At 46.3% G+C, this 56,900-nt stretch carries 62 protein-coding genes (2 of these 62 only partly in view); 37 read left to right on the top strand and 25 right to left on the bottom strand.

Annotated features, from left to right (window positions below; all coding sequences use genetic code 11):
• Positions 1–1,346, bottom strand: partial view of a HAMP domain-containing protein gene (locus HZB61_12390; protein ID MBI5057404.1) — the 5' portion only. The gene continues 340 nt to the left of window position 1, outside the view; the window shows 1,346 of its 1,686 coding nt (coding positions 1–1,346); it begins with the start codon at positions 1,344–1,346; its stop codon lies off the left edge, out of view.
• A 188-nt stretch (positions 1,347–1,534) separates the two neighbouring features.
• Between HZB61_12390 and lon the strand changes: the two genes are divergently transcribed.
• Complete coding sequence (gene lon, locus HZB61_12385; GenBank protein ID MBI5057403.1) at positions 1,535–3,535, top strand: endopeptidase La; 2,001 nt, start codon at positions 1,535–1,537, stop codon at positions 3,533–3,535.
• Positions 3,532–4,887: a sigma-54-dependent Fis family transcriptional regulator gene (locus tag HZB61_12380; GenBank protein ID MBI5057402.1), complete on the top strand. Its 1,356-nt coding sequence runs from the start codon at positions 3,532–3,534 to the stop codon at positions 4,885–4,887. The genes lon and HZB61_12380 overlap by 4 nt, the downstream gene beginning before the upstream one ends.
• A 4-nt stretch (positions 4,888–4,891) precedes the next feature.
• Here HZB61_12380 and HZB61_12375 read toward each other — a convergent pair whose 3' ends face one another.
• From HZB61_12375 to HZB61_12335, 9 genes are all read right to left on the bottom strand, one after another.
• On the bottom strand, positions 4,892–5,170 hold the full coding sequence (locus tag HZB61_12375) for a hypothetical protein (GenBank protein ID MBI5057401.1): 279 nt from the start codon (positions 5,168–5,170) through the stop codon (positions 4,892–4,894).
• A 138-nt stretch (positions 5,171–5,308) separates the two neighbouring features.
• Positions 5,309–5,446 carry an addiction module protein gene (locus HZB61_12370; protein ID MBI5057400.1) on the bottom strand — a complete coding sequence of 46 codons (138 nt, stop codon included), beginning with the start codon at positions 5,444–5,446 and terminating at the stop codon, positions 5,309–5,311.
• 104 nt (positions 5,447–5,550) lie between these two features.
• Positions 5,551–6,438: a hypothetical protein gene (locus HZB61_12365; GenBank protein MBI5057399.1), complete on the bottom strand. Its 888-nt coding sequence runs from the start codon at positions 6,436–6,438 to the stop codon at positions 5,551–5,553.
• 613 nt (positions 6,439–7,051) lie between these two features.
• A complete protein-coding gene (locus tag HZB61_12360; protein ID MBI5057398.1) occupies positions 7,052–7,324 on the bottom strand; it encodes an antitoxin in 273 nt (90 codons plus the stop codon).
• Complete coding sequence (locus HZB61_12355; protein ID MBI5057397.1) at positions 7,311–7,598, bottom strand: BrnT family toxin; 288 nt, start codon at positions 7,596–7,598, stop codon at positions 7,311–7,313. Before HZB61_12355 ends, HZB61_12360 begins: the two co-directional genes overlap by 14 nt.
• Before the next feature lie 147 nt (positions 7,599–7,745).
• The gene (locus HZB61_12350) at positions 7,746–8,207 is read right to left on the bottom strand and encodes a hypothetical protein (protein ID MBI5057396.1); all 462 of its coding nucleotides are present in this window, start codon (positions 8,205–8,207) and stop codon (positions 7,746–7,748) included.
• A gap of 42 nt (positions 8,208–8,249) precedes the next feature.
• Entirely contained in the window at positions 8,250–8,636 is a 387-nt protein-coding gene (locus HZB61_12345) for a response regulator (protein MBI5057395.1), read from the bottom strand.
• Between the two features lie 111 nt (positions 8,637–8,747).
• Entirely contained in the window at positions 8,748–10,457 is a 1,710-nt protein-coding gene (locus tag HZB61_12340; protein ID MBI5057394.1) for a HAMP domain-containing protein, read from the bottom strand.
• 253 nt (positions 10,458–10,710) lie between these two features.
• Complete coding sequence (locus HZB61_12335) at positions 10,711–11,586, bottom strand: universal stress protein (protein ID MBI5057393.1); 876 nt, start codon at positions 11,584–11,586, stop codon at positions 10,711–10,713.
• Between the two features lie 131 nt (positions 11,587–11,717).
• Between HZB61_12335 and HZB61_12330 the strand changes: the two genes are divergently transcribed.
• The 7 genes from HZB61_12330 to HZB61_12300 all read left to right on the top strand — a co-directional run bounded on the left by HZB61_12330 (position 11,718) and on the right by HZB61_12300 (position 17,378).
• Positions 11,718–11,897 (top strand): hypothetical protein, encoded by a 180-nt coding sequence (locus HZB61_12330; GenBank protein ID MBI5057392.1) that lies wholly within the window; start codon positions 11,718–11,720, stop codon positions 11,895–11,897.
• Positions 11,898–12,302 (top strand): hypothetical protein, encoded by a 405-nt coding sequence (locus HZB61_12325; GenBank protein ID MBI5057391.1) that lies wholly within the window; start codon positions 11,898–11,900, stop codon positions 12,300–12,302.
• Between the two features lie 160 nt (positions 12,303–12,462).
• Complete coding sequence (locus HZB61_12320; GenBank protein ID MBI5057390.1) at positions 12,463–14,337, top strand: NAD(P)-binding protein; 1,875 nt, start codon at positions 12,463–12,465, stop codon at positions 14,335–14,337.
• Positions 14,338–14,354: 17 nt separating this feature from the next.
• Complete coding sequence (locus tag HZB61_12315; protein ID MBI5057389.1) at positions 14,355–14,759, top strand: hypothetical protein; 405 nt, start codon at positions 14,355–14,357, stop codon at positions 14,757–14,759.
• Between the two features lie 51 nt (positions 14,760–14,810).
• Positions 14,811–15,731: a fused MFS/spermidine synthase gene (locus HZB61_12310; protein MBI5057388.1), complete on the top strand. Its 921-nt coding sequence runs from the start codon at positions 14,811–14,813 to the stop codon at positions 15,729–15,731.
• A 13-nt stretch (positions 15,732–15,744) separates the two neighbouring features.
• Positions 15,745–16,356, top strand: coding sequence for a fused MFS/spermidine synthase (locus tag HZB61_12305; protein MBI5057387.1), 612 nt, complete (start codon positions 15,745–15,747; stop codon positions 16,354–16,356).
• Complete coding sequence (locus HZB61_12300) at positions 16,356–17,378, top strand: cation transporter (protein MBI5057386.1); 1,023 nt, start codon at positions 16,356–16,358, stop codon at positions 17,376–17,378. The genes HZB61_12305 and HZB61_12300 overlap by 1 nt, the downstream gene beginning before the upstream one ends.
• Before the next feature lie 158 nt (positions 17,379–17,536).
• Here HZB61_12300 and HZB61_12295 read toward each other — a convergent pair whose 3' ends face one another.
• The 3 genes from HZB61_12295 to HZB61_12285 all read right to left on the bottom strand — a co-directional run bounded on the left by HZB61_12295 (position 17,537) and on the right by HZB61_12285 (position 19,702).
• The gene (locus tag HZB61_12295) at positions 17,537–17,941 is read right to left on the bottom strand and encodes a hypothetical protein (GenBank protein ID MBI5057385.1); all 405 of its coding nucleotides are present in this window, start codon (positions 17,939–17,941) and stop codon (positions 17,537–17,539) included.
• Between the two features lie 349 nt (positions 17,942–18,290).
• Positions 18,291–18,713, bottom strand: a complete 423-nt coding sequence (locus tag HZB61_12290; GenBank protein MBI5057384.1) for a pyridoxamine 5'-phosphate oxidase family protein — start codon at positions 18,711–18,713, stop codon at positions 18,291–18,293.
• 89 nt (positions 18,714–18,802) lie between these two features.
• Positions 18,803–19,702 carry a helix-turn-helix transcriptional regulator gene (locus HZB61_12285; GenBank protein ID MBI5057383.1) on the bottom strand — a complete coding sequence of 300 codons (900 nt, stop codon included), beginning with the start codon at positions 19,700–19,702 and terminating at the stop codon, positions 18,803–18,805.
• A 433-nt stretch (positions 19,703–20,135) separates the two neighbouring features.
• On the opposite strand from HZB61_12285, the gene HZB61_12280 reads away from it, so the two are divergent.
• The 4 genes from HZB61_12280 to HZB61_12265 all read left to right on the top strand — a co-directional run bounded on the left by HZB61_12280 (position 20,136) and on the right by HZB61_12265 (position 22,926).
• Positions 20,136–20,882 carry a GntR family transcriptional regulator gene (locus HZB61_12280; GenBank protein MBI5057382.1) on the top strand — a complete coding sequence of 249 codons (747 nt, stop codon included), beginning with the start codon at positions 20,136–20,138 and terminating at the stop codon, positions 20,880–20,882.
• Positions 20,883–20,990: 108 nt separating this feature from the next.
• A complete protein-coding gene (locus HZB61_12275) occupies positions 20,991–21,161 on the top strand; it encodes a hypothetical protein (GenBank protein ID MBI5057381.1) in 171 nt (56 codons plus the stop codon).
• A 30-nt stretch (positions 21,162–21,191) separates the two neighbouring features.
• Entirely contained in the window at positions 21,192–22,388 is a 1,197-nt protein-coding gene (locus HZB61_12270; GenBank protein ID MBI5057380.1) for a sulfite exporter TauE/SafE family protein, read from the top strand.
• A gap of 79 nt (positions 22,389–22,467) precedes the next feature.
• Positions 22,468–22,926, top strand: a complete 459-nt coding sequence (locus HZB61_12265) for a universal stress protein (protein MBI5057379.1) — start codon at positions 22,468–22,470, stop codon at positions 22,924–22,926.
• Between the two features lie 88 nt (positions 22,927–23,014).
• Here the strand turns inward: HZB61_12265 and HZB61_12260 are convergent, their stop codons facing one another.
• The 4 genes from HZB61_12260 to HZB61_12245 form a co-directional block, all read right to left on the bottom strand.
• Entirely contained in the window at positions 23,015–23,725 is a 711-nt protein-coding gene (locus HZB61_12260; GenBank protein ID MBI5057378.1) for a hypothetical protein, read from the bottom strand.
• 1 nt (position 23,726) lies between these two features.
• Positions 23,727–25,010 carry a sulfite exporter TauE/SafE family protein gene (locus HZB61_12255; protein ID MBI5057377.1) on the bottom strand — a complete coding sequence of 428 codons (1,284 nt, stop codon included), beginning with the start codon at positions 25,008–25,010 and terminating at the stop codon, positions 23,727–23,729.
• Between the two features lie 96 nt (positions 25,011–25,106).
• A complete protein-coding gene (locus tag HZB61_12250) occupies positions 25,107–25,586 on the bottom strand; it encodes a universal stress protein (protein MBI5057376.1) in 480 nt (159 codons plus the stop codon).
• Positions 25,587–25,613: 27 nt separating this feature from the next.
• On the bottom strand, positions 25,614–25,787 hold the full coding sequence (locus tag HZB61_12245; GenBank protein ID MBI5057375.1) for a hypothetical protein: 174 nt from the start codon (positions 25,785–25,787) through the stop codon (positions 25,614–25,616).
• 448 nt (positions 25,788–26,235) lie between these two features.
• Here HZB61_12245 and HZB61_12240 point away from each other — a divergent pair, with 448 nt between their 5' ends.
• Together HZB61_12240 and HZB61_12235 are read left to right on the top strand one after the other, a co-directional pair.
• Complete coding sequence (locus tag HZB61_12240) at positions 26,236–27,930, top strand: carbon starvation protein A (protein ID MBI5057374.1); 1,695 nt, start codon at positions 26,236–26,238, stop codon at positions 27,928–27,930.
• Positions 27,931–28,143: 213 nt separating this feature from the next.
• A complete protein-coding gene (locus HZB61_12235; protein MBI5057373.1) occupies positions 28,144–29,394 on the top strand; it encodes a methyl-accepting chemotaxis protein in 1,251 nt (416 codons plus the stop codon).
• Between the two features lie 33 nt (positions 29,395–29,427).
• On the opposite strand, the gene HZB61_12230 is transcribed toward HZB61_12235, so the two are convergent.
• Complete coding sequence (locus HZB61_12230; protein MBI5057372.1) at positions 29,428–31,800, bottom strand: PAS domain S-box protein; 2,373 nt, start codon at positions 31,798–31,800, stop codon at positions 29,428–29,430.
• Between the two features lie 170 nt (positions 31,801–31,970).
• Between HZB61_12230 and HZB61_12225 the strand changes: the two genes are divergently transcribed.
• Positions 31,971–33,095, top strand: coding sequence for a trypsin-like peptidase domain-containing protein (locus HZB61_12225; protein ID MBI5057371.1), 1,125 nt, complete (start codon positions 31,971–31,973; stop codon positions 33,093–33,095).
• Positions 33,096–33,106: 11 nt separating this feature from the next.
• On the opposite strand, the gene HZB61_12220 is transcribed toward HZB61_12225, so the two are convergent.
• Both HZB61_12220 and HZB61_12215 read right to left on the bottom strand, forming a co-directional pair.
• On the bottom strand, positions 33,107–34,747 hold the full coding sequence (locus HZB61_12220) for an MCP four helix bundle domain-containing protein (GenBank protein MBI5057370.1): 1,641 nt from the start codon (positions 34,745–34,747) through the stop codon (positions 33,107–33,109).
• A gap of 67 nt (positions 34,748–34,814) precedes the next feature.
• Positions 34,815–35,276: a cache domain-containing protein gene (locus HZB61_12215; GenBank protein ID MBI5057369.1), complete on the bottom strand. Its 462-nt coding sequence runs from the start codon at positions 35,274–35,276 to the stop codon at positions 34,815–34,817.
• Between the two features lie 514 nt (positions 35,277–35,790).
• Here HZB61_12215 and HZB61_12210 point away from each other — a divergent pair.
• A complete protein-coding gene (locus HZB61_12210) occupies positions 35,791–36,144 on the top strand; it encodes a hypothetical protein (protein ID MBI5057368.1) in 354 nt (117 codons plus the stop codon).
• A 79-nt stretch (positions 36,145–36,223) separates the two neighbouring features.
• On the opposite strand, the gene HZB61_12205 is transcribed toward HZB61_12210, so the two are convergent.
• On the bottom strand, positions 36,224–37,837 hold the full coding sequence (locus HZB61_12205) for an MBL fold metallo-hydrolase (protein ID MBI5057367.1): 1,614 nt from the start codon (positions 37,835–37,837) through the stop codon (positions 36,224–36,226).
• 94 nt (positions 37,838–37,931) lie between these two features.
• Between HZB61_12205 and HZB61_12200 the strand changes: the two genes are divergently transcribed.
• From HZB61_12200 to HZB61_12165, 8 genes are all read left to right on the top strand, one after another.
• Positions 37,932–38,720, top strand: coding sequence for an SCO family protein (locus HZB61_12200; protein MBI5057366.1), 789 nt, complete (start codon positions 37,932–37,934; stop codon positions 38,718–38,720).
• Positions 38,717–40,327: a cytochrome c oxidase subunit I gene (gene ctaD / locus HZB61_12195; protein MBI5057365.1), complete on the top strand. Its 1,611-nt coding sequence runs from the start codon at positions 38,717–38,719 to the stop codon at positions 40,325–40,327. The genes HZB61_12200 and ctaD overlap by 4 nt, the downstream gene beginning before the upstream one ends.
• Positions 40,324–40,938 carry a cytochrome c oxidase subunit 3 gene (locus HZB61_12190; protein ID MBI5057364.1) on the top strand — a complete coding sequence of 205 codons (615 nt, stop codon included), beginning with the start codon at positions 40,324–40,326 and terminating at the stop codon, positions 40,936–40,938. Before ctaD ends, HZB61_12190 begins: the two co-directional genes overlap by 4 nt.
• 81 nt (positions 40,939–41,019) lie before the next feature.
• Positions 41,020–41,307 (top strand): cytochrome C oxidase subunit IV family protein, encoded by a 288-nt coding sequence (locus tag HZB61_12185; GenBank protein ID MBI5057363.1) that lies wholly within the window; start codon positions 41,020–41,022, stop codon positions 41,305–41,307.
• A 3-nt stretch (positions 41,308–41,310) separates the two neighbouring features.
• Complete coding sequence (coxB, locus tag HZB61_12180) at positions 41,311–42,225, top strand: cytochrome c oxidase subunit II (GenBank protein MBI5057362.1); 915 nt, start codon at positions 41,311–41,313, stop codon at positions 42,223–42,225.
• 105 nt (positions 42,226–42,330) lie between these two features.
• A complete protein-coding gene (locus HZB61_12175) occupies positions 42,331–43,194 on the top strand; it encodes a protoheme IX farnesyltransferase (protein MBI5057361.1) in 864 nt (287 codons plus the stop codon).
• Positions 43,195–43,322: 128 nt separating this feature from the next.
• On the top strand, positions 43,323–43,541 hold the full coding sequence (locus HZB61_12170; GenBank protein ID MBI5057360.1) for a hypothetical protein: 219 nt from the start codon (positions 43,323–43,325) through the stop codon (positions 43,539–43,541).
• A gap of 162 nt (positions 43,542–43,703) precedes the next feature.
• Positions 43,704–44,195 carry a DUF2569 domain-containing protein gene (locus tag HZB61_12165; protein MBI5057359.1) on the top strand — a complete coding sequence of 164 codons (492 nt, stop codon included), beginning with the start codon at positions 43,704–43,706 and terminating at the stop codon, positions 44,193–44,195.
• Positions 44,196–44,215: 20 nt separating this feature from the next.
• Here HZB61_12165 and HZB61_12160 read toward each other — a convergent pair whose 3' ends face one another.
• Together HZB61_12160 and HZB61_12155 are read right to left on the bottom strand one after the other, a co-directional pair.
• Positions 44,216–44,887 carry an SDR family oxidoreductase gene (locus tag HZB61_12160; protein MBI5057358.1) on the bottom strand — a complete coding sequence of 224 codons (672 nt, stop codon included), beginning with the start codon at positions 44,885–44,887 and terminating at the stop codon, positions 44,216–44,218.
• Positions 44,888–44,938: 51 nt separating this feature from the next.
• The gene (locus HZB61_12155; protein ID MBI5057357.1) at positions 44,939–45,643 is read right to left on the bottom strand and encodes an ABC transporter permease; all 705 of its coding nucleotides are present in this window, start codon (positions 45,641–45,643) and stop codon (positions 44,939–44,941) included.
• A gap of 230 nt (positions 45,644–45,873) precedes the next feature.
• Here HZB61_12155 and HZB61_12150 point away from each other — a divergent pair, with 230 nt between their 5' ends.
• Positions 45,874–46,110 carry a hypothetical protein gene (locus tag HZB61_12150; GenBank protein ID MBI5057356.1) on the top strand — a complete coding sequence of 79 codons (237 nt, stop codon included), beginning with the start codon at positions 45,874–45,876 and terminating at the stop codon, positions 46,108–46,110.
• Positions 46,111–46,112: 2 nt separating this feature from the next.
• Entirely contained in the window at positions 46,113–46,598 is a 486-nt protein-coding gene (locus HZB61_12145; GenBank protein MBI5057355.1) for a hypothetical protein, read from the top strand.
• A 14-nt stretch (positions 46,599–46,612) separates the two neighbouring features.
• Here HZB61_12145 and HZB61_12140 read toward each other — a convergent pair whose 3' ends face one another.
• Together HZB61_12140 and HZB61_12135 are read right to left on the bottom strand one after the other, a co-directional pair.
• Entirely contained in the window at positions 46,613–47,686 is a 1,074-nt protein-coding gene (locus HZB61_12140) for a PilZ domain-containing protein (protein ID MBI5057354.1), read from the bottom strand.
• Between the two features lie 63 nt (positions 47,687–47,749).
• A complete protein-coding gene (locus tag HZB61_12135; protein MBI5057353.1) occupies positions 47,750–48,733 on the bottom strand; it encodes an ATP-binding cassette domain-containing protein in 984 nt (327 codons plus the stop codon).
• Positions 48,734–48,879: 146 nt separating this feature from the next.
• On the opposite strand from HZB61_12135, the gene HZB61_12130 reads away from it, so the two are divergent.
• The 10 genes from HZB61_12130 to HZB61_12085 form a co-directional block, all read left to right on the top strand.
• A complete protein-coding gene (locus tag HZB61_12130; protein ID MBI5057352.1) occupies positions 48,880–49,782 on the top strand; it encodes a branched-chain amino acid ABC transporter permease in 903 nt (300 codons plus the stop codon).
• Entirely contained in the window at positions 49,779–50,840 is a 1,062-nt protein-coding gene (locus tag HZB61_12125; GenBank protein MBI5057351.1) for a branched-chain amino acid ABC transporter permease, read from the top strand. The genes HZB61_12130 and HZB61_12125 overlap by 4 nt, the downstream gene beginning before the upstream one ends.
• A gap of 38 nt (positions 50,841–50,878) precedes the next feature.
• Positions 50,879–51,652: an ABC transporter ATP-binding protein gene (locus tag HZB61_12120; protein ID MBI5057350.1), complete on the top strand. Its 774-nt coding sequence runs from the start codon at positions 50,879–50,881 to the stop codon at positions 51,650–51,652.
• 30 nt (positions 51,653–51,682) lie between these two features.
• Positions 51,683–52,498, top strand: a complete 816-nt coding sequence (gene kdsB, locus HZB61_12115; GenBank protein ID MBI5057349.1) for a 3-deoxy-manno-octulosonate cytidylyltransferase — start codon at positions 51,683–51,685, stop codon at positions 52,496–52,498.
• Entirely contained in the window at positions 52,477–54,153 is a 1,677-nt protein-coding gene (locus HZB61_12110; protein ID MBI5057348.1) for a CTP synthase, read from the top strand. Before kdsB ends, HZB61_12110 begins: the two co-directional genes overlap by 22 nt.
• Positions 54,146–55,420, top strand: coding sequence for a phosphopyruvate hydratase (gene eno, locus HZB61_12105; protein ID MBI5057347.1), 1,275 nt, complete (start codon positions 54,146–54,148; stop codon positions 55,418–55,420). The genes HZB61_12110 and eno overlap by 8 nt, the downstream gene beginning before the upstream one ends.
• Positions 55,421–55,535: 115 nt before the next feature.
• The gene (locus HZB61_12100) at positions 55,536–55,856 is read left to right on the top strand and encodes a septum formation initiator family protein (protein MBI5057346.1); all 321 of its coding nucleotides are present in this window, start codon (positions 55,536–55,538) and stop codon (positions 55,854–55,856) included.
• 8 nt (positions 55,857–55,864) lie between these two features.
• Positions 55,865–56,233: a 6-carboxytetrahydropterin synthase QueD gene (gene queD, locus HZB61_12095; GenBank protein MBI5057345.1), complete on the top strand. Its 369-nt coding sequence runs from the start codon at positions 55,865–55,867 to the stop codon at positions 56,231–56,233.
• Positions 56,234–56,283: 50 nt separating this feature from the next.
• A complete protein-coding gene (locus HZB61_12090; protein ID MBI5057344.1) occupies positions 56,284–56,697 on the top strand; it encodes a hypothetical protein in 414 nt (137 codons plus the stop codon).
• A gap of 31 nt (positions 56,698–56,728) precedes the next feature.
• Positions 56,729–56,900: the 5' portion of an ATPase gene (locus HZB61_12085; protein ID MBI5057343.1), read on the top strand. Its footprint extends 335 nt past the window's final position; the window shows 172 of its 507 coding nt (coding positions 1–172); its start codon is at positions 56,729–56,731; its stop codon lies off the right edge, out of view.

The raw sequence follows: 56,900 nt of genomic DNA, 5'->3' as shown, positions 1-56,900 counted from the left end.
AGCACGGGTATCTCATCCCGGCCTGAATTCAGCGTGAATTTCACATTCTCATGCCTGACAGAGTTTCCAAGTTGTTTGTATGCGGCGGTGATAAGATTGTTCAATTCCACTTCCCGCATCTGCGGCTCTCTTCCCCTTGCGAATTCAAGGAGGTCGCCGACAATTTTTTTGACCCTCATGGTCTGGCTGAAGATATCGTTCAGCCCGGTTTTAATATACGGCGGACATTCATCACCTGATTTTTTGATCAGCCGCTGCGCGGTAGTGTAAATATTGTTGAGCGGATTGTTGAGCTCGTGCGCCACTCCTGATGCAAGCGTCCCGATGGACGCGAGTTTCTTGGTCTCAATGAGCTGGGCCTGTTTTTCCTGCAAAAGCTCCATGCTTTTCTCAAGTGATTCCTGCGTCAGTTGCAGATGGTCCAGCATTGAGTTAAATGAATTGGCGAGCAGATATGTCTCGTCATGCTCCCTGATGGGGGCCCTCAAGGATATATCTCCATCTGAGATCTTTCTTGTTATCTGTGCGAGCCTTTTGATCGGCGCGACTATGAGGTTGGCGGTCTTATACACGAATAACGGCCCCAGCGTGCAGAGCAGCACGAGGGCCAGGAGCAGGTTGCGCTGGGTCTTGTTGATAAAGGAATTGATCTTCTGCCTCTCGCCGTTTGCGATCCTGTTTGTTATTTCTTCAAGCTTGCCCCCGATGACCTGCAGGTCGTTAACCATTGAATCGCTCTTCTGGTAGATGGAAAAAAGATTTTCAATGGAGTCTGTATACTGGCTGCATTCAATGCAAAAAGGCGTAATGTTCTTTAACTGCGAAAGGGCGCTTTCCAATCTGCTGAATGAGTTTTTATCTCGGAAGAGCATGTAGTTTTTTTCAAGACGCCGCAGGTTAAGAATAAAGTCCGTGGAAAGCTCCCTTGTATGACTCCTCGCGGCCACATAGTTTTCCAGTCTTCTGCCTTCCTCCCTTACCTTTTCAATGACATCCGTTTCCTGCTCGTAATTTCTCAACAAGGCGTATATAAGGCTTGAGTAGGTCTGAATGGAATTGCGTAGCAGCAGGAAATCGTCCTTGCCGATCTCCACAACTATCTCCGAAGATATGCTGTTGACGGAATTGCTGAAGACGTTTAAAGCGTCCTGGCAATACTTATAATACTGTTCGTCCTTGTGAAGGAGAAAATTCTTTTCATTTCTCCTTACCTCAAGCAACTGTTCTTTTAAATTGTCCGCTATCTGGACAAAGCCCTGCCTCTTTTTGACGTTATTCAAATATTCGTAACTCAGCAATCCGCCGAGAATTACAATAAGCGAAGGGATGGCAATGCCTATGATCATCTTATGCCAGATCTTCAGGTTCATCTGTTTTTAAGGATACAATATTTGCGGGTTTTGATAAAGTGAATGGATCAATGCTGTCATTGCCCGGCTTGCCCGGATAATCTATCAGGGGCGGTCCGCGAATCGTCCCTACATTTAAATTGCATAATAGGACATGTTTTAGTTATCATTTTTCAGGGACAAAAATGAGCATATTTAAAAAATCAGACGAGAAACTCCAGGCCGAGGCCGTAGACGAATTGCGGCGGAAAATCAATTCCGTCAAACTGCCTGCTCACGCCCTGAACGTAGCGAACGGCGAATTAGAGATGCTGTCCAAGATCAGCCCCTCCGTAGCGGAATACACAATAGGGCTTAACTATCTCGATTATCTCATCGGCCTGCCCTGGAACAAAAAGACCGAAGACAACCTCGACCTTCAAAGGGCTGAGAGGGTGTTGAACGAAAGGCATTACGGGCTGGGCGAGATCAAGCAGAGGATATTAGAGCATCTCGCAGTGAAGATACTCGTGATGAATAACAAGCCGAGGATACTGGTGGTGGATGATGAAGCTATCGTGATACGCAACCTCGAACACATGTTCAAAAAGGAAGGCTACACGGTGGTCACTGCCAACAGCGGGCAGGAGGCCTGCAATAAACTGGATGCCTCCGATTTTGACGTGGTCATGACCGATCTCAAGATGGAGCACATCACCGGCCTTGACGTCCTCGAAAAGGCAAAGGGAAAATATCCCGACACGCAGGTCATCATGATAACCGGATACGCCACTGTTGACACCGCGGTTGATTCAATAAAGAAAGGCGCGTTCCATTATATCGCAAAACCGTTCAAGCTTGAGGACGTGCGCGCCACAGTGAAGAAGGCGCTTGAGAAGAAATTTTCAACCCGCTCCACAAAAGGCTCTGTCCTCTGTTTCGCGGGCCCTCCGGGCACAGGGAAGACCTCGCTCGGCAGGGCCATTGCCGACGCGCTCGGCAGGAAGTTCGTGAGGATATCATTGGGCGGCATCAAGGACGAGGCAGAGATAAGGGGGCACAGAAGGACCTACGCGGGCGCGATGCCCGGGCGCATTATTGATGAGATCAACAGGGCTGAATCTTTAAATCCCGTGCTCATGCTTGATGAACTGGACAAGATCGGGCAGGATTTCAAAGGAGACCCCGCATCCGCTTTACTTGAGGCCCTGGACCCGGAGCAGAACCATAACTTCATCGACCATTACCTCGATGTCCCTTTTGACCTCTCAAGCGTTATGTTCATCGTCACCGCCAATGTCGCGGACAACATTCAACCCGCCCTGAGGGACCGGATGGAGATCATCGAATTCTCCGGCTACACAGAGGATGAAAAAACACAGATCGCTTTACAATACCTGGTGCACAAGCAGACACACGAAAAGGGTCTGTCGGATTGCCCGCCGGAATTTACTCCTGAGGCGGTAACAAAGATCATCCAGGAATATACCCGTGAGGCAGGCATAAGAAACCTTGAAAGGCAGATCGCCACTATCTGCCGGAAGATCGCGACAGAATATGTCCACAACAAGGAAGCCGGGGGAAGCTTAAAAGTAACACCAGAGACCGTGGAGAAATATCTCGGCACGAGGAAATATTATTTTGAGGTCACTGATGAGGAAAACCGTATCGGCGTCACAACCGGACTTGTATGGACTGAGACCGGAGGCGCAATCATTTTTGTCGAGGCCGCGAAGATGAAGGGGAAGGGCGAGCTTATACTGACCGGCTCTCTTGGGAACGTCATGCGTGAATCCGCGCAGGCTGCCTTGAGCTACATCAGAAGCAACGCCGCATTTTTTAATATTGATGAAAATTTTTTTGAGGCCCAAGACGTACATGTGCATGTCCCCGCTGGCGCGATCCCGAAAGACGGGCCGTCAGCAGGGGCCACTATCGCGATGTCGCTGATATCCCTTTTGACCGGAAGGGCCGCAAGAAGGGACATTGCCGTTTCGGGCGAGCTGACATTGAGCGGAAGGGTACTGCCCGTCGGCGGGGTCAAGGAGAAACTGCTTGCAGCGCGCCGCGCAGGCGTGAAGATAGTGGTATTGCCTTCAAGAAACAGAGTGGACATTGAGAACCTCCCTCAGGATGCAAAAAAGGGACTCGATATACAGTTTGCGGAAAAGATCGGGGACATCGTGGACCTGGTGCTGGTGAAATGAACAACGGAAAACTGCTGATCGTGGATGACGAGAAGATCGCACTGAGGAGCCTGGAGAATGCGATGAAGAAAGAGGGCTATGAGGTTGCCGCGACTATCAGCGGGGTGAACGCACTTAAGCTTTTGGAATCCCAGGAATTCGATGTCGTGCTTACGGACCTGCGCATGGACAAGGTCGACGGCCTTCAGGTCCTTGCAAAGAGCAGGGAGCTGTACCCTGACTCCGAAGTCATAATGATCACCGCGTACGCGTCCCTTCCGTCCGCCATTGACACGATGAAGAAGGGCGCATTTTATTATCTTGAAAAACCGTTCAAGCTTGATGAGGTCAGGAAGGTCGTGAGGGAGGCGGTTGAAAAGGTAATGCTGAAAAAGGAGAACGCGCAATTGAGGGAGCAGATCGAGAGTTTCAAGGGCAGGGTCAAGATCATAAGCCAGGACATAAAGATGCAAAAGCTCCTTGAGACTGCCAAGCAGATAGCGCCTACTGACTGCAATGTGATCGTCAGCGGAGAGAGCGGGACAGGGAAGGAATTGTTCGCCCGTTATATCCACGCCCACAGCAAGAGGGGCAATGAACCTTTCTTTGCAATCAACTGCGGGGCCTTTGCAGAGGGGCTTTTGCCCAGCGAGCTCTTCGGGTATGAAAAAGGCGCTTTTACCGGGGCGGCAAATATGAAAAAGGGCTTGATGGAGATGGCAGACCGGGGCACGCTTTTCCTCGATGAGATAACGGAGATGGAGCCCGCGATGCAGGTAAAGCTCCTTCGGGTCATTCAGGAAAAAGAGGTTCTGCGCTTAGGCGCGACTGAGCCGGTAAAGGTTGACGTGAGATTTATCGCGGCGACAAACCGCGACATCAAGGATTCCATAAAGGATGGAAGATTCAGGGAGGACCTGTTCTTCAGGCTGAACGTTGTCTCATTTCATATCCCCCCGCTTTCCGCGAGGCGCGACGACATTCCGCTTCTGAGCTATTACTTCCTGAAAAAATATTCCACCCTGATGAAAAAGGACGTGACCGAGGTGACCCCTGATGTGTTGGGCATTCTTATGAACTATGATTTTCCCGGGAACGTGAGAGAGCTTGAAAATATAATTGAAAGAGGCGTGGCCCTTGCTCACGGGAATACGGTTGAGGTTACCCACCTTCCCGAAGACCTCAGGGAGCTGAGCATCAAGACGTTCAGGAAGAAGGAAGGCAAGATCCCGTCCCTTGAAGACCAGGAGATGTCGTATATCCAATGGGTGCTGAAAGAGGTCGGCGGCAACAGGACCATTGCCGCGCAGACTCTCGGCATAGACCGCGTATCGCTGTGGAGGAAGTTAAAGAAGTACGGGCTGGAGGATTAGCCGGTCACTTTGCAAGTTCATTCCAGCACTCGGAGCTTTCAATATACACGTTTAATATATTCATCAATTGCAGTTGCGGCGCTGTGCCGTCATTTTTTACGGTATCAAGTAATTTCTTTGGAAGCTCCACCATGCACATCTTGTCCTTTTTAAATAACTGGAACCTGTAGGTAAAGGTGTCAAACATAAAAAACACCCTTGCTATCACAATAGTGTTATCGATCTGCTCGATCTTTTCCTTTACGACCTCATATGCCGGTACCTTATCTTCTGTAAGCTGCATCGTATAACGCCTCCTTTCATCTATCAGAGCTAAGACAATCTTATCAGATTTTGTTTTGGGGGGCTACCGAAAAATTGTTTATTAAAGAAGGGGAATCATGCGGCGCGAGAGAGAACCGTTTAAGAAGCGGACTTTCATTCATTTGGAGCGATACGTCTCCATTACCTCTTCATAAGGGACTGTTTCCAATTTACCCGCCTTGAAAGCCTGCCAGCGTTTTCGTGCCTCATCCGCCCAGATGCGGTCAATCTCCGGATCGGGCTTGTCAAGCTGCATTAAAATAGAATCTACCAACTCTTTGCTGCACGGTTGCACTTCTGCACTATGGAACTATTCCTACCATTGAGATCAGGAGGCATTAGAAGTGTTAGGTCATAATGTCATCTTTTCTTATGGACTTTATCAAGCGACAATCGCTTATAAGCTAATCTATGCCCGCTATTCTTATATATTCCTTCATTAACAAAGACAGGGAAATCTGTTCCTTTTTGTCTAACAAGATATAAGTTATTTTGAAGCCTTATGTTGTTTTCTATATAAAACCTTGCAAATTTCTTTACTACATTAGTGCTTATAGCTAATCTTTTTATATCGTCCAATGAATCAAATTTCAGTTTTACTTTTCCCGAATCGCGTCTTATATGTGCAATTGCATTACGACAGTCATCATATAAATAATTTCCAAGACTTTTTCCATTAAGCGGTAAATGGTTAATTTCAGCTTTTGATACTAAGAGCCTATTATAATTTTTCTTCTTCCGAATAACGCTATTAATCCATCCGATGGGTTCGTTACCGCCAGTTTCTAATATTTGCCAGTAAAACAAAAATGATAGATATACATTGTTTGAACTTAGTGCTTCTCTAAAAAGGATAAGGGCAGTTTTTTGTTCTTCTGTTTCAATTTCTGGAATGATGCATATATCGTATCCTCTTGAAACAATATGATACGGAATTTCCGGAAAACTAAAGAATCCGCTTTTTGCTTTTCTAAGTTGAAAGTTATCCGGTACGCTTATACCACCAGGAGGCCGTAATTTTATTCTTGAGTCGTTTTGCCAACTTAATGCTGTTAAAAATTCCGATGCTGCATTAAACGCCAGGTTCTTAGAGTTATCATCATTTTGTATTATTGTGAATAAAGCATCACACCACTTCCTCATATTTCTCTGAATCAGCTTAAAACGAACTCCTTTATATTCAAAATAATAAGTATTCCTACAAAGGCGAGCGCTATTATCAAAGCCAATGGTCGTTAATATTTTCATTTCATCTAATTTTACGCACAGCTAACAACCATTATATGACCATCTAATAATAGTTCCTCTTGAATCAACAGTGAAAGACTTGCTGCATACATTTTGTATAAATTGCCCCCATTTATATTGCAAAGAGTAGTTTTCCCAGGTAAGGATTCTATATCCATCGCGAGTGTCAATCACCCTGGTTGGAGCGCCCCAGCTCGAGACTAACTCTGATTCATTATGGCCATCCATGAATTCATATTTTTTTCAAGGGTCCTGCAAGACATTAATGACAGACAGATAATCAAAATCAATATAACTTTTCGCATCATCGCTCCTTATTACACCTATCAGATATCAGACAGAAGAAGGCATATTGCCTCATCTGGATAGCAAAATACTGAAAAAATATTTTTCTTTATCTTACCGACTTTTTGGTTTTGCTAAAAGCCTGTTTGTTTTACTGCAACCCATTCTCTGCAAGCGCAGTACAAAGAATTTCCCTGATGTTTTGGATTGGTGATGTTTATCATACAAAAGCGCAATTTGAGAAAGCAAGAAAAAAAATAGTTCAGAACCAATTCCATTACCACAATTTAATGCTTTTGCATTATTGTACTGTGGAACTTTGCCGTCCCTATGATTTTCTTTCGGTCAGACGTCCTGCGATAAACCTGTGAAGCACGCTTGATATCAGCGTTTGATAAGGAAGTCCTTCTTCAATTGCCTTCTTCTGAATATCAGTAAGGTCCTTCTGAGACATTCTGATATTTACTCTCTTGTCTTTGCGAAATGTCGCTTTGGCATACTCCCGATACTTCTTTATTCTCGCTTTGGCTCCCTGAACAGACTTCCACTCGCCTTTATCTACTGAATCAAGAATGGACTGCTCTTCCTTAGTCAGTTTCATTTTTGTCTCCTAAATATTTCCTTGTCATCTTCCGGCTCGGAATTATTGTTTTTAAAAATATAGTATGTTCATCTTCTACAAAAGGAACAAGATAGACATACTCATCAATACTTACAATAAATATCTTCTGATTGGGATACGTTGTTTTATTTGGATGTTCGATGATATCCAATAGCCCGTCATGCATGATCGAGAAGACAATTTCCTCGAATGATATTCCGCGCTCTTTAACAATCTCTTTGTTCTTTTCAACATTCCAATCAAAATATTTCACAAGAATATTGTATTACTTTGTGTGCCTTTTGTCCACAGGGATATGGATGATTATTTGAGGGTTGATAGCATTATAGCAAGAATTTCCCTAATGTTCTGGATAGGTGATGCCAGAGCCAATCTCTCATGCCTTCTTCTGAGTAATATTTTATTTCCCCCGTTCAAACACCGCTGCGATGACAAAGGCCTCCGCGATAGCAATAGCTGCCCAGAATATCAATTCCAATCCGATCAGCGGCAGGGGCTCGCCGAACTGGTTGAAAGGGGTGAAGAACTCCCAGAATAAAAATGAGAGAAAAAATACAAGGGCAGCCATGCGCCACGCGCGCGCTTTGGTCCCTTCCGGCCAGGAAGGCGCAAGCCATTGATAAACGAAAGCATGGCCGATGCCGAATAAAATAAGCCCCAGGATAATCGGGACCGGGGCATTCACTACCAGCGGTAAGGGTTCGAGTTTTGTCCATACGGCGATGAGCTTTGGACTCTGAACAGATGGGTCGAGAAGTATCCCGCCGCCATTCCATCCAAAACCGATCAACCGGAATGTCAGCAGCATTACAACATTCAGCGTCATTCCACCGGCCAATCCGGCGGCAATAGTTTTTGATATCGGGGTCTTTGTTGTCATGTCAATTCACCGATTATGAAGTGATTACAGCAGCCCTTCCTCCAATGATATCCCGGCCTTTTTGATGACCTGAAGAAGCTCCTCGAACTTGAACGGTTTGATAATGAAATCGAAGGCGCCTTTTTTAAAGGCGTTGGAGGAGGTCTCCTTTTTGCCGAACCCGGTTATAATGATCACCTTCACTTCAGGATTATTAGCTTTGGCGGTCTCTAATATCATGATGCCGTCAACATGGTCCATCTTCAGGTCCGTGATGACGATGTCGTACTTCTTTTTAGTCAATTCCTCAATTGCCGCAAAGCCGTCGGTAAAGGTTTCAACATGATAGCCTTCTTTTTCCAGCAGGCGTTTAAGCCTTTTGCCTACAATCGGTTCATCATCAACTATCATGAGACGGAGTTTTGTGGACATTATTTGAACTCCTTGTCACCGGGGAATAAACACGAATCTTCTCTAATGGGATTGTTAATATTTTTTCTGTTCGTGTTCATTCGTGTCAATTCGTGGCTGAAACTAAACGTATTAAACACTCCCTTCAATTAACGGCAATCTGATTATAAAGGCGGTTCCTACCCCTTCGGTGCTGTCAACTTCAATCTCGCCTTCGTGCTCCATTATAAGACTCCGGGCCACTGACAAACCAAGCCCGGTGCCTTCTCCTACCGGTTTGGTGGTAAAGAAAGGTTCAAATATGTTTTTGAGGTCTTTCTGGGATATTCCGCACCCTGTGTCGCTGATCTCAATAAAAACATTTTTTATTTCAGAGTCCGGCCTGATGCATATGGACAGGGTCCCCGAATCCTTCATCGCGTGTACGGCATTCACCATTAAATTGATAAAGACCTCTTCCAGCTTGCTGCGGTTTCCTTTTACAAATAAAATGCTGTCATGGAAATCAAGACGCAGATTTATGTTATTCACCTTTAACTGGTTGGCAATGAGATTTATTGATTCCTGCACGACGCTGACTATATTGAGGTTGCTCTTGTTGGAAGACTTTCGCGCTCCCGCGAAGTCGAGCAGGTTTTCCACGACCTGCTGGGCGCGCTCGCACTGCGTGAGTATGTCCTGGACGTATTCCGTCATTTGTTCGGGGCTGAGCTCTTTTATATCTTCCTTCATTGTCTCCGCGGTCAGGGAGATGTTGTTCAAAGGGTTGTTTAATTCATGGGCGACGCCTGAGACGAGGAAGCCCAGTGAGGCGCGTTTCTCAGCCTCCTCCTGTTTTTCGCGGAGAAGCTCCATGCTTTTTTCAAGGGACTCCTGCGTAAGCTGCAGGTGGTCGAGCATTGTATTGAAGGACATGGCGAGGGTGAAGGTCTCGTCATGTTCTTTTATCGGCGCCCTCAGGGTTATATCTCCCTCTGAGATCTTTCTTGTAATGTCGGCGAGCCTTTTGATCGGCGCTACTATATAAGTTGCGGTCTTGTAAACTATCAACGGCCCCAGGGTGCAGAGCAGTATAAGCGCCATCAGTAAAAGACGCTGAGTGTGCGTGAAAAAATCGCTCACCTTCTGTCTCTCGCGGCCGGCTATTTTGTTTGTGATCTCTTCAAGTTTAGTCCCGATTATCTGCAGGTCGTTCACCTTGGCATCGATCTCATTGTAAACCGAGAAGAGATTATGAATAGCTTCCGTGTATCGGGCGCATTCAAAACAGAAAGGGATGATGTTGTTAAATAAAGAAAGGGACATGTTCAGTTTGTCAAAGGACGCTTTATCACGGAACAGCATGTAGTTTTTTTCCCAGCGCCTCATGTCAAGGATGAAGTTTGTCGAAAGCTCTCTTGCGTGCTTGCCGCTTGCCACAAAGGTTTCCATTTTTCTGCCCTCTTCCCTTACCCGTTCAATGACATCGGTCTCCTGCTGGTAATTTCTAAGAAGGGCGTATATAAGTCCTGAGTATGCCTGCGTGGAATGGCGCAGCAGGAGGAAATCGTCTTTGCCGATCTGGTCAACGATCTCCTCGGATATGCTGTCCACCGAATTATTAAAACCGCTTATTGCGTCCTGGCAGTATTTGTAATACGCGTCGGTTTTGTGAAGGAGGAAGTTCTTCTCGTTACGCCTGACCTCAAGCGCGCGCCCTTTCAGGTCATCCGCTATTTCAACAAAGCCATGCCTGTGCTTGACGTCGTTTATGTATTCGTAGGTAAGTATGCCGCCTGCCAGGGCAATAAGGGACGGGATCGTGATGCCGATGATCATTTTATGCCAGATCTTAAAGTTCATTCATTCGCCCCGGTATATAAGGATACAATATTTTGAATTCGGATGGAAGGAGAATTGCTGAAATGGAAGTCTGCTACAGAATTTCTATAATCGACAACAAAACAGTAGTCAGTAGTTAGTAGTTGGGTTTCCCCGACTGCTGACTACTAACTACTAACTACCTTTTTTAAAGGATTCTTCCGCAGCCTTCCATTTCAGCAAACATTGGAACAGGGTTCAATATGAATATTGTGGTTTAAATCGGGATTGGAAATTACGCCTTTACGACGAGCACCGGGCAGGGGGCGTAACCGATGACCTTTTCAGTGACGCTGCCCATGAGGAGACGACGTATCCCGGTCCGTCCATGACTGCCCATGACTATGACATCGGAATGGAATTCCCGTGAGAGCTCCGTGATGACTTTGAAGCTTTCGCCTTCCCTGACAAATGCCTCTGTTGTTATTCCTTCCGCCTCCGCCTTTTCCCTGACATCACCCGCGATCTTCTTTGCCTGTCTGACAAGCTCCTCAACCGCGCCGGGCGCTTCGGCATGGAACTCGTCCGTGACGTCTACAACGGAAAGGACCTTCAGATCTCCGGCGTATGACTTTGCGAGGTCGACCGCCTTCTCCGTCGCGGCCTTATTGTATTTTGAACCATCTGTAGGCAGAAGGATATGGCCCCACCCGATAGACGCATCTCCCGGAACAACAAGCACGTCCCGCTGGGTATAGCCGATGACGCGGGCCGTGACGCTGCCGACAAGGGCCTTTTCAATGCGGCCTTTACCGTGCCTGCCCATCACTATCAGATCATAATTGCCTTCGTCCGCAATGTCCGTAACAGTGTCGAACGGGCTTCCCTCTTCAAGCCTTGTCCTTATGTAGATATCTTCCTCGGTTGCTATCTTTTGAATTTCGGAGAGGACTTTTTGCCCTTCGTCCTTGAGGGTCCTGGTGACCTTTTCCCTGGTGCTGAGGACCTCAAACTGGTCCTGGTAAATGGGGACCGAGGTGATGACGGTTATCCAGCTTTTATCATCGCGCACTATCTTGCAGGCCTGCCTGAAGGCGTTCTTGCTTGACTCTGAACCGTCAACCGCCACGAGTATTTTTCTGTACCGTCCCATCGGAATATACTTTAGCATATTTCAGTATTCATTCGGTAGCAGTTAAAGTAGCACACTGTAACTGCTACCGGCATCGTCAAACTGATAACCATGGGGCACACAGGCAATGGTAGCAGGCCATAGTTTCTGCAAAAGACATCCTGAACTCTATGGACATCAAACCGGCCTCGATCATTAAAACAGGCCAGTCCGACGGGATCATTGCCGAGGCAAAAAATTATGACCTGCTTATTGCCGGCATGAAGAGCGGAGCTTTGAAAAATAAACCCGCCAGGATAATAAACAAAATTCTCGATTCCCACGAACTAAACGCGATCGTTGTGCAGTAAATGCTTGTTGCATCCTCTTTCTCTGTGGTTACTCTTTCCCGCTGTCAACTGGACGAACAAGAGATTAAGGGTATGGTATCGCAAAATGCGATACCTTCACAAAAGCATCTCGGAGGCCATCGCCCCTATGTATTTACCGAGCAAGGAGTTGTAATGCTGGCCACTGTTCTCAATAGTGAGACAGCCATACTTGCGAACATCGCCATTATACGGGCCTTTGTTAAACTACGAGAAGTTCTTTCGACCCACAAAGAGTTGGCACACAAATTAAAAGAGCTTGAAAGCAAAATAGAAAAACATGATGAAGAAATATATACAATATTCGAGGCAATCCGACAGTTAATGTCCCTGCCGGAAAAGAAGGGTCCGAAGATAGGGTTTAAGAGGGAAGAAGGGATCGAATAGAGATGTATTGCTTTATAGAGGTGGATAAAAAACAAGAAATAAGACCTGATCCCCCAATGCGATATTGTCTTAATTTTATAAATCAATCAATTGTTGTTTCTCAGCAACTATCTTATACTTAATTCAAGAAAAGTATGAACCTAAAAAAATACTTGAGCAAATGACCACAGGAATAACTAGAAGGGATTTTCTCAATGCCGCTTTGATCGGTGCTGGTGCGGCCCTTTTGCAACTTCCTGCGCCAATCCGTTTAGTTGCGCAAACAAATTCCTGGGACGGGGATGGCGGCGTTGGTGATTATTCCGCTTCACATGGCAATACCGAAAGTGTCGTTCGTTATGCTCATGCAATGCGGGACGGCCGCTATGAAACTATCCCGGATGACGCTATTGATACAGGGGAGATATTCGATCTTGTGATAATCGGCGGTGGCATGAGCGGGCTTGGCGCAGCTTTTCATTTCAGTAAATCAAAGCGCAGGGGGCAAAAATGTCTCATTATCGAAAACCATCCTGTCTTCGGCGGTGAATCAAAGCGAAATGAGTTTATCGTTAATGGTCAAAGACTGATTGCCCCTCAGGGAGCAAATTCATTTGTCGTCCTTGATGACCCTGAATCCTCCGGCTACGATATTTATTCCGAACTGGGGATACCTCACAGGTTTGAATATCAGAAGTTAACTCCTGCAGATAAAAAGCTTTACTTTGACCGGACGAATTACGGCTTCATGCTGTGGTACGATGATTTTCCCAATAACGGTTATTTTTTTGAAGACGCTGCTGCCTCAAAATGGGCGATTGATATGTGGAGCAGGAATTTTGAAGACACTCCTTTTTCAGAAAACGTGAAGAAGGATTTTGTCACTTGGAGAAATAGCAATAAAAGAAATTATAAAGGAGCAGACTTCAACCAATGGCTTGATACCATGACGTATAAAGACTATCTGGAAAAGGTGATGGGGCTGAGTCCTGCGATCACAAGATTTATTGACCCGGTCCTTGCAAGCAGCATAGGGCTGGGTTCTGATGTTATCTCGGCTTTCGGGGCGTATCAGGTTGCAATGCCGGGCTTTCAGGGATTTCCTGCCGGGTTTACTAAAAGGGCAAGGTCTGAAAAAAGCGACTGGCATTCATTCCCAGGCGGCAATGACGGATTCGCGCGCTTCTTTACAAAAGCTCTCATTCCCGAAGCAATCTCCAAAAGCAAGTCCTTTGAAGATGTCCTGAACCAACGGATCAATTTTGAGGCATTGGATCGTCCTTCCAACAGCATCAGTATGCGGCTTGATGCATTGGCAGTGAATATTGAACATAATGCGGAACCTGATAAATCGGAATTCGTCTGGGTGACTTATGTGAAAGGCGGAAAGATATATTGTTTGAAAGCACGCAGTGTAGTGATGGCCAACGGCAGTTGGGTCACCCGCAGGATTGTGAAAAAACTTCCTGAAGAACATAACGAGGCGTACAAACAATTTCATCGCTCTCCGATGCTTGTAGTTAATGTAGCTGTCACGAACTGGAGGTTTCTGTATAAACTCGGGTTGACTTCATGCAGATGGTTCGACGGCTTTGGATTCAGTTGCAACATAAGACAGCCGATGATTGTCGGCGACTATAATCCCCCGCTTGATCCTGACAAACCGACCATCATAACTTTTTATGTGCCGTTTTATTATCCGGGATTCCCTATTCATGAGCAGGGAGTAAAAGGACGCATTGAGCTGCTTTCAACAAGCTATGCGGATTATGAAAAGAAGATAAAAGAACAGATGGCAAGGCTTTTCGGCAAGGCTGGATTCGACCCTGAAAAGGACATAGCAGGCATTGTCCTGAACCGGTGGGGTCATGCTTATGTGAATCCTCAGCCTGGATTTTACTTCGGCAGGGACGGACAGTCTGCGCCGGGCACTGTTATCAGGAGGCGTTTCGGACGCATTGCCTTCGGTCACTCGGAGCTGAACGGCCACCAGCACTGGCTCGGCGCAGTGGAAGAAGGGACCAGGGCGGCGAGGCAGGTTATGGAAATTTCATGACGGATATGGCGGCGGAAATGATGAATAGTATAAACTACAACATGGCTTCAAACAATTTCTATAGACTAATAATCGCTGTTCTCTTTCTGATAGTTTCCTTTTTGATGCCTTTTTATCACTCCCATGACCATCCTTCAGAGCATCATTTTAATGTTCGTGACCATTATGATGATCTTGAGAAATACGATATGTACAGCCATAAACATACCGGCTTTCACCTGCACCTTGAAAAGTATATTAATGGGTCAGGCGCAACAGGCAAATTTCAAAACAAACCCAAAAATACAGCGGCCCACTTCACTTCGGGTTTCGCCTTAACGCACAAAAAAGCATTTCATAATATTGCACGTTGTTTTGATGAACTTATGCCTGAAAGCAATTTCACTGCGGTCTTTTCAGGCGTGTCCCCTCCGGTCGGTTAATCCTCTTTTAATTTTGTTGAGAATAACACATTAAATCGTGGAGTCCATTATATGTTTAATAAAATTTATTTAACCGTTCTTTGCTTTCTGCTTTTCCCTTTGAGCGGATTTGCCCTTGAGCCTTCAGAGAAACTGCTGATGGAGAAGAATTCTCTCTATCAGTACATTGCTGTCACGGAAGACGCGGCCAAACATGAAAGATATCTCCGGAACAACAAAAAAGACTTGATACAGGGTGGAATATCTCTGGACGCTCCCGATAAGCTGCTTTTTGAATATACTCGAACAACTTTTGTCTCTCTCGCCTTTTTGCGTATTGACCCCGGAGATGTGCTCTTTGCCGGTCTTGGAATCGGGGCCATGCCGGGATATATGAACCGTTATTACCCTGAGGCAAACATAGACGCCGTTGAAATTGACACTGATATTGTTTCGGTCGCAAAGGAATATTTTTATTTTAAAGAGAATAAAAACCTTAAGGTCCATGCCGGGGACGCAAGGCAGTTCATCAAACGCTCCAAGAAGAAATATGACATTATCTTTCTTGACGCTTACCAAGGTGACTACATCCCTTTTCATCTCACAACAGTTGAATTCCTCCGGGAGGTGAAAAGCAGATTAAAGGACAACGGCGTTGTTGTCTCAAACATCCTATCTCCCTACAGGAATAAATTATTCGATTCCATGATTATGACGTACAAGAAGGTATTCCCTTACCTCTATATATTCAAAGGGAAGAAATCGGGCAACTTCATCTTCGTTGTCACGAAAAACTTTGACCTGAAGGACAAAGACGGAATTGAGGCAGCGGCAAAAAAGCTTCAGTCTCTCAGGCAATTCGACTTTGATCTTCCCGAAACAGCGTCAAGATTTGAATATTCGATGGCATACGAATGGTCCGGCGCAAATATTCTCACCGATGATTTTGCCCCGGTGAATCTCTACAAATACCAGGACTCAGAGGCAAAATGAGGAGGCAAGCCCGATGATATATTTTATTGTTTTTGTCTGTGGCGCAGTGGTCATGTCTTTTGAGATATTGGGCAGCAGAATACTTGCCCCTAATTTCGGCAATTCCGTTTTCGTGTGGGGAAGCCTGATAAGTGTTTTTCTGACAGGGCTGTCTGCCGGATATTATCTTGGGGGAAGGATTGCTGACATAAGACCGTCATCAAGAAAACTCGGTCTTATAATCATTGCGCCGGGTGTCCTTCTTCTGACATTTCCTTTATACAGCGGCCCGGTGTCGGACTGGATATTCATGAAGGACATGGGAGTAAGGTCAAGCCCTTTGCTTGCGTCTGCGATTCTTTTTCTGGTCCCCTCTGTCTTTCTCGGTATCGTAAGTCCCTATACGGCCAAGCTTATGATATGCAGCCTCCACACGTCGGGGAAAACAATCGGGACGCTCTATGCGCTCTCCACTTTCGGGAGCATTATCGGCACGCTTGCCACCTCGTTTTATCTTATAACCATTGCGGGAGTTAGTTCTCTCATAATGGGACAGGGTATTCTTCTTATCATATTAGCGATGCCGCTTCTTTTTATGAAATTGCGATGCGATACTGATTACACTGAATCCGGAGGAGGGAAGTAATGAATAAGAGACACGCACACAAAAATGATCACGATCAGGAACATGACCACGCACACAATTCACACGGTCATGTGCATGGCGTTGTTGACCCATCCATCTTTACTACTCAGCGGGGGATATGGGCTGTCAAATGGTCGTTCGCTGGACTCTCCGCCACCGCCCTGTTCCAGGTTATTATTGTTCTGCTCACAGGCAGTGTCGCTCTCCTCGCGGACACAATTCATAACATAGGCGATGCAGCGACAGCAATACCTCTGTGGTTTGCTTTTACGCTCGCAAGGAGAAAACCCTCAAAGCGGTTTACATACGGGTATGGACGTGTTGAAGACCTGGCCGGGGTTGCTATTGTGCTAACCATTTTATTCAGCGCAGTTGTTGCAGGGTATCAATCCATTGACCGCCTGATGCATCCTCAAAAAGTGGAATATCTGTGGGCGGTAGCTGTCGCATCGATTGTGGGCTTTTTAGGCAACGAAGCCGTCGCCCTGTTCCGCATAAGAGTTGGCAAGGAGATTGGCAGCGTTGCCCTTATTGCAGACGGGCATCACGCGCGCGTTGACGGCTTGACCAGCCTTGCGGTGCTTTTCGGAGCAGTTGGGGTCTGGCTTGGATATCCACTTGCAGACCCTGTTGTAGGTTTTTTAATCAGCGCAGTTATTCTCCGCATTGTATGGGATTCCGGGAAGGCCGTCCTCACCCGAATGCTTGATGGTATTGATCCGGAAATTATCGACGAGATCAGACATGCCGTTAACCATGCCCCAGGAGTTCAGGACGTTACTGAAGTGCGTGTGAGATGGATAGGCCACAGGCTTTACGCTGAAGTAAATATAGCGGTAACTCCATCTCTCACCGTTGAAAAGGGACATGACGTCGCTATGGAAGTGCGTCATCAGCTTTTACACCATCTGCGGTATTTATCGAATGTCACAATTCACATAGACGCGTTACATGCCTCAGGAGAACAGCATCATCTCATCACTGAACACAGCCATGATGACCTTCCTCCTCATTCACATTAAGATGGAGCTTGTATTAGTCATTCATTTATATTGAAGAGTGTTAATTTGGGATAAAGTTGTGAATATTACCGGAGGGACGGAAGGTTATAAGGTATAATACGGTCCAATCCACAACCCTTAAGTTTTTATGTGAACTTGTAAGACTATTTCGTATTGATCTATTTCAGGGCTTCGCTGTGCAGTTTCTCAACTTCTTCTATCACATGAAGCATCCTGTCCCCCAATGAATGTAAGTCATGCATGACCTTCTCATTATATCCGCCTTCTTTATGCATAGACTTCATTTCAGTGCTCGCAAGGGTCTTCAATATAACAGCCTTACCGTCTTTTACCATGGCTGTTCCGCGCTCGATCAAATCCTTGTCTATCTTTTCAGCGCCGCTCATTTGTCCGAACATCAGGAGGTTTGCGCCTTCAAGGGCCTGGCAAAGGGCGTTATCCATCAAACGCATCATCGCGTGCATCTCATGCAGGGTCTTATCTTTCTCCGTCAGTTCCGCCTGAGCATTGAAAGAAAAAATCATTACTGCTGAAAAGATTAACGCTGCTGAAAAAGTTTTCATGGTTGTTTCTCCTTTTTTGCTGAATTTGCCCTCCGGTTTTTGAGGACATGAAGTTCACCTTATGTTCTAAAGTATATAAAATAATTATCTCACATATTTCTTACGTGTCAACAGCCTTCTCCCCCAGAAAAGATACAGACTCAAGTGCGGCATGAACCAAGCTGAATGGAAATTTGTTTTTTCGGCTATTGTCATTTGTGCTGCGGATAAATGCCCTTGGAGATAACGTATATTCAACTTAACTACCGACTCATGCAGTATTGTTAAATCCTCGCACGAACATGAATGTGTTACCTGCTACGTAGGGGCGGGTTTGAAACCCGCCCCTACGTAGAGCCGGACAATCACACTATAACTCCACATACTCTTTCGGCTCAAGATTGGTATGCATTTTCCATATTGAAGCTGTACCGTTTTTTATGCGGTACACTGCGAGAGGCTCATATCCTGCCTGCTCCACAAAGGGTTTCAGAAAGTCACGGTTGCTCACGATCTCCTTTTTCAGCTCAAGGTCCTCCACGAGCTCAACGGTACCGCTGAGCCTTACCTGAATGAGGTTTTCGTCACTGCCATTATTAAAAGAAAGCTCCACGCGGGGATTGGCAGTGAGTTGTTTGTAAAGGTCTCTCATCTTTCCGGTGTGGAACAAGATACCTTTTTCATCGGCTCTGTACAGGAGCATGCCCCGGACACGAGGCCTGTCCCCGTCAAGGGTTGCGATGTGGAAAACCGGATTGGCATTCAGGAAAGCGAGTATCTCGGATTTATTCATTGCACTTCTCCTCCATATAATTATTTAGCGGCTCTGATAATTATACGGGCAATTCAAGATCTCAGGCTTTCAATATCCTGCGATATTATTTAGAAATCCTGCTTTTGTTTATTGACTGTTCTGAACTTCGAAGGTGTGATCTTGTATTTTTTGCAAAAACTTGCCGTAAGGTATGCCGGGCTGCCGAACCCGCACTCAAGGGCGATCTCTGTAATTGACCTGTCCCCCGCAATAAGGAGCTTTTTCACCCGCCGCATCCGCATCTCATTTAAACAGTCCAGCGGCGTCTTCCCTGTTTCTGCCTTGAATACGTGTGAAAAATGTGAAGGAGACATGCAGGCGATCCCGGCCATATTTCCTATAGTCATCTTCGTGTGCATATGCGCATGGATATATTCGATGACCCTGCCGATTTCGACGCGGCCTGTAATTCTGTCTTCTACTGCTTTCACATCGAAAATACCCCTGATAATCGAATGGGAGATTTCCAGTCCAAGGCCGTGCAAAACAGCGTCGCAGCCCGGAACAGAGTTATCGGCCTCTATCATGAACTTATTCAGAAGAGGGACCAGATTGGAAGTTATATTATGAAACTCCCCATCGAAACATATGTCTCTTTTCACCGGGTAGAACGAAAGCTGCCTCTCGAAGAAAGACTTCCCGATCAGAATTGCGATATAGCGGGGAGTGAAGTCTGAAGGGAGCTCCTGGTGGGCGGTCCCGGGTGACAAACAGAAGATCTTTCCGGGGCGCGCTGTTATGGTCCGGCCGTTGAGCTTCACGCCGGTCTGGTCATCGAAATTAAGGACGAACATATACGCGGGGTGACTGTGCTCCGGGGTCAAGGCATAAAGGCATGCTCCGCCTACCGGCATGAAGAGCCCGATCTCGCCGGTGACAAAAGAATCCACGTAGCGAAGCTGCTCACTGGTAGCATCGCCGACGAGCCGGCGGATTATTTCGAGTTCCTTATTATTTTTTGTTTTCATTCAAGTCAGGTAATGTGCCTGTTTGTAATGTGGGTTTTATTATATAACCGGAGATTGAAACAGTACAGTTGCAGGATTACTGCCTGCAGTAAATTTTTGCATGCCAGAAATTTCTTTGTAACTTTTTCCCCGCCGGTATTTCCCCTCTAACTTCTTAACTTTGAACCGGTTGTAAAACAAATCATTATTTTTTCTCCCTGCGTGAGTGCAGTAATTATAGTGCGCCCCTGTTTTGACGTTAATCAGCTAACAGCATAATTTGAAAACGTTATTTGGTTAGGCACGGATATTGTAATGTCCTGATGTATCTACGAACCCAAAGTAATCGTACATAGAACTTAACTTGTTGTCATTCCGGCTTGTCCGGAATCTTTCCTCTGCTTCAAAGAAGGATTCCCGGCAAGCGGGAATGACGCTGTAGAGGACAGTTATTATGCAGCTTTCGATTGACCGGACAAGGCCGCAAAAACTCTATTACCAGCTTCTTGAAATATTAAAAGAACACATACAAAAAGGTGAATGGAAAGTCGGCACAAAGATACCGACAGAAGAGCAGCTTTGCGGCCAATACAATGTAAGCAAGGCAACAGTCAGATTAGCAATTGAAGAACTTGTCTCATTAGGCTACCTGAAAAAAATCCAGGGCAAAGGCACATTCGTCAGGAGAAGCAAACCGGATGACAGCATTTCCATGCTGATAAATTTCGGGGAGAGTGACGTCTGCGAATATTCCGCGTGTGTTTCCCGTGTAATTGAAAACAAGACCCTTCAGCCGGACAGGTGCGTGATCAATTATCTCAATCTCTCCGACGAGGACCATTGTTTTTTCCTTTTGCGGCTGATAATTGTCGACGGCACGCCGCTGACGCTGCAAAAGTTGTTCATCTCCTACAACCTCATGAGCGGCTTTATCAACGATAAGTATCCGGCAGACACCTCTCCATACGCGTTTATTGAAAGAAGGTGCGGGACAAAAATTCAAAGGATAAAAGAGATCGTTGATGTATCACTTGTCAGTGAAAAAGATGAGGCGCATCTGGAGCTTGCATCAAATTTACCTGTCCTCAGGACAAGGCACATATATTACGGGCACGGCGACACGCCCTTAAGTTTCTCCGAATCTTTATACAGGACAGACAAGTATCCCCGGACATCTGAGTTTGAACGGCTGAAAATTTAAAAGTTAAAACTGAGAAGTAAGAAGTGAGAAGTGAAGAAAAATGATTTTATTTTTGACTTCTAACTTCCTATTTCTTACTTCTGACTTATATGGAAGGGAGGTGAGACAATGGAAAATTTCATGAGCTGGATCGCGGAGCTTAACAAGAACAACCACACGGCATTCGGACTTCTAACTATCGGCACAATGGCGGGCATCGGCATCTTTATCGCTTTTGTAGCGGAGATGATCTTTAAGATGCTCGGAATAAAAAATGACAAGATCGAAATTCAACATTAAAGGTATCCTGAAAATTGGAGGGTCAAAAAAATGGACATGATGCTATATTTACCCATAGCAGGAGTTGAAATAATGGCCTGGCAGTTGGTCCTGCTTGGACTGACTGTCGGTGTCATAGGCGGGTTCTTCGGGATCGGGGGGGCCTTTATGGTCACGCCGGCCCTGAATGTTTTCGGTTTCCCTATGGCGTACGCGATAGGCACAGACATGGCGCATATCGCGGGGAAATCAATTGTCTCTACGGCAAAACACAGAAAGCTTGGCAATGTGGATATGAAGCTCGGCCTCATCATGGTGGTCTTCACGGCCATCGGGATTGAAGGCGGGTCAATGCTTATAATGTATCTCGAAAAGATTGGAAGGGTCGGGCCTATTGTCAGGACTGTATATATGGTTCTGCTGTTCGGGCTCGGATCATACATGCTCTATGAATATTTCAAACTTACAAGAGGCTCATCCGGGCACAAAGTAAAAGACGCAGGCACCTCAGGGCTTGCAAAGAAGATGCAGGGCATTTACATTCCCCCCATGATAAATCTCAAGGCATCCGGCATTACCATCTCTCTCTGGGTCATTGGCGGTGTTGCGACTTTCACAGGATTTCTCGCGGGCTTTTTAGGAGTCGGCGGAGGTTTCATAAGAATGCCTTCCCTGCTTTATGTTATTGGCTGCCCGACAACACTGGCAGTCGGCACGGACCTCTTTGAGGTAATGATCTCCGGGGCCTACGGCGCATTTTCTTATGCGTACAAAGCAAGGGTCGAACTTCTTGCCGCGGTAGTAATGCTCCTGGGCGCCGCAGTTGGAGCGCAGTTCGGGACAGTTGCAACAAAATATGTTAAAGGACTGACCATCAGACTTTACTTCGCTGTCACAATGCTTCTTGCCGGTGTGTCCGTTATTTTCAAGCATATCTCAGCGGGCTACAAATCTACGTACGAACCTGCTTTAAATGCATGGGCAAAGGCGACGAGCGGGCTGACAGGTAAGGGTGAGATCAAGGACTGGATCATGATGAACAAGTCAGCAGTAAAGGAATGGATGGCGCAGCAGCCGGACGCCGTGCTTGCGGCTAATGCGATGGAGAAGATATGGAATAATTATTCCGGCTATCTCATGTTAGGCGCTGCGTGCGCATTAAGCGGACTGATCATCATAAAGATGGTGCAGGGTGTGTTGTATGAAAGAAGGCTCGCCCAGCAGGTCAAGGTCCCGGCAGAGGAATAAAATTCCGGACAAGCTTGAACGGCATTTCAGTGGTCTTGCTTATAGCATTAGAAACGTAAGTTTTAAAAAGGAGGACACAATGGAAAAGAAAATAGTTGTATTAGTCCATCCGGGGCTGCCGTACAGGAAAACCATCAGGTACGCGCGCGAAAGAGCGAGAGATATGGGGGCTGCAATCCTGCTGCTTAGCGCAATCCCGGAATTTGATGAATCCGATAAAGTGGCCCTTGCCGTGCATGAATTTGCTTCATACGAGAACGTCTCAAGGCATATGGAAAAAGATATCATCGGATTTCTTGAGAGGGTTGTACAGTTTTGCCTTGACGACGGCATCACCGTAGACACACAGGTTGAAAGAGGAAGCGTGGAAGATGTTATTAAACGGGTGGTCAAAGATATAAACATCAAACTTGTTGTAGTGCCTACCCCTACAAAGGAAGCGCATCATGCGGCGTTTATCGGCACGATCAGGGAGTTTGCGCACAACATGCTTGAACACGAACTCAAATGCCCGGTTGTCTCAGTGTTAGCGACATAAAAGCAGGGGCGGGTTTCAAACCCGCCCCTGCTTTTCAACCCAATGGCATAGATAGGTGTCGATGGTGCTTGGAACACTAAAACATCTTCTATGCCTCTTTTTTCACCTTTGCCTTTTTCATGCTGAGGCCGAGGCCGTCAAACATGTAGAATATGGCATAGCCCCACCACATTGTATAAGCCACGTAGAACACGAGCAGCCCTGACATCATGCCTGCATGATCGGCGACTTTATTGGCGTCAATTTTGTAGAAGTTATAAGCGGGTTCGACGGCCTTTTTAGTGACATCGTCTACTACTTTTGCTTCGGCTATAACTTTCTGCTTCTTCAGTTCTTTGCCTATCTTGTTTAATGCCGCCCACCAGTTTTTCATTACCGTTTTTTCGTCATATCCGTATCTTTCGGAAACGGTTTTGCCGTCATTCTTATACATAGAATCGGAATCCGCGAGCGCGCTCTGCAGGATGGCCCCGAGGTCACCGTTTATCTTCAGCTCTGTATCTTTGGCCTCGACGTTAGCGCCTGCGGTTGTGAAAAGCTTTGAGGTGTGTTCGACATCTTCCGCCTTTTCGAGTTTTATGGTGATAGTAAGGGGCTTGCCTGCGAGAGGTTCAACCGACTTGGCCACCTTCGGGATAAAGTATGACGACCCCTTTGAAAGTTTATTGAACATGTCATCTGAAAACACGAGACCGTTCTTGCCGTTAAAGACAGGCGAGAAGATCAAGGCCAGCACGGCCAGAAACGATATCGCAAAAACAACTCCGACACTGAACATTTTTTTATTTCTTACTATCATGTTATGCCTCCTCCTTTACAAGGACAGGAGCTACACTTTCATCCTCTCCTCTTAAGGTTCCGATATTTACAACAAACTTACCTATAACCCATGCTGCAAACGCCGCGACAACTATCCAGAAGATGACGTTGCCGGCGGTTTCGATGCCCTTAACAACCGGTTTGGACCAGTCTATTACCTCAAGCTCCACGAGCTTCTTCGGCAGTGTTGCCGCCCTGTTGATGAAACCGGCCAGAATTGAAACCGCGTAAAATCCCCTGATGTGTATGCCCTTAACAACCTTTGTGGTGAGCGCTCCAACCTGAATGCCGATAAGCGAGCCCAGGAGCATTCCCATTGCCAGTGTGTAGAAGACATAGCCGTAAATCGCATACTGGGTTACCGCGCCGAGACCCGCCGTGAAGATGATCTGAAGTATGTCGGTTCCTACGGTTGTCATTGAAGAAACGCCGAATATATAGACGAACATGGGGAATGTAATGAACCCTCCGCCTACGCCCATGATTGCCGCCATGATCCCGACTACAACGCCTCCGAGGGCCACGATCACGCCTGAGATCTTTCTGCCGCCCGGCACATAGTCTTCATCAAACTTTATCATCGGCGGGACTTTTACCTTTTGTATCTTAATTGACAGGTCCGTCATGCCTGCTGAGCCGCCGTGTGCGTCGCCGGTGTCTTTTGATTTTCTTGCTTTCAGGAAATCCGCAAGGGCGTAGACCCCCAGAAAGCCTAACAGTATTGCATAAACCAGGCTGATAAACGCCTCGCTTAAATTGGGGTCATAATCGTAAAGGGCATGGTTGATGGCTCCGCCGATGAAAGTGCCGCCCGCAGACCCGACAAGGAACGCGATTGCAAGTTTACCCGAGACGTTGCCGAGTTTCTTGTGAACGGCCGTCCCCATGATCGCCTTTGCAAATATATGGAACAGGTCGGTCCCAACCGCGAGGATGCCCTTCACTCCTGCCGCCATCAAAGCGGGTGTGATAATAAAACCGCCGCCCGCGCCGATACATCCGGTAATCAGTCCCGCGCATAAACCTATCGCTATTGAGATAAGAAAAATATTTGTGGAATAAAATGCCGGCGCATATGCGGTCTTGCTGCCTAACATATCTCCTGCTTCGACAAAGGCGACTGCTATGATCGGCAGCAGCGCTACGCCGAGTATCCACAACTTCTTCCTTTTCTTTAAAATGCTCATTGAGACTTCGTAGTCCCATTTGGCGTGCTCGATGGACGCCATTTTCAGGAATTCAAATACACGTCTTCCGATTCCCATTTTGTTTTCCTCCTTTTTAATTTAAGTGTCAGTGTCAGTTGTTAGTGTCAGTGTTTCGTGCTTCAGTGCCTTTTACTTACACTAATCACTGTTTTTTTACGCCATTGAAGGCGATGCGCCTTTTGAGACCAGGACCAGCGGACATTTTAATTTCCTCCACGCATCAGAGAGCGTCCCGTCGTCCTGCTTACAATCGATATTAAGAACTTCCGATGATTCAATTACTACGAATTGGATATCTTTCCTCTTCTCTGTGTAATCAATGATCTCCTTTTTTACACAGCCTGTTTTTTCAGTGATCACATAATTTACTCCCTCCTTTTCAAGTGTGTTTTTAAAGTTATTCAATAAAGTCGCCGCGGATTCAGAGACGTACAGGATGTCGAGCCCGGCATTTATACGTTTGCACATGCTGAGCGCGTACCTGAAAGCGTTTACATCCGATTCATCTCCTCTTAGAGCAAGCAGTATCCTGCGTTTCCCTTTTATGATCTCCCTTGCTGTCTCAAATTCGCCTGCCTCTGCAAAAGCGGCTGCGGACATGATGTCTTCCAGTTTTTTGGTCAGCTTTTTCATCTTATTTCCTCGAGGCATCAGATATTTCTACCTTTCTCTTCCGGGCGCTCTCATTTCTTTCCGGGGCCTTTTTGTCGGTGTTATACGGTCAACTTTTTGCTCTTCATCTCTCATGATTTCCCTTGCCGTATCGTGTTCACCTTCTTCTGCATAGGCGGCTGCTGCATAGATGTTTTCTAATTTTCTTAACAGCCTTTTCATTTGTACACCTCCTTTACTTGTTTTCCTTTCTTATCTCAATATCCGTGCCAGTATGCGAAGGACCGTTTAACTCATTGAATTAATAAAGTAATACGCATTGGCACACAGTCGGTGTTCTGTGTGCCATTTGTTGCAATTTGCAATTGGCAGTTAATCGGGAGAATGCTTAATTCCTGATTGCGGTCCTGAAAAGATTGAAATTCAAAGATGTTAGATGGTGCTTTTAATTTCGGGAGACGGGCTGTTGCATCAGAAGGCTGATGATTGCATTATGCAACGAAATTGAATCAATTAAAAACAGTAGTTAGCAGTTAGTAGTTAGTAGTTGGCAGACCCGTAGACAATAGTTAGGGATTTCCAAACTACTGACTACTGACTACTGACTACTGAAATACTGACTACTGAAATACCTTGTAAGATAGTTACTAAAAATTATATAACATAGAATATGATCAGCCTTGTAGTTGTCTTCTCCATAATTATATTTATTGCCGGGTATCTGTTTTACGGCAGCTACCTGTCGAAACAGATGGACCTGGATGATTCACGCCAGACCCCGGCCTGCCAGGTAAATGATGGGGTGGATTTTGTCCCCGCAAAAGCCTCTTTGCTTTTGGGGCAGCACTTTTCCGCAATCGCGGCAGCAGGTCCGATTGTGGGGCCTATCCTGGCAGGCATCTGGTTCGGGTGGCTGCCAGCTCTGTTGTGGATAATAATCGGTTCTATCTTCATAGGCGGGGTGCATGATTTAACAAGCCTGTCAGCGTCGATCAGACATAAGGCCGCGTCAATCGGCGAGATCGTAAAAGAGCATATGTCCCGCACTTCATATATCCTCTTTCTTATCTTCATCTGGCTTGCCCTGATATATGTCATCATAGCCTTTACAGACATTACCGCCCAGACCTTCAAAACAGTGACGGCAGACACGGCTTACGGCCCCGGCGTGGCAGCGTCTTCCATACTTTATCTCCTGCTTGGAGCAATGATGGGTGTCCTTCTGTACAAGTTCAGGATAAGGCTTTCGCTTGCTACAGTGATATTCCTGCCGCTGGTTTTTCTTGTTATATGGATCGGGCCGAGACTGCCCCAGCCGGTGATCTCTCTTCTGTCAGGCATTACAGTAAAGCAATGGGATATCGTTTTATTGATGTACTGTTTTGGCGCGTCCGTGATACCGGTCTGGCTGCTGCTTCAGCCGCGCGGATATCTTGGCGGATGGCTTTTGTATATGACAATTATAATCGGATTGTCCGGCGCATTGTTCGGCGGTTTCAGTATTGAGTACCCCGCATTCAATATCGACGGAATGAAAAGTCTGGCGAACGGAAAATTAATCTTCCCTGTCTTATTTATCACGGTCGCCTGCGGCGCATGTTCAGGCTTTCATGGAATAGTAAGTTCAGGCACCACATCAAAGCAGCTCATGAAAGAAACCGACGCGCGTATTGTCGGCTACGGGGCCATGCTCCTTGAAGGCCTGGTCGGCGTGCTTGCGCTTGCAACGCTCATGATGATACCGAAGGGCTCACAAAGCCTTGGCAGTGATCCGAATCTTATTTATGCCAACGGCCTTGCCGGTTATCTGGGGCTGGTGGGTGTTGGTTTTAATATTGCATTCCCATTTGCGCTGCTCGCATTTTCAACCTTTGTATATGACACTCTTGATGTTACAACAAGACTTGCAAGGTATATTTTTCAGGAGCTGACAGGCTGGCAGTCAAAAACGGGAAGTCTTTTTGCCGCATTGATCACCCTGCTTGTGCCGTTTGCGTTTCTTATGCTTACAAAAGAAAAAGGATATCTGGTAGCATGGCCTATTTTTGGAACAAGCAACCAACTGCTTGCAAGCCTTGTTCTGCTGTCAATATCAGTTTGGTTGATCAAGAACGGCAAGAACGCGATGTATGCAATAGTTCCAATGCTGTTCATGCTGACAATGACGTTATGGTCACTGGCTTTATTAATCGTGCCCTCTCTGAAATTATTGTCTGCCCCGTCACAAGTTTTAGAGCTTAAGCCGGATGCGCTGATCTCCGCCATCTTCGGGATCATCCTGTTTTCTCTGAGTCTATTGCTGATATTTGAAGCGATAAGGATATTGGTATTAAAACCTGCTGAAATCAGTAAGGCCGAAACATAAATTCCGTCTTCCCCGGATATATCCCTGCAATTTACAGCTCAGCTTAACAGAGAAATATGATTGAATTTTTTGCTTAAGCGCAGCAACAAAAACATATCAGGGCGACCTGTATCAGGAGGTCGGGAAGAACCCTAAGAGTATAGCTTAAGATTTGATTTGAAAATGCCGATAATGGGTAATATGTAAGCAACTTCAGGAGAAAAGAGTTCACAATTGAAATTGCATATCAAGAGACATAAATTTTTAATCATTGCGATCATTGTTATTGCTGCAATAACAGGAATAGTTTTATTTGAAAACAGCAATATTCAGGGAAAAGAATTTATCCTGGCCGGACTCTGGATATTAACACTTATCACTTTTTTGGTCTGGATGTATTTTTACTATAAAAAGAAAAACGAACTGTTCAGTATTGCTTATGAGATGAGGGACATTGCTGAAGGAGAAGGGGACCTTACCAAAAGATTAGAGGGAGATTGGAAGGGGGACGTCGGCGAGCTTATGAAGTGGATGAATGTCTTTATAGAGAAGGTCCATAACGTCGTCAGCAAAGTTAAGGAAGCAGGTGACAAGGTCGCCTCGGCAAATCAGCATTTGAATGTTGTTACCGATACGATTTCCGAAAAGATGATCGCCCAGGCAGACAAGTCGGCGCAGGTAGCGGCCGCCTCTCATGAAATGGCCGAGGCTGTTGCAGACGTTGCCAAAAATACGTCCAACATTTCAACAGCGGCAAATGAAACTTTAAAACTCGCCCAGGAAGGCGGGGGAGTGGTCAACGCCTCTGTCGAAGAGGTTTTGAGGATAAAAACTGCGATGTCGGAGCTTGCCGGATTTATCAAATCACTCGGCGAACATTCAAATCAGATCGGCGAGATCGTCGAAGTAATTAATGATATCGCCGCTCAAACAAACCTGCTGGCGTTAAATGCGGCCATTGAAGCTGCAAGGGCAGGAGATGTAGGCAGGGGGTTTGCGGTTGTCGCAGATGAGGTAAAAAAGCTTTCTGAAAAAACGTCGAAATCTACCGGCGAGATCGGAGAGATGATCAAGACCATCCAGATACAGACAACGAATGCCGGAATCGCGATGGACGAAAGCCTTCAAAGAGTTGAGTCGGGGGTCGGTCTTTCAAATAAGGCGGGAGAATCACTGAAGCAAATTGTAGGCAGTGTAAATACGCTGCAGGAAATGCTGCAGCAGATCGCGGCGTCAACAATGGAAATGTCCGCTACAGCGGAACAGGTGAATCAGGACATCGAGGAGATAGCTTCTATCTCTTCAAATACTACCGGACACGCACAGGAAATGTATGCCACGTCATTTGAGCTTGCTCAGAGCGAACAACTCCTTGCCAGCGAGATAGCTTTTTTTAAAACTGGTAAACAAAATAACAGGCAGAACGGAAAGACTTTAAATTCAGGAGCCGGGGCGCTTTCACGGGAAGACAGCAATATCTCATAAACGAAATTCAGCAGCAGTCATTTATGCGTTCCGTTATACTTTCTTCTTTTCTTTCTTGTTGATGTACATCAGGGTATCAGCCTTATAAAGCAACTCGTCAACAGTGGAGGGATTCTCAGGGTCATAGTATGTAATCCCGATGCTCAATGACAGGTTGAACGTTTTCCCTTCCGGGGCGTTATATTCATCGAGGTGGGCCTGTAAACGTTTTGTGAGCGATGCGGGATTTGCATCTGGTGTTTCCATTGCAAGGACCACAAATTCATCCCCGCCTATCCGGGCGATAATGTCCGACTCTCTAAAGGTCTTTTTCAGGACTGCCGAGGCATCTCTTAAAGCCTGATCCCCTGTAATATGACCGAGAGTGTCGTTAATCGATTTCATATTATCGATGTCGGCGAAAATCAGCATCATAATTTTTTTGTCACGGCGGGCTGTTTTCAGTTGCTGGTAAGCAAGGGTCAGGAAACCTCGGCGGTTATGCAGGCCTGTCAGGTCGTCGACAAACGACATGGAGCGGAGCGCTTCTTCCGCTTCCTTAAGACTGGAAATGTCGGTTGCGATCTCAAGCCTTACAATGTTTCCGTCTATCCATTCGATGGCCCTGTCGCGAATATCGTACCATCTGCCATTTGCAGTGTTTTGAAATTCCCAATGATAAACGCCGACAGGTTTGCCGCAGCCGTCGAGCAGTTTGTCATTGGTGCAGAAGCCGCACAGTCCGGCCTGTCCGGATTGAAGCGCCTGCCAGCAGATTTTCCCTACGGCATCGCCGAAAATACTTTTCGCATATTTGTTCAAATACAGTAATTCATATGTTTTCATATCTGCGACATAAACAATGGCCTCTATGCCGTCCAGAACATTGATCAAGGCCTGATGGGACCGATGAAGCGCGTCTTCCAGGCGTTTACTATCGGTAATATCTCTGACGGCTTCTATCCCGGCAATGATTTTGCCGAATGAATCTCTTACAGGAGATGCTATAATTTCGTAGTAAAATGTCTCACCGTCTGTAGTCCTCGACTGTTTCAGCCTGTGGACTTTACCATCCTGAAAACACATTGCCAGGTGGCATCTTTCACAGACTGCGTCTCTATTCTGATATGCCTTGTAACAGTATTCTCCAACCTTATACCCCAACATATTTATGTGTAGCTGGTTTTGATATAACACCTTAAAATTCGTGTCCTGAATACTGATGCCGTCACCGATGGCGGCAATGATCGCGTCCAGTTTCGCTTTTTCGTCAGCAAGGGCTTTTATTGCATTTTGTAAATCCTCCTCAGCTCTCTTGCGTTCGGTAATATCGCGGGCTGCAGCAAATACACCGATGACTTCACCCTCCTCATTAGTGTAAACCGATGCATTGTAGATAACAGGTGTTATATGCCCTTCCCGATGTCTGATCTCCAGCGCATAATCGTGGACCATGCCTTCTCTGAAGACGTGCTGATAGCCTGCCCTCGCGTTTTCGGGTTCTGTGAAATAGTCTGAAAAATCAGTTCCGATAAGTTCTTTTCTCGAATAGCCCGTAACCTTTTCCGTGGCAATGTTCACATCAGTGATTTTACCGTCGGCAGCGATAGTGACGAAAGGATCAAGGCTCGCCTCAATCAGGCTGCGGTTATAGGCGCTTATCTGTTTCAGCTTCTCTTCCGCTTTTTTACGTACGGTGATATCCCTGTCAATTGCAAGGATATAGGGCTTTCCACCGATATGAATAAGCTGGGCCGATATTTCTGCAGGAAAGACTGAGCCGTCCTTCCTGACATGTCTTCCTTCAAAATGCAATGGCCTTCCTGCTAACAATGTTTTTGTTCTTTCCGGTATATGTCTGCCGGTTTCAGGCTCATCCAGAACTGATATAGGCTTTCCGATTAACTCTTCTCTGGTATAACCATGCATAGTGCAGGCGGCTTCGTTGGCGTCTTCGATGATTAACCCCCTGTCCGTTGACGACATGAGGAAAATGCTGTCGGAAGCCTGGTTAAACAAAGACCGGAATTTTTCTTCGCTTTCCCTGACCCTGGATTCCAGGGCATGTTTATTAAGCGCCATCTCGAGTACACGCTGAAGGTCAGGTGTTTCAAAGGGCTTTACGATATAGCCGAAAGGCGAGGTCGCCTTTGCGCGTTCAAATGTTTTTCCGTCTGCATGAGCTGTAAGATAGATCACCGGTATGTCGAAGCTTGTCATTATTTGTTCTGCCGTTTTGATCCCGTCAAGATTACCTTTGAGTACGATATCCATCAGAATGATATCCGGGCGTATCTCTCCAGCAGCCTTGACAGCTTCTTCAGCGGTTTGCGAGATCGCGGGGACATCATAGCCGAGCTCGTTAAGCGTGCCCTTCAGGTCTTCCGCGACTATTGCCTCATCCTCAACAATAAGCACTTTTGTCATTTGTTAAGTGAGACCTCCATAGTCTTTTACGAACTGTTCTTTTGTCTTGTATTTGTCATTCATCTTTGATAAATATTGAAGTAAAGCCCCCGTAGAAATCCTTAAAGCGAAGTATATCAGGTCTTCGTTTTTTTGCAATCGGGGACAAAATGTCATAATATATTTTAATAATGGACCAGTACAACCATGATCGTCGCGAAAACCGCAGGAACTTTCTGCCGTGGCTGCTGCTTATCCTGATACTTGCAGGCATCTGGTGGTATTTGTCCCGCCCCGGGACGCTTTATGATCCTCATGCGAAACCGCGTCCTGTTACCGCGAGAGGCGACCTTGCGGCAGATGAGAAAAACAACATTGAACTGTTTGAATCCACCTCCGCGTCAGTGGTCTACATTACAAGCATCGAGCTTCGGCGAAGTCTTTTCAGCATGGATGTTTATGAGGTCCCGCAGGGGACAGGCTCAGGATTTATCTGGGACAACAACGGCATGATCGTCACAAATTACCATGTCATTGAAGACGCCGGCCGTGTAGAGGTGACCCTTGCAGACCATTCCACCTGGAAGGGGGTTGTTGTCGGAGCGGCCCCTGACAAGGACATTGCTGTCCTGAGAATTTCCGCTCCTGCGGAAAAATTAAGGCCGATCACGGTTGGTGAATCAAAGGGCCTCAAAGTAGGGCAGAAGGTTTTTGCTATCGGCAATCCCTTCGGATTCGACCAGACAATGACCACCGGCATTGTCAGCGCGCTTAACCGCGAGATGAAATCTGCCACCGGCAGGGCCATTCAGGGGGTCGTCCAGACTGACGCTGCTATTAACCCGGGCAATTCAGGCGGCCCTCTTTTGGACAGCGCTGGAAGGCTCATAGGCGTGAACTCTGCGATATACAGCCCTTCGGGCGCAAGCGCGGGGATCGGTTTCGCTATTCCCGTGGACATAGTCAACCGCATTGTCCCGGAGCTTATCAGGCACGGAAGGGTGAGCCGTCCCGGCATAGGCGTATCTGTCGCTAATGTGAGCATCACCAGAAGGATGGGGATCAAAGGCGTCCTGTTAATCAATATCCAGCCGGGCAGCACAGCGGAAAAAGCCGGTTTGAGAGGAACAAAAAAGATTGGAGACGAAATCATACTCGGCGACATCATTGAAACAGTAAATGATAAACGTGTGTCGTCTTTTGATGATCTGAGAAATGAACTTGAAAAGTACCGCATAGGAGACGAAGTGACTTTGGGAGTGTTGCGTGATGACAGTAAAATTAAAGTGAGAGTGAGACTTGAAGACACCGGGTAGGCGCTAATTATTTACAGCTTGAACTGCCCCACAAGACTCTGCAAATCTGATGAGAGCTTTGCCAAATTAGAAGCTGACTGCGCTATATGTTCTGAACTCGCGGAAGTATCCTCGGTAACACTGGCTATCATCCCGATGTCACCGCTTATCTGCTCAGACACCGTTGACATTTCTTCTGTTGAAGAGGCAATTTGCTGAACAATGGACTGAAGATCTTCTACGCTGTTTACAATAATGTGCAGGGCATCACCTGCCTTGGAAGCAAATTCAACTCCTATCTCAACCCTTTTTGTGCCTTCATTCATATTATCAATTGCTTCTTCAACTTCCTGCTGGATCGAACCGATCATTGCGCCTATCTCGGACGTTGCAGTCGTTGTTCTTTCCGCAAGTTTTCTTACCTCATCTGCAACGACGGCAAAACCTCTGCCCTGCTCACCAGCCCTCGCCGCTTCAATGGCCGCGTTCAAAGCCAGCAGGTTTGTCTGGTCCGATATGTCCTTAATTACTTTGACTATGTTTCCTATTTGCCGTGAGCGTTCACCAAGCGACGACATAAGCTGGGCTGACTTGTTAACTGTGGTTGCAATAGCCTTGACCTCATCAACTGATTTGCTGACGATTTCTTTACCCTGTTTTGCGACCTTGGCTGTTTCAATTGCCGAAGCGGCCATGGTCGAAGAGTTGGCTGCGACGTTCACAATCGTTTGTGACATCTTTTCCGAAGCTGAAGCTATCTGCGACGCCTTCCCGGATTGGTCTGCGACACCCTGAGACATCTGTTCTGAACTGGCGCTCAGTTCCTGTCCGGCAGATGCGACATTGTCTGCTGTTGATTTTGTTTCAGAAAGCACTGACTTGAGTCTTTCTCCCATGGTCCTTATCGCTGATACCAGCTTGCCTATCTCATCATTGGAATAAAGATCAATCTTCTGGGTCAGATCACCTTCTGCAATTTTTTCGGTCACGATAATTGTTTTCTCAATTGGCGCAGTGACGAGATTTGAAATTGCTATGCTTACAAGCAAAGATACCCCTATTGCGAGAGCAACCATAATAATAAATATTATTAAAGCGGAGTGAAAACTCTTTAAGGAAAAGTCATATCTGTCCTGGCTCAGTTTATTCTGAAGCTCCAGGAGCTCATGGAGGTTTTTATAAAGTATCTGAAATTTATTGTCTGCAGTATTCATGTACATTGTTGCCATGTTCAGATCTGAACCGGAAAGATCAATTGCCGAATACGCGGCTTTTTTGTATTCAGCAAGACTATTGGATACAGACTGTAAAAGGTCCGCTTCTTCCTTGATATTATCTTTCTTTTTAAGCGCAGTTGCTATCGCTTCCACTGAACGGTCCAATGCGGAGAGCTGTTCCTTCCCGAGTTGCTCAATTTTTTTCGCATCATAATTTGCGTTGGCCCAACTTATTGCTTTGTAAACATTAGCGTGAACTGAGGCAAGGTCTTTGCCGACAGTGGCCGTAGTTTGATAATTCTTGAAATTGTGATTGAAAATATCTTCAGTGGCGGATTTCTGTATGATGAGACTGACGTATGATACCCCGCCAAGAATAAACATGAAGATTATCACCACCAGCGGGGCCACCAATAATTTCTTTGATAATTTTAAATTATTTAAAAATCGCTTCATTGTTACTTCTCCTGATGAAAAAGACCAGCCGGCTAAACGGTCGTTGTCCGCTTAGCCGGCCTGCGCCTTACTTATTATAAACGCCGCAGCCTATGATCATGTCGTCAAGCTTTTCGATATAAGCCGTTTTCGGCTCAATCTTTTTGGTTGTCGGATTTGTAAACTTATAGTCCTGCCAGCCCTTGCCCTTTGTCTTTGCAATTTCCACTCTTTCTTTTACATAGAATTTCCCGTCTGGGTCTTGCATCTCTATCAAGTCTTTACCGATCATTTTCGCGTTTGCGCCGTGCGCAAGGACCTTACCGTTCAGGTCGTATACAAAAATATAAAGGTCTCTGTCCACAAATTTTCCCTGCTTATTATTGATTTCTGCGAAGGCCTTTTCTTTGCCGGCCTCTTTTATATAGGCAATCGCTTTTTTCACCATTGCCTCTGCCTCGGCTTTTGTGCCGCTGTCACCTGCGAAGGTTACGCTGACCATGCTCAGTGTAAAAAGAGTAACGAAGATACTAACTAAAACTTTTTTCATTTTTTCTCCTCTATCATTGATTAATTCAACTCCACATCAGGGAGTTGCTGATTTTGTAATTTAAATAATTTAAAGAGATGTCACCTCCTTCAGATTTCTACCTATCAATAAGATGTTGACTCGAAGTGCCAGTATGGTTAGTATCGACACATAGCTAAGAAAGCTTTAGCTTTGACTTACTAAGAGCCTTGGATAGTTTGTGCACGAATATGGCTTTGGAGATGCTCCGCGAAACGTCAAAAATTATTCAGGGCGTTCAGAAAATGGCGCGTCTTAACGTCACTTTTTTTCCGCCTCTGATAGCCGTTAAAAGAATAATCATTATTTAATTTCGACCGGTATACCTCCAAAAGTATTCCCCTGTTTTTAAACATATTTTCTGAACCGGGTTATTTTTTGTCCAGGATTATCCGAATAGTAAGACAGAGTGAGACACTTGCAATAATGTCCCCTTATTTTCAGGGCACGGATATTGCATGATAACTTTCCAGAAGAGAGGTTGATGCAGTGCTAAATGAAAGGAGGAAAGAAAGTGGAGATCAACAATAAGTTTCAAAAGTGCTCAATATGCAAAAAGGAGTACACGTCAACGCACGCAGAAGCAATGCCGGGCGTCGTTCTTTATGTTTGTGATAAGTGCCTTGAAACGGCAAAGAATAACTTCATCTGGATATGCATGAATTGCGGAGAAGTCTATCTCAGGCCGAAAAGACTGGTGCTTGAAAGGCTTAAAGACGTTGAATTGCAAAAGGCGTATTTGCTGTGTGAAGACATGCAGATAATCCAGGGAATTGATATGTGCATATCGTGCGATCCCGAAGGCATATTCAATTATATGAATGATCAAAAGATGGCAATGGAGTGTTGAGTTTTTGTTTTGCAATTATTGTCAGCAATGACATGATTTGGCATTTTCAAGACATAGTTTGAGAATCAAAATCGGGCTGCTAAATGAGGTCCCGGAATCGGTAATATTCTCCGTGCCCTGGGAAAATACACACTGCCCTCGAAAAACGCTTCAGTTCCCTGTTCAGAGACTCTATCAATTGCTTTAACGCGGCAGTTTCCTCTTTATAAATATTTGAATTGCTGTTGGGGTTTGTCAGCAAATACCTGTAAATGCTCATGTGTTCTTTTTCCTCCGGCGAAAGACTCTGTATATTAAGCAGGAAATCCGAGGTGAATATAAGCCCGTATTCCCTGTTAAGGTAAAAGACCAGTCCAGCGGTATGGCCCCCATGGCTTTCCAGCACGTCAAACCTGAGGTCCCCTATCTCAAAGGTATCAATTATTTTAAATCCGCCTATTCTTCCGAGCTTGTCTGTAGCCAGATGATGTACCCTCATGGGGAATTTGCACGCAGTGAATTTGACGGAAAGGCGTGTGTAGTATTTATTCAGGTCCAAAAGCCCACCTGAGATGCCATGCGCCCTGTTCATATTTGAAATCACGTCATCACTGCCGGGATGCATGAAAATCCTGGCGCCGAACTCATCTTCAAAATATCCTGAGGCCCCGGCGTGATCGGTATCTGGATGCGTGACAAATATCCTTTTGACTTTTGCGGGGTCGAGGGACTTATTCTTCAGCAGCCGCTTTATATCTTCATAGTAAATTCCGTGGCCGGAGTCTATCATTGTCAGCTCATCTCCGTGCCTGAATACATAGAGATTCTCACTTGTAGGCAGCCTGAAACCTGACAGCGTCACATCACCGAATTTCAGTACAGGCATCTCAATGACTGAAAATTTATCGCCTGTCCTGCTTCGTGAACGTGAGGCGAACGTGAGGACTTTCTCAAACACATCACCCGCCTCAAGGTTGTTCCCCGCCTCTTTATAAAATTGCAGCAGGTCCTGGGAAAGGTCTTTTGATGATTCAACGAGGGATTTAAGCTCCTCGATGTCGCTTTGTGGCAGGAGCTTTTTCAGCCTTATAAAGAATTTCTCCACCAGCTTAAGGCCGATGATATGCGACACTTCCTGCTCGTCGGTCCCGCGGTAAACCACCCTGTAATAATATCCCTTCTCATTTATTGCATTAAGCAGACGGTCGATCTCTTCAGGGTCTTTTGTTACCATTGAAATGTCCGCCGATCCGGGATCAATATCTTCATCGTAAAGCATGAAGATGACATTTGCGTCATGTTCCGCAAGAGCGCTGGCGAACGCAGCCAATGTGCCGGGGATGTTTCCCAGCCTGACCTTTATTTCAAGGATATTTTCGAGAGCGGTGATCTGCAGGTCGTCCTGGAAAAATTGAGAGCTGTCAAAAGAGTAATGATTTTCTTTCAGTGAATTTAAGAGCGATTGAAGACTGTCGTCCTGCTCAAATCGCACTTCAACCACAACCCTGTTGCTGTCTTTGGAGCGGTCATAATGAAAAAAGGAAATATTCCCGCCGCGGTCCGCGATAACTGAGGCGAAGGCTGCAAGTGATCCGGGACGGTCAGGCAGGTGGATACGGAATTTTGCAAGAAGTTCTTCTGAAGCCCCTGGAGAGTTTCCGATCTTCCTGTATACTCTTACGGGTAAATTATTGATTTCAGATCCGCCGTCCATAAATTTAACTTAAAATGCCATGAATAATATGATATACCTATAAGCAAGGCATGTGTATAATATAACGTTAAAATAGAGAGAGGTAAATAACAGGGTGAAAAAGTTTTTATTTCTGTTTGCGTTTTGCATATTACTGCTCCTTGATAATGCTTACGCGCATGAAGCCGGAAAGACCGGGCAGGAAATTAATGTCAATGAGCAACTCGGAGCGCAAGTGCCTCTTGATATCCCATTCTATAATGAAGCAGGCGGGACCGTCACCTTTAAGGAGTTAATTAACAAGCCGACGGTCATAGTCCCTGTCTATCTTAGCTGCAACAATACCTGTCCCATCCTGCTAATGGGACTTGCAGATGTAATAGAAAAATCAAAGCTGCAGCCGGGAAAGGACTACCAGGTCCTTGCGGTCAGCTTTGATGAAAATGATACCCCCAAGATCGCGTCTGAAAAGAAACCCGGATACCTGAAAGCTACAAACATCCCGTTTCCCGACGACGCGTGGAGATTTCTGACAGGCAGCGCTGAAAGTATACAAAGATTTACACAGGCGGTGGGATTTCAGTTCAAGAGAGAAGAGATGGGCTTTTCACATCCCGTGGTCTTGATATTCCTGTCGCCGGAAGGCAGGATCGTTAGGTATCTCTACGGGGTGACGTTTTTCCCTCTTGAGTTTGAATTGGCTGTTACAGAGGCGGCTCAGGGCATTCCTGTTTCCATAGCGAGGAAGGCGTTGATGTATTGCATGAGTTACGATACCCAGGGGAGGAAGTACGTTTTCAATACGCTCAGGGTGGTTGCGACCTTGATGATCCTTACTTTAGTTTCTTTCTTTATCTATCTCGTTGTAACGGGCAGAAAATACAGGAAGGAAACAAAGTTATGACAACTGAAAGCAGTGAGAAGAGTTTTTACGAAACGCCAGGAAGGCATACAGGAATATTATCGTGGATACTTTCCACAGATCATAAAAGAATCGGTATCCTCTATTTGACGTCAATGTTCAGCTTCTTCTTTGTCGCCGTAATATTAGGTGTGCTCATGAGACTTGAACTTATCGCGCCCGGCAGGACCATAATGTCCGCCACTACTTACAATGCCGCCTTCACGGTCCACGGCGTTATCATGATCTTTCTTTTCATCATTCCCGGCATCCCCGCCGGACTGGGAAATTTCATAATGCCCCTTCAAATAGGCGCGAGGGACGTTGCCTTTCCGAGAATTAATCTAATGTCATGGTGGTTTTATATTTCAGGAGCAATTGTAATTATTGTGTCTCTTTTTACCGGTGGCGGAGCGCCTGATACCGGCTGGACCTTCTACGTTCCTTACAGCATCAGGACCGGGACGAATGTGACGCTTGCTGTCTTCGGGGTCTTCTTGCTTGGCATTTCATCAACCCTGACCGGGATAAACTTTGTAACGACGATTCACCGTTTGCGCGCCCCGGGCATGAAGTGGTTCAGGCTGCCGCTTTTCGTCTGGTCGCTTTACGCGACAGGATGGGTCCAGATACTTGCAACGCCTGTGCTCGCGCTGACACTTTTACTCCTGATAGCGGAAAGGCTTTACGGCTTAGGTTTCTTTGATCCCTCAAAAGGCGGAGACCCGTTGATGTTTGAGCACTTGTTCTGGATATATTCACATCCGGCTGTCTACATAATGATCCTTCCAGCAATGGGCGCGGTGACGGAGATAATCCCTGTTTTTGCGAGAAGGACGATATTCGGTTATAAGGCCATCGCCTTCTCAAGCCTCGCGATTGCTTCCGCCGGTTATCTTGTGTGGGGACATCATATGTTCACAAGCGGGATGAGCGATACGGCAAGGATGGTTTTTTCTTTCCTGACTTTCATCGTTGCCATACCGAGCGGCATCAAGGTGTTTAACTGGGTGGCAAGCCTTTACAAGGGTTCAATAGAGCTGGTCTCTCCGCTTCTGTTTACCATTTCTTTTATATTCCTTTTCTCAATCGGCGGACTCACCGGGCTCATCAACGGCGCTCTGGCGACAAATGTTTTTGTTCACGGCACATATTTTATCGTGGCCCATTTCCACTATACGATGTTCGGAGGGACTGCGTTCGCCTTCTTTGCCGCGCTTCATTTCTGGTTTCCAAAGATCACCGGCAGGATGTACAGGGAGGCCCTCGCGATAAAAGCATGGATCATCCTGTTCATCGGTTTCAATGTTCTTTACTTCCCCATGTTCATCCTTGGTTTTGAAGGTATGCCCAGGAGATACTATGATTATCTGCCCCGGTTCCAGACAGAGCAGTTTATATCAACGGTCGGCTCATGGATACTCGCAACCGGGTTAGCGATAATGTTTTACAACCTCATCAGTTCAATTTTCACGGGAGAAAAAGCCCCGGGAAATCCCTGGGGCGGGAGCACGCTTGAATGGACAACTTCATCTCCCCCGCCTCATGAAAACTTTGAAGAGCAGCCTGTAGTGACCGGCGGGCCGTACAGGTTCGGGAAGGGCAAATGAACAAAGAAAACCTCATCGAAGAAAAGCACGACTACCAGGGCGCGAAGATGGGGATGTGGATGTTCCTTTTTACCGAGCTTCTTCTCTTCACGGGACTGTTCCTGTTGTATTCGACATTCCGTTCAAAGTTTTCACAGGAGTTTCACACGGCCTCTGCTGAATTGAACAGGACCATCGGGACAGTGAATACAGTCATTCTCCTGACAAGCAGCCTGACAATGGCGCTCTCGATCAACGCGATAAAGGAAGGTAAAAAATATCTGTCAATTATGTTTCAGCGTCTCACGATATTTCTGGCGCTCTTTTTTCTCATCAATAAATATTTTGAATGGAGTGCGAAGATCCACCACGGCATCTACCCGAACTCCCCTGAACTTCTGCAGCGCGGCAAGGGCGAGACAATATTTTTCGGGCTCTACTATCTTTTAACGGGCATTCACGGCCTTCATGTTATCGCGGGCATTGTTCTCATAACGATCATGATGGCCTTAACAAAGAAAGACAGGATAAACAAAGAGACATTCATCAAGCTTGAGAACACCGGGCTTTACTGGCACCTGGTTGATATAATCTGGGTATATCTTTTCCCGGTATTTTATTTGATAAGCTGAGTGACGGATAAATTTTAATTACAAAATCTCCCCTAACACCCCTCTTTTTCAAAGGGGGAGACAGGGAGATTTTATAAGATCATGAAAGAAAGAAATAATCATATCATCGGTTTCAAAACCTACGTAATAGTCTGGCTTTGTCTATTGATATTAACCGTGCTGACTGTCGCGGTCTCAGGCATGAAATTGGGAATGTCAGGGTCGCTCACGTCCGTCATCATTGCTACACTCAAGGCATCCCTGATCCTCTTATTTTTTATGCACCTGAAATATGAAAGGTTCCTTATTACCGCGATGCTCCTGTTGACGGTCATGACTATTGCCGTTATCATCGGACTGACTTTCTTTGATGTATGGTACAGGTATTAAATTATGTTCACAACGTTTCTTGACAGATCGGCCAACGTAGACAATGTGATGTTCTTCATAGTCGGGGTATCGGTATTCATGCTTGTGCTTGTCACGTCCCTGATGATATTCTTCCTCGTCAAATACAGCAGGAAGAAGAATCCCATTGCTGAAAACATCGAGGGCAACCTGAAGCTCGAGATCATCTGGACGGTCATTCCAACGATACTTGTGCTGGCCATGTTCTATTACGGGTGGGTCGGCTTCAAGATAATGAGAAACCCTCCCAAAGATGCCCTGCCCGTGAAGGTGACAGCGCGCATGTGGTCCTGGTCCTTCACATATGAAAACGGGCAGAAGAGCGAAGAACTGAACGTGCCGCTGAACAAGCCTGTCAAACTGATCATCATTTCCGAGGATGTGATACACTCCCTCTTTATCCCGGCCTTCCGCATAAAAGAAGACGCGGTGCCGGGGATGGAGACATACCTCTGGTTCAACCCCGACAAGATCGGCACATACGACCTTTTCTGCAGCGAGTACTGCGGTGTGGGTCATCATTCCATGATATCTAAAGTTAACGTAATGTCTCAGGAGGATTTTTCCAAATGGTACGCGAAAAAGGAAGAGGCCGCTGCTCCCAAAGTCCAGGACGCTCTGGCGATCATGAAAAAGAACAGCTGCCTTGATTGTCATACCACGGGCGGGACAGTTGAGATCGGGCCGAGCTTTAAAGGGATATTCGGCAAGACAGAAGAAGTTATTACAAACGGCAAGGAACGCGAAGTTGTCGTGGATGAAGCGTATCTGAAAAAATCTTTACTTGAACCTGACGCGGATGTTGTGAAAGGATTTGACGCGATAATGCCTTCACAGAAAGGCGTGCTCACGGATGATGAGATTACCGTGATCATAGAATATATTAAGGAATTAAAATGAATCTACAGAGCATTTTGTGCACGAATGTCACCCTGAACTTGATTCAGGGGTCTCGTTATTTGTTGCTGAAACAAGTTCAGCATGACAGCCCGGAGATATTTTAAAATGAATAAATCGATTAGAACATCCCTCGAACTCTGCAAGATAACGCTGTCCTTTTTCTCCGCCCTCTCTGCCGCCACCGGTTTCATACTCGCAGGCACGAACTCTACATTTCAAATTATATTTACGGTAGCAGGCGTATTCTTTCTTGCCTGCGGTTCCTGCGCCCTCAATCAATACCAGGAGAGACGCACTGACGCGCTCATGGACAGGACAAAGAACAGGCCGATACCTTCAGGCAGGATGAAGCCGCTTCACGCATTATTTTTTTCGCTGATACTTTTGCTCGCCGGATTTTTGATACTTGGTTTTACAGGCAGTCTTCCTGCTTTTCTATTAGGCGGCTGCGCAGTTGTATTGTACAACGGAGTTTATACATACCTGAAAAGAAAGACGGCCTTTGCATCGGTCCCGTGCGCTGTGATTGGTGCGATACCGCCCGCGATAGGGTGGTTTGCGGCTAGCGGGAAGTTCCCCGACCATCACATATTAGCCGTATGCTTTTTATTCTACATCTGGCAGATCACCCATTTCTGGCTTTTATTTTTATCTCACGGCAGCGATTATGAAAAGGCGGGCTTGCCGTCATTGACAAAGTTATTTGCGGGAAGACAGCTTGAGAGGATCGTCTTCATCTGGCTTTTTGCAACGGCAGTGGCCACCTTGTTAACGTCTCTTTATGGATTGTTCACATCGCGCGCTGTTAATCTTTTGCTCTTCGCCGTCACCATTTGGCTCATATGGAATGGAGTAAAACTGGTGAGCAGGAAAAACGAGAACACATTTGTTTACCGTTCCGCATTCAATAAGATGAATACGTACATTTTATTTGTCATGTCTCTATTGAGTGTTGACAGGGTTATTTGACGATTTTTAAGAATACTGGATTTTCGATTAAGACCCCGGAATAACGAACCGGTCTACCAGACGTCAGTGTTGCTATCAAACATCAGGAAAGTTATAATTTCATAAATTCTCTCTGAAGGTGAAGACAAATGAACAAAATCAAGATCGTGGCATTAATACTGATCGTTGCCGGCACTCTGGGGCTGGCCTATGGCCAGTTCACCTACACCAAAGAGACCCACGACACAAAATTTGGCCCGATTGAGTTTCAGTATAAGGAGAAAGAAACTGTAACCGTCCCGACCTGGGCTGGCGTTGGAGCTATCGCGGTCGGCGTCATCCTTCTCCTTATAGACCCAAAAAAATAAAAACCGTTTCTTTCCGTACTTCAGAGGCTGGCAAATATATCTTGCTTTCCCACATGCCCGCGCCTACATTTTGTGACGTGCGTCACTGGTTTTTTATGACTCCGATAATATAATCAAGGTAACTACCTTCAAAGATGAAGATAGAAGGAGGATGTTAGGTTGATGAGATTACTTGAAAAACTTTTCAGTAAAAGTAGGGACAAAGATAAAGAGGCGAATTACTCAGGCATTGAAGGCTGGCTTTTTTTGCCAGCGGTCAGTATGGTTGCTACGCCCGTGCTTCTGGCCAGTTTGATATTAATGAATATTAAGCTGATGAACAACCAGTTATTGAAAGAGACCTTTACACAGTTCCCCGGATTAAGGGCGGCGCTTATCTCTCAGACCCTGATAGTTGCAATGCACCTGGTCCTGGTTGTATATGTCTCTTTTTTGTTTTTCAGGAAAAAGCAGGCGCTGCCGAAAATGATAATCGCATGTCTTACTGTTCATATGCTGATAATAGTCGCGAATGTGTCATGGATCTCATTGTTCTTCAAAGAACTCTCCATGCCGGAAAACATCGGGGTTATCAGCACTATTTTCATAACGGCCGTGGGGATCCCTTATTTCGTAAAGTCCAAACGCGTCAAGGCGACGTTTGTTAATCCGTAGGGGTACAGCGCGCCGTGCCCCTACTTCAAAACTTCCCACACGTCCACGTCTCCGCCTTTTTTACATCTTATCTTTCCTGCGGCGGCTTTGAAGATTATATCCGCGACTGCTTCCGGCGGCCTTCCTTCATTTCCGGTCAGCGTAGTTGCGGTCAGGTCGGGATTGACACAGCAGATCTTGAGGTCCGGGAGTTCCTCAGCGAGAGACTGTGTAAATCCCCGGACGCCGTACTTTGACGCGCAATAGACAGCCATGTCTCCGTAGGCGTTTTTGCTGAGGAAACTTCCGACATTGATGATGGTTTCTCTGACGTGAGGGAGCATGGCGCGGGTGATTTTTATAAGGCCTTCGAGGTTTGTGCGGAGCTGCTGCTCGATCTCAGCAACCGTGTTGTCTTTCAGCGGTTTGACAACGCCTGTTCCTGCGTTGTTGATCATGATGTCAACACTGCCGAATTTCTTCAGCGCCTGCTTTACAGCAGAGACTATGCTTTTGTTGTCCGTTAAATCAAGCTTAAGCAAAAGCGCGTCTTTTGCGCCCGATTCAAGACATCGTTTAAGGGTTTCTTCCCCGCCCTTTTTCTTCTTGTTGTACGTCAGAATGAGGTTTGCCCCTGCTGGTGCGAATTTGTAAGCGGTTTCCCTCCCGATGCCTGAGCTTGCGCCTGTGATGAAGACGATCTTGTTTTTCATGGATGTCATCCCCCTTTTATTAAGGGCGACCCGCCGGATCGCCCCTACAGTTTATTTCTTTCTCTCAAACATGATACCGGCCAATACAACAAATACAGTTGAAGAGATTATCAATACGCTTAAGTCAATCCACAGCGGGAAATCGAATATCATGGTGTCCCGGAATATCGCGTGTTTCAGCGCGTCTATTCCAAACGTCAGCGGATTCAATTTTGATATCAGCTTTAATATCTCAGGAAGATTTTTCACGGGGTACATTGCGCCCGACAGGAAGAACATCGGCATTACAATAAAATTCATGATAGAGCTGAAACTTTCCATGTTCTCAAAAAATGTCGCGATGATAATGCCAAGAGCTGATATGCAAAATGCAAGCAGAAAAGAGATGGCAATGGCGTAGGGGATGGAGAGCAAGCTCAGCTTGATGCCTAAAAAAGGGAAGAGCATCAGAATTATCGTCGCCTGAATGACGGAGATAATGGTCCCGCTCAATGCCTTTCCAATAACTATCGAGAGCCTCGATACCGGCGCAACGAGGATCTCTTTCATCAGCCCGAACTCCTTGTCCCAAATGATCGAGATGGAGGAGAAGATGGAGCTGAACAGGACCGTCATGCCGAGTATGCCGGGGAAGATGAACTGCATGTATGAAACGCCCATGCCCGGAGTGACAAGGCGCGACATGCCTCCGCCGACAAGGAAAAGCCAGATGAGGGGACGCATGAGGGTGGAGATGAGGCGGCTTTTCTCCCTCACGAACTTTTTGAAGTCCCTCGCGACTAAAACATAGACGGCGTTAGCTTCTACCAGAGTAAGTCACCCCTTCCAATCTGAATTGAACTTATGTTTTAAATTATAGCAGATTATGAATTCAAGGACTTTGACGGCAGATTTGTATTGAACCTGGACAGCATGGTATGTTATCTTGTCAATGAGGGGCCAAGCGGAAGATGTTCAGTTTTCAGGTTAAAAGGAGGGAGAATAAAGTGAAGATTGAAATTCCTGATGAAATTATTAAAAAGACGACCAAGTGCAATAAAGACTTCAGGTGTCTCTCAGGAGAAAAGGAACATCTTTGCAGGATCATTTGCCACATGAGCGGCGATGTATATTTTGTGAAATGCGAGGGAAATAAAGATTGTCCTTACCTGGAGCTTCATAAGAAAACCGAACTATGCAATTGTCCTTTAAGAAACGAAATTTACCACCGGTATAAAATATAAGCATGTCGAATATTCAGCACACAAAAACATATCAGTACATAAATGACTTCATGTATTTTATTTTAAAACCTGACAAGAGCGGGAATGGCGCATTGATCTACTGCTCTGGTGTTAACCTCACGCGTTTTCTCCCCATCACAAAGGGGCGGCACCGCCCGATGTCGAATCCGGCAATGAGGGGCCTGCAGCTTGTTAATATCGGGGTAAGGGATCTGGCGCTGTCATCAGGGGCAACTCCAAAGGCTGTGCCGGGAATTAATTGCACGGAAATTGTTCCCGTCAAGGATGGCTGGTTTACAGAGCGGCTGCTTATCGAAAACGCCCCTGATTCACTTCCTGATGCGATGATAAATTACTGCGTTATAAACCTTCTGAAAAAAATATTCAACGCCATTTATGTGCTTCAGGTTGAACTGCCAGACAAACTGCTCGTGCCGGATGAACTGCAAGATTATATTGACGGGTTATGCAGAAAGTTCGGCAGTTGATTTGATTGCCGGTCTTATTTCGAGGCTGGGTTGGCAATTGAGCTGAAAAATTTATCGAGCGAGCGGGTCGAGTCCTCATCAATATTAACGAATTTAAGCCCTGTCTCATAATGATGCGGACAGGCAGGGTCTTTTGAAGATGACCATACGACCGCGCCTGTCAGATATATTTCATTTTTTATTGATGGGAAAATTCTAACCCCATGAATGCTGTCAGCAGGCAGGGGGCGGGAAATGCCAAGGCGTGCTCCGCCGAGGCTTATGTCTTTAAGCTCGACCATCTCGGAGTCATTTATCTCCACGAGACATGTCCTGTCAATGCTGAAGCGTTTGTGCATGCGCCTGTCAGTTTCTTTGAATGCCGCAATGTTTGACTGTTCTTCCATTTCATTTCGTTCCGTGAAGGTTTCAGGTATGACGGCTTCATCCTTTTCGCTCAACAGTGATTGGTTCTTATGAACTGTTTTTTTGACAGCAGTACGCTCGACGTTTTTTATATTTTCCAGACGCCACTCAAGGATGGTCCCTTTCAGAAACATGCTGAAGTGGTCCAGTCCTACCGGCACTGTCTTACAGGACAGGTTGAGGAACTCGGAAAATTGCTGAAGTTTTTTTGAAATGTTTTTCTCCGTTCCTGTATCAAGCAGAACTAATTTTGAAAAAGATCTCTTGAAGAATTTCCCGGCTGTTTTCTTGTCTAACCCCATCTCTTTTATACACTGACGCCACAGGGACAGAAAACCCGGGGTCAGGATGTAAGCCTTTTCCTTCAAATACGCGTCAATGATATTTTTATTTGCGAACATGTAGAAACACTGATCAGTCAGGTGAGAACGAAAATCCGCGCGGTCCTTTCCTGGAAGTTCAAAACGGTCCGCGCAGTGACTCCCTAAGAAGACAGTCCGTCCGCACCTGCTTTTGCGCGGAGGCAGAAAACCGGACAACTCCTGTTTTTCGTCCCCGGCGCTGTAACAGGCAGGAGGAAAGGTAAATAACTTTACGTCCTTAAAACCTCCGGCTTCGATTACAGAGGCAGCTTCGTTTTTATAATTGTCGCATATTAATAAACAGAGATTGTCTTTCGCCATAGCAAAAATCTTACAACAAAAAAGCGGTTATTGTATAGAGGCAGGAGAAAAATCAAAAAGGGGCTACTTGCTGAATCTCCTCCTGTAGGCACGCACAGTTTCCCTTACCGTGTCATCCGAAGACACATCCTGCTCCCTGATCTGTTTGCCTGTCATCTTGAGAAAGACGTCGTTGAGGGTAGGGCGCTGGAGCCTTACCGAGAGGACCTGTTCACCTACGGCCTTTATGATCTCCGGTATGCACGTGTCGCCTTTCAGGGTTGTCAGAAACAATTCGCCATTCTCCTCGGAGACTTCCAGATTGAACAGCTTTTCTATTTCGACTCTCGCCTTTTTATTATCGGAGGTCTTGATATAGATAACATCTCCGCCGACGGTCTTTTTCAACTCATCAGGGGTCCCGATCGAGATTATCTTCCCTTTGTCGATTATGGCGATCTTGTTGCAGACCTCAGCCTCTTCCATGTAGTGCGTTGTCATAAAGATGGTCACGTTGTGTTTTTCAGGAAGCTTGACTATGAAATCCCACAGGTTGGCCCTTGACTGAGGATCAAGCCCGAGAGTCGGTTCATCAAGAAAAAGGACACGGGGCCTGTGGACCAGCCCGCGCGCAACCTCAAGCTTGCGTTTCATGCCGCCGGAGAATTTTTTAACGAGGTCGGTTTTCCTCTCATAAAGACCGACAAAATGCAGGGCGTCTTCGACGCGCGTTTTGATTTCACTCTTCTTCACATCATACAGGTATGCATGGAACATCAGGTTTTCATATGCCGTTAAATCCTTGTCGAGGGTTGTGTCCTGAAAGACGATCCCGATGGCCTTCCTGACCTCAGACGGTTCTTTCAGGCAATCATGTCCGGCAATAGACGCCTTCCCCGAGGTCGGCGCAAGCAGCGTGCAGAGGATGTTAATGGTGGTTGTCTTTCCCGCGCCGTTAGGGCCCAGGAACCCGAAGATCGTGCCTTCTTCAACCTCAAAAGAGATATTATCGACAGCGCTCAAGTCTCCAAAGCTTTTGGAAAGGCTTTCAACTTTAATGATCGACATGAAAAGAGTTTAGCAGAAATTACATTTTGAGGGAATCGGATTTATATTTGTGATAGCAAGAGTCATGGAGCCCTCATAAGGCCTCTGGTTGTACATTCAGCCGTTTTATACAATTCTCCGCTTTAATTTGTTAAAATTTCTCCGCTATGCTTCTTCAGCAGATAATCAATGGCCTGACGGTCGGCGGTGTGTATGCCCTTATTGCGCTGGGGTATACGCTGGTCTATGGAATATTAGAGTTGATAAATTTCGCTCACGGCGAGATCTACATGATTGGCGCGTATCTTGGAATTATTTTTCTTGGGATATTCACGGCGGCAGGACTCACGCAGTACAGTTTGTTCTTATCACTGTTTTTAACATTTGTCATGTCAGTTATCGTTTGCTCCGCTTACGGATTCACCGTTGAGAAGCTCGCGTACAAGCCATTGAGGAACGCGCCGAGGCTGAATCCCCTGATAAGCGCGATCGGCGTTTCCATCTTTCTCCAGAATTACGTGATGCTCACACAGGGGGCAACTGACAAGGTATTCCCGCATGTCATCCCGGTAACAACGGTTGAGTTTCTGAACGTGACAATGACATCGCTGCAGATATTCATCATCATTGCCTCCCTGCTTCTCATGGCGGGATTGCACCTTTTCATAATGAAGACAAAAACAGGCAAGGCAATGAGGGCGGTGGCGCAGGACAAAACTATGGCGTCGCTCCTTGGGATAAATATCGACAGGATAATCTCCGTGACGTTTATAATCGGCTCAGGGCTTGCGGCTGTTGCGGGGCTGATGGTTGCCATGTATTACGGCCTTGTGAATTATTCAATTGGATACATAGCGGGCATCAAGGCGTTTACCGCGGCAGTGCTTGGTGGAATAGGAAGCATTCCCGGTGCAATGGTCGGGGGATTAGTGCTCGGTCTCATAGAGAGCCTCGGCGCAAGTTATTTATCGAGTGAGTACAAGGATGCGTACGCGTTTATTGTTTTGATCCTGATCCTCCTTGTGAAGCCGACAGGACTGCTTGGGAAATCCGGGGAGAACAGGCCGTGAAGAAGGTCCTCTTCATGTTCTGGTGTGCTTTGCTTTCCATCCCTTTTATGGGGATCAAAGGCGGCGCGTATCTCTTCGTCGGCATCTGCGTTTCATACGGCGTTTATGTCCTTCTGGCACATTTGTTAGGCAAAATAAAAAAACCAGCCAAACCTGTAAATACAAAATTGCTTTCGGCGGCATTCATAGCATTCGCTTTCATCCTGCCGTTTCTCTTCAAAGATTATTACACGGATGTAGCGATCTTGGTCTGCATTTATATAATCCTCGCCCTCGGCGTAAATATTGTTGTAGGCTTCAGCGGGCTTTTGCATTTAGGCTTCGCGGCATTCTATGGCATCGGCGCGTATTCAAACGCCCTGCTGACCACACATTTCGGCCTCGGTTTCTGGAGCGCGCTTCCTCTGACTTTGCTTTTTACATCTATGGCAGGGCTGCTTCTCGCCTTCCCGGCATTGAGGCTCAGGGGAGATTATCTGGCAATTGTCACTTTGGGCTTTGGAGAGATAATCCGACTCGTGCTGAATAACTGGGACAGCGTGACGCGCGGGCCGAACGGCATATCGAATATTCCCTCTCCTTTCATACTCGGTTTCGAGATCAGCAATCTGGTGTATTACTACTATCTTGTTTTAGGGTTCGTGCTGATAGCGGCATTTATCGTGAAACGGGTTTACCATTCACGCACCGGAAGGGCGTGGCTTTCAATCCGTGAAGACGAAACAGCGGCAGAGGCGATGGGGATTAATACAAGAAAATACAAATTCATGGCGCTGACCTTCGGCGCCTTCTGGGCCGGACTTGCCGGCGCTTTGTTTGCGAGCAAGATGCACTTTGTGTCGCCTGAGAGTTTTTCATTCATGGAATCGGTTTTCGTTGTCTGCATGATAATCTTAGGCGGGCTCGGAAGCATTCCCGGAGTTATTTTAGGTTCACTGATACTCGTTCTTTTGCCGGAGGTGCTGAGGGATTTCCAGTTATACAGGATGCTGGCCCTCGGCGTAGGCCTCGTGTTGATGATGATCTTCAGGCCGCAAGGGCTGATTAAAAAAATGTAGGGGCGTATGGCATACGCCCTTTTTAAGGGTACAACATCATGATATTGGAAGTCAGAAATTTAACAAAAATATTCGGCGGGCTCAAGGCGATCGAGGAAGTCAGCTTTAAGGTCAAGCGCGGGATCATCCTTAGCATAATCGGGCCGAACGGCGCAGGCAAGACCACTCTGTTCAACTGCCTGACCGGTGTGCTGCCATCGACAAAAGGGCATGTGCTGTTTGAAGATGAAGACATCACTCAAAGAAGGCCGTACGAAATAACTGAAAAGGGCATCGCGCGCACATTTCAGAATATCAGGGTGTTCAATTCAATGACCGTGCTGGAAAACGTAATGATCGGCCAGCATGCGCGCTCAAAAGAGGGACTGCTGACCGCGGTATTAGGCACAAAAAAATTTCAGAGGGAAGAAGATGAGATAAGATCAAAGGCCCTTGAGTACCTGGAATTCACGGGCATCCAGGACTTCGCCTCCACACTCGCTGAGAACCTTCCGTACGGAGACCAGAAGCGGCTTGAGATAGCGCGCGCCCTCGCAACGGAGCCAGCATTATTACTACTTGATGAGCCTGCCGCGGGCATGAACCCACAGGAGACAATGGCGCTGATGGAGCTTATTAAAAAGATCAGGGAGTGGGGCAAGACAGTAATTATAATCGAGCATGACATGAAGGTCGTCATGGGTATTTCAGACTGGATCATTGTCCTTGACCACGGAGTGAAGATAGCGGAAGGCACTCCGAATGAAATTCAAAATAATCCATACGTGATAGAGGCTTATTTAGGTAAAGAGGAAGTTGATTTTCTCTCTTGAACTAAAAAAACAACTATTGTAAAGTATTCTATGCCTAAAGCGGTAGCGATAATACCGGCAAGATTCAACTCAACCCGCTTCCCCGGGAAACCCCTTGCTACCCTTAAAGGCAAGATCATAATTCAGCATGTTTTTGAACGAGTATCAGAAGCAAAATTGGTCGATGCCGTCCTGGTTGCGACTGATGATCAGAGGATCTTTGATGCCGTGGCCTCATTCGGCGGCAGGGCGGTCATGACCTCAGGCAGCCATGTTAGCGGCACGGACAGGATCGCCGAGGCGTCAAGTGAACTGGATTGTGACTTCGTTATAAACGTCCAGGGTGATGAGCCGTTCATCAGGCCGGAAATGGTTGATGAGGTGGTTGAAGTGTTGTACAATGATGACAAGGTTTCGATCAGCACGCTTGCAAAAAGGACAACTGACATAAATGAGATATTTTCTCCCAATATTGTGAAAGTCGTGATGAACGATTCAGGGTTCGCAATGTATTTTTCAAGGGCGCCGATACCGTTTTACAGGGAGGAATGGATGTTTGAAAGCAGAGGGCATAGAGCAGAGGGCAAAGAGCACGGGGATTTTTATTTTTCTTTTAATCCCCAATCCCCAATCCCCAACCCCCAGTTTTACAAGCACATCGGAATATACGGTTTTCATAAGAACGCGCTATTGAGTTTTACTTCTTTGAAAGAAGGCAGGCTTGAACGGATAGAAAAGCTTGAACAGCTCAGGGCGCTTGAAAGCGGAATGAGGATAAAAGTGAGAATAACCGAACATGATACCTTCGGGATCGATACCATTGAAGACTTAAGAAAGGCTGAGGAATGGCAAAATATATCTTTGTAACAGGCGGCGTTTTATCATCTCTTGGCAAGGGCATCGCGGCGTCCGCTGTAGGCGCGCTCCTTGAAGCCCGCGGGCTGAGAGTGACAATACAAAAGCTTGACCCTTATATCAACGTGGACCCCGGGACACTGAGCCCTTTTCAGCACGGTGAGGTCTTTGTCACCGATGACGGGGCTGAGACCGACCTGGACCTCGGGCATTATGAGAGATTCACCTCGACCCGCATGTCCCAGAAGAACAATTTCACCACGGGGAAGATCTACTACAACGTGATACTGAAAGAAAGAAGGGGGGATTATCTTGGAGATACCGTTCAGGTGGTCCCTCATATAACGGACGAGATAAAGAACGCCATCAAGGCCGTCTCCGACAATTATGATATCGTGATAGTAGAGATAGGCGGCACCATTGGCGACATTGAAAGCCTTCCGTTTCTTGAGGCGATCAGGCAGTTCAGGTACGACGTTGGACGTGAGAATGTGGCTTACATGCACCTCACACTGGTCCCTTACATAAGCACAGCGGGCGAGCTCAAATCAAAACCCACACAGCACAGTGTGAGGGAATTACGCGCGATCGGTATCCAGCCTGATGTTCTGGTCTGCCGTACTGACAGGCCGCTTTCACAATCAGTAAAAAAGAAGATAGCCCTGCACTGCAATCTCGATATTGAAGCGGTCATAGCAGCGATAGATGTTGAGTCCCTTTATGAAGTCCCGGTAGTTTTACATGAAGAAGGCATTGACAGATTGATAGTCAACAGGCTCTCATTAGACACAAAAGAGCCTGACCTTACAAAATGGGAAAACGTGATCAGGAAGGTAAAGAACCCGGTTGACACCGTTACCATCGGTCTTGTTGGAAAATATGTGGGGCTGAAGGATTCATACAAGAGCCTGGTGGAGGCGCTCCTGCACGGCGGTATAGCTAACAACGTGAGTGTAGATATCCAGTGGATCGATGCGCAGGACATAGAGAAATCGGGAGCGGACAGATTTCTTGCCGACGTTGACGGGATACTGATCCCCGGAGGGTTCGGCGAACGCGGCATCGAGGGGAAAATAGAGGCAGTGAAATTCGCGAGGACCAAGAAGATACCGTTTTTAGGCATATGCCTTGGGATGCAGTGCGCTGTCATAGAATATTCCCGCAATGTCTGCAATATGGAAGGCGCAAACAGCACTGAGTTCGATAAAGCCGCTCCTTACCCGGTAATCTATCTCATAGAGGAATGGTATGATTTCAGGAACCAGGTGATCCAGAGAAGAGACATTAATTCAGACAAGGGCGGCACCATGAGACTTGGAGAATATCCCTGCGTGCTCGAAGAAGACTCTCTTGCATTCAAGGCTTATGGTGAAAAAGAGATACACGAAAGGCACAGGCACAGGTATGAGTTCAATAACAAATATAAAGAGACACTTGAGCAGAAAGGGCTGAAGATAAGCGGCATGAGCCCTGACAAACAATTGGTTGAGATAGTTGAGATCAAAGACCACCCGTGGTTTTTCGGATGTCAGTTCCATCCCGAATTCAAGTCAAGGCCTTTAAAGCCGCATCCGGTCTTCAAGGCATTTATAGGAGCAGCGTACAGGGAGAAGAAACTGTTATTTCAAAACTCTACTATAGATAAAATGGAGGTAGTTAATGAGTGAGATCATAGGCATTCAGGCAAGGGAAATACTTGACAGCCGGGGCAACCCCACGGTTGAAGTGGACGTGGCTCTTGAAAGCGGGGCCTTTGGAAGGGCCGCTGTTCCATCAGGCGCGTCAACAGGAGAAAGGGAGGCGCTTGAATTACGGGACAAGGAAAAGCGTTATTTAGGCAAAGGGGTGCAGAAGGCCGTTAAGAACGTAAATGAAAAGATCGCTCCCCGCCTGCTTGACGCTGAGGGCAGCGACCAGGCCTACATCGACAACCTCATGATCAAGCTCGACGGCACGAAGAACAAAGGCAAGCTCGGAGCAAACGCCATCCTTGGGGTCTCGCTCGCGGTCGCAAAGGCCGCCGCGATGGAGGCGGACCTGCCTCTCTATAAATATATCGGCGGCGTGGGCGCGCGTGAACTTCCCGTGCCTATGATGAATATTTTAAACGGCGGAGCACATGCCGACAATAATCTCGATATACAGGAATTCATGATAATGCCGGTAGGCGCGCCGAATTTCCGGGAAGCCCTGAGAATGGGCGCCGAGATCTTCCACAGCCTCAAGGGCCTGCTTAAATCAAAAGGGCTGAGCGTGTCAGTCGGTGACGAGGGAGGCTTTGCCCCTAACCTGAAATCAAACGAAGAAGCCCTCGTATTGATTATCGAAGCGATCAAAAAGGCCGGGTATGCCCCGGGAAAAAGTGTTTTTCTTGCGCTCGATGTGGCCTCTTCGGAGTTGTACAGCGGTGGCAAGTACAGTTTTGAAGGGAAGTCAGTTACATCCGAGCAGATGGTGGATTTCTATGAAAAGATCATCAAGAAATATCCGGTCATATCCATTGAAGACGGGCTTTCTGAAAATGACTGGAAGGGCTGGGAGTCAATGACAAAGAGGATCGGCAAAAAGGTGCAGCTTGTCGGCGATGACATCTTTGTAACGAACAAGGAAATATTCTCAAAAGGGATAGAGCGGGGTATCGGCAATTCGATATTGATCAAGCTCAATCAGATAGGCACTCTGACAGAAACACTTGACGCAATTGAAATGGCAAAGAGAGCGGGTTATACCGCTGTCGTATCCCACAGGTCAGGCGAGACAGAGGATTCGACAATAGCTGACCTCGCTGTCGCCATGAACGCCGGGCAGATAAAGACAGGCTCCCTGTGCAGGACCGACAGGGTGGTTAAATACAACAGGCTGCTGAGGATCGAAGAGGAGCTTTGCGGAGCTGCTGTATACAACGGGAAAAAGGTTTTTTATAATTTGAAATGAAACTAAGGATTATGAAAACAGAAGTTGAGAACATAAGAAGTTTTGAAGATGAGAAAAGACAAAAAGTTTATAACTTCTCATCTTCCTATATTCTCAATTTCCCGATCTTTTAACCATGCGGAACAAAAGACGGAAACAGGTCGAGCACAATAAGAAGAAGAGACAGCTTGTCTTTCTGACTGTCGGCATACTGCTTTTTATTTATCTGACTTTCAGCCTGATCTCAGGTGAGAACGGATTATTGAAATACCTTGAACTCAGGTCCAAAAGGGACAAACTTATTTCTGAGACCAGGATAGTCAAAAAACAGGTAGAAGACATCCAGTCGGAAATGGATACGATGGAAAAGAACCCCGACCAGATGGAAGAGCACGCCAGAAAATACGGGCTTACAAGAGACGGCGAATTGATCTTTAAATTTGAAGATAAAAAGTGAGATAAATAATGTACGAACTAATGATCGAGACGACTTTCTCCTCTGCGCACCAGCTCAGGGGATATAAAGGCAAATGTGAAGAGCTGCACGGGCACAACTGGCGCGTGCAGGTAATTGTTTCCTCCGAAAAACTCAATGACATCGGGATAGTGATAGACTTTCATGAGCTAAAGGCGATAACCATTGAGGTGGTTGCTTCTCTCGATCATTCGTTTCTCAATAACGTATTCCCCTTCACCGAGATAAACCCCTCCTCCGAAAATATCACAAAGTGGATCTACGATTCATTAAAGAAGAAACTGCAGAAAACAAATTGCAGCGTCTCCTCCGTCACCGTGTGGGAAAACGATACGGCATCCGCAACGTATTACGAGTGACGGTTTAAAGAGAAAGATTTTCATTTGCCCCCCTTTTATTCCGTGATATAATGGAATTAAGAAACGACTTATCAATAATTTCCGATATGCATCTAATGCAGGCTGGAACTTTGGCTAAAACAGGACGCAAGGACGTGAAGTGTTTTCTCCCCGGCAAACTGCCATTGAACATCCTTAATGAATTTCTGGAGCTTTATACATCTGCGAATAATAATGTTGCGACACCTTCAATAGAAGAGGAAATAAGAAAAGGAGGGCGGACCGGAGAGCTGAGAAGATTTCAGGGAGATGAAATAGAGTCTGTCCATAAATTACAAACTTTCAATCTCGTCATGCCCGAAGTTTTTAATCGGGCATCCAGAATTTATTTAGAAAACTGGATTCCCGCTCAACCGACTGCCAACAGTAGGTGCTTTAGGCACGGGAATGACAGTTTAATGTTCGAGTTTATGGACAGACACTAAATAACAAAGAGCATTTAACAGGGAGGTATTTATGAACACAAGAAAACTTTTCTCATTCGCGCAAAGAAAGAGCATGGACACGTGCAGTGATCCCTATCTTTTGCAGGGGGTGTCTTATGAGGCCGCTGTTTGTAAACGATGCCATGCCATATATCAAAATAAAAGATGGTGTTTTAATGATGAGCTGTTTGAGAAAATGAACG

It is taken from the genome of Nitrospirota bacterium, from assembly GCA_016214845.1.
GTDB lineage: Bacteria > Nitrospirota > Thermodesulfovibrionia > UBA6902 > UBA6902 > SURF-23.
The sequence above is the reverse complement of the archived record's forward strand: the minus strand, read 5'-3'. Positions and strand labels throughout refer to the sequence as shown.

Bases quoted from the DNA above. Each gene is read 5' to 3' on its own strand.
- coxB (MBI5057362.1), top strand. From the start codon at position 41,311: ATGTTCACAACGTTTCTTGACAGATCGGCCAACGTAGACAATGTGATG.
- HZB61_12185 (MBI5057363.1), top strand. From the start codon at position 41,020: ATGAAAGAAAGAAATAATCATATCATCGGTTTCAAAACCTACGTAATA.
- queD (MBI5057345.1), top strand. From the start codon at position 55,865: ATGTACGAACTAATGATCGAGACGACTTTCTCCTCTGCGCACCAGCTC.
- HZB61_12165 (MBI5057359.1), top strand. From the start codon at position 43,704: ATGAGATTACTTGAAAAACTTTTCAGTAAAAGTAGGGACAAAGATAAA.
- HZB61_12360 (MBI5057398.1), bottom strand. From the start codon at position 7,324: ATGAAACTGACTAAGGAAGAGCAGTCCATTCTTGATTCAGTAGATAAA.
- HZB61_12280 (MBI5057382.1), top strand. From the start codon at position 20,136: ATGCAGCTTTCGATTGACCGGACAAGGCCGCAAAAACTCTATTACCAG.
- ctaD (MBI5057365.1), top strand. From the start codon at position 38,717: ATGACAACTGAAAGCAGTGAGAAGAGTTTTTACGAAACGCCAGGAAGG.
- HZB61_12270 (MBI5057380.1), top strand. From the start codon at position 21,192: ATGGACATGATGCTATATTTACCCATAGCAGGAGTTGAAATAATGGCC.
- HZB61_12315 (MBI5057389.1), top strand. From the start codon at position 14,355: ATGATGAATAGTATAAACTACAACATGGCTTCAAACAATTTCTATAGA.
- HZB61_12325 (MBI5057391.1), top strand. From the start codon at position 11,898: ATGCTTGTTGCATCCTCTTTCTCTGTGGTTACTCTTTCCCGCTGTCAA.
- HZB61_12335 (MBI5057393.1), bottom strand. From the start codon at position 11,586: ATGCTAAAGTATATTCCGATGGGACGGTACAGAAAAATACTCGTGGCG.
- HZB61_12215 (MBI5057369.1), bottom strand. From the start codon at position 35,276: ATGAAAAAAGTTTTAGTTAGTATCTTCGTTACTCTTTTTACACTGAGC.
- HZB61_12225 (MBI5057371.1), top strand. From the start codon at position 31,971: ATGGACCAGTACAACCATGATCGTCGCGAAAACCGCAGGAACTTTCTG.
- HZB61_12330 (MBI5057392.1), top strand. From the start codon at position 11,718: ATGGACATCAAACCGGCCTCGATCATTAAAACAGGCCAGTCCGACGGG.
- lon (MBI5057403.1), top strand. From the start codon at position 1,535: ATGAGCATATTTAAAAAATCAGACGAGAAACTCCAGGCCGAGGCCGTA.
- HZB61_12295 (MBI5057385.1), bottom strand. From the start codon at position 17,941: ATGAAAACTTTTTCAGCAGCGTTAATCTTTTCAGCAGTAATGATTTTT.
- HZB61_12340 (MBI5057394.1), bottom strand. From the start codon at position 10,457: ATGAACTTTAAGATCTGGCATAAAATGATCATCGGCATCACGATCCCG.
- HZB61_12230 (MBI5057372.1), bottom strand. From the start codon at position 31,800: ATGACAAAAGTGCTTATTGTTGAGGATGAGGCAATAGTCGCGGAAGAC.
- HZB61_12160 (MBI5057358.1), bottom strand. From the start codon at position 44,887: ATGAAAAACAAGATCGTCTTCATCACAGGCGCAAGCTCAGGCATCGGG.
- HZB61_12190 (MBI5057364.1), top strand. From the start codon at position 40,324: ATGAACAAAGAAAACCTCATCGAAGAAAAGCACGACTACCAGGGCGCG.
- HZB61_12310 (MBI5057388.1), top strand. From the start codon at position 14,811: ATGTTTAATAAAATTTATTTAACCGTTCTTTGCTTTCTGCTTTTCCCT.
- HZB61_12175 (MBI5057361.1), top strand. From the start codon at position 42,331: ATGAATAAATCGATTAGAACATCCCTCGAACTCTGCAAGATAACGCTG.
- HZB61_12380 (MBI5057402.1), top strand. From the start codon at position 3,532: ATGAACAACGGAAAACTGCTGATCGTGGATGACGAGAAGATCGCACTG.
- HZB61_12205 (MBI5057367.1), bottom strand. From the start codon at position 37,837: ATGGACGGCGGATCTGAAATCAATAATTTACCCGTAAGAGTATACAGG.
- HZB61_12240 (MBI5057374.1), top strand. From the start codon at position 26,236: ATGATCAGCCTTGTAGTTGTCTTCTCCATAATTATATTTATTGCCGGG.
- HZB61_12220 (MBI5057370.1), bottom strand. From the start codon at position 34,747: ATGAAGCGATTTTTAAATAATTTAAAATTATCAAAGAAATTATTGGTG.
- HZB61_12090 (MBI5057344.1), top strand. From the start codon at position 56,284: ATGGAATTAAGAAACGACTTATCAATAATTTCCGATATGCATCTAATG.
- HZB61_12305 (MBI5057387.1), top strand. From the start codon at position 15,745: ATGATATATTTTATTGTTTTTGTCTGTGGCGCAGTGGTCATGTCTTTT.
- HZB61_12250 (MBI5057376.1), bottom strand. From the start codon at position 25,586: ATGAAAAAGCTGACCAAAAAACTGGAAGACATCATGTCCGCAGCCGCT.
- HZB61_12120 (MBI5057350.1), top strand. From the start codon at position 50,879: ATGATATTGGAAGTCAGAAATTTAACAAAAATATTCGGCGGGCTCAAG.
- HZB61_12375 (MBI5057401.1), bottom strand. From the start codon at position 5,170: ATGCAGCTTACAGAAGATAAGGTACCGGCATATGAGGTCGTAAAGGAA.
- eno (MBI5057347.1), top strand. From the start codon at position 54,146: ATGAGTGAGATCATAGGCATTCAGGCAAGGGAAATACTTGACAGCCGG.
- HZB61_12265 (MBI5057379.1), top strand. From the start codon at position 22,468: ATGGAAAAGAAAATAGTTGTATTAGTCCATCCGGGGCTGCCGTACAGG.
- HZB61_12370 (MBI5057400.1), bottom strand. From the start codon at position 5,446: ATGCAGCTTGACAAGCCCGATCCGGAGATTGACCGCATCTGGGCGGAT.
- HZB61_12320 (MBI5057390.1), top strand. From the start codon at position 12,463: ATGACCACAGGAATAACTAGAAGGGATTTTCTCAATGCCGCTTTGATC.
- HZB61_12285 (MBI5057383.1), bottom strand. From the start codon at position 19,702: ATGAAAACAAAAAATAATAAGGAACTCGAAATAATCCGCCGGCTCGTC.
- HZB61_12260 (MBI5057378.1), bottom strand. From the start codon at position 23,725: ATGATAGTAAGAAATAAAAAAATGTTCAGTGTCGGAGTTGTTTTTGCG.
- HZB61_12110 (MBI5057348.1), top strand. From the start codon at position 52,477: ATGGCAAAATATATCTTTGTAACAGGCGGCGTTTTATCATCTCTTGGC.
- HZB61_12100 (MBI5057346.1), top strand. From the start codon at position 55,536: ATGCGGAACAAAAGACGGAAACAGGTCGAGCACAATAAGAAGAAGAGA.
- HZB61_12290 (MBI5057384.1), bottom strand. From the start codon at position 18,713: ATGAATAAATCCGAGATACTCGCTTTCCTGAATGCCAATCCGGTTTTC.
- HZB61_12245 (MBI5057375.1), bottom strand. From the start codon at position 25,787: ATGAAAAGGCTGTTAAGAAAATTAGAAAACATCTATGCAGCAGCCGCC.
- kdsB (MBI5057349.1), top strand. From the start codon at position 51,683: ATGCCTAAAGCGGTAGCGATAATACCGGCAAGATTCAACTCAACCCGC.
- HZB61_12130 (MBI5057352.1), top strand. From the start codon at position 48,880: ATGCTTCTTCAGCAGATAATCAATGGCCTGACGGTCGGCGGTGTGTAT.
- HZB61_12345 (MBI5057395.1), bottom strand. From the start codon at position 8,636: ATGTCCACAAAACTCCGTCTCATGATAGTTGATGATGAACCGATTGTA.
- HZB61_12255 (MBI5057377.1), bottom strand. From the start codon at position 25,010: ATGGGAATCGGAAGACGTGTATTTGAATTCCTGAAAATGGCGTCCATC.
- HZB61_12210 (MBI5057368.1), top strand. From the start codon at position 35,791: ATGAAAGGAGGAAAGAAAGTGGAGATCAACAATAAGTTTCAAAAGTGC.
- HZB61_12140 (MBI5057354.1), bottom strand. From the start codon at position 47,686: ATGGCGAAAGACAATCTCTGTTTATTAATATGCGACAATTATAAAAAC.
- HZB61_12275 (MBI5057381.1), top strand. From the start codon at position 20,991: ATGGAAAATTTCATGAGCTGGATCGCGGAGCTTAACAAGAACAACCAC.
- HZB61_12300 (MBI5057386.1), top strand. From the start codon at position 16,356: ATGAATAAGAGACACGCACACAAAAATGATCACGATCAGGAACATGAC.
- HZB61_12365 (MBI5057399.1), bottom strand. From the start codon at position 6,438: ATGAAAATATTAACGACCATTGGCTTTGATAATAGCGCTCGCCTTTGT.
- HZB61_12145 (MBI5057355.1), top strand. From the start codon at position 46,113: ATGTCGAATATTCAGCACACAAAAACATATCAGTACATAAATGACTTC.
- HZB61_12135 (MBI5057353.1), bottom strand. From the start codon at position 48,733: ATGTCGATCATTAAAGTTGAAAGCCTTTCCAAAAGCTTTGGAGACTTG.
- HZB61_12170 (MBI5057360.1), top strand. From the start codon at position 43,323: ATGAACAAAATCAAGATCGTGGCATTAATACTGATCGTTGCCGGCACT.